At 76.0% G+C, this 45,811-nt stretch carries 36 protein-coding genes and 1 pseudogene; 22 read left to right on the top strand and 15 right to left on the bottom strand.

Translation table 11 applies throughout. The annotated features are described in order from the left end of the window. From glgB to VER05_RS06385, 5 genes are all read right to left on the bottom strand, one after another. Positions 1–1,806: 1,4-alpha-glucan branching protein GlgB (gene glgB, locus VER05_RS06365; RefSeq protein WP_324844540.1), on the bottom strand; the 1,806-nt coding region annotated here is incomplete at its 3' end. A gap of 73 nt (positions 1,807–1,879) precedes the next feature. Continuing rightward, positions 1,880–2,536: an SGNH/GDSL hydrolase family protein gene (locus VER05_RS06370; protein WP_324844541.1), complete on the bottom strand. Its 657-nt coding sequence runs from the start codon at positions 2,534–2,536 to the stop codon at positions 1,880–1,882. A 73-nt stretch (positions 2,537–2,609) separates the two neighbouring features. Further along, entirely contained in the window at positions 2,610–4,013 is a 1,404-nt protein-coding gene (locus VER05_RS06375; protein WP_324844542.1) for a maltokinase N-terminal cap-like domain-containing protein, read from the bottom strand. Further along, positions 4,010–5,764 carry a maltose alpha-D-glucosyltransferase gene (treS, locus tag VER05_RS06380; protein ID WP_414647569.1) on the bottom strand — a complete coding sequence of 585 codons (1,755 nt, stop codon included), beginning with the start codon at positions 5,762–5,764 and terminating at the stop codon, positions 4,010–4,012. The genes VER05_RS06375 and treS overlap by 4 nt, the downstream gene beginning before the upstream one ends. 80 nt (positions 5,765–5,844) lie before the next feature. Then, the gene (locus VER05_RS06385) at positions 5,845–7,824 is read right to left on the bottom strand and encodes an alpha-1,4-glucan--maltose-1-phosphate maltosyltransferase (protein ID WP_414647566.1); all 1,980 of its coding nucleotides are present in this window, start codon (positions 7,822–7,824) and stop codon (positions 5,845–5,847) included. A 260-nt stretch (positions 7,825–8,084) separates the two neighbouring features. Here VER05_RS06385 and glgP point away from each other — a divergent pair, with 260 nt between their 5' ends. After that, on the top strand, positions 8,085–10,667 hold the full coding sequence (gene glgP, locus VER05_RS06390) for an alpha-glucan family phosphorylase (RefSeq protein WP_324844543.1): 2,583 nt from the start codon (positions 8,085–8,087) through the stop codon (positions 10,665–10,667). A gap of 110 nt (positions 10,668–10,777) precedes the next feature. On the opposite strand, the gene glgX is transcribed toward glgP, so the two are convergent. Next, entirely contained in the window at positions 10,778–13,006 is a 2,229-nt protein-coding gene (gene glgX / locus VER05_RS06395; RefSeq protein ID WP_414647567.1) for a glycogen debranching protein GlgX, read from the bottom strand. Positions 13,007–13,152: 146 nt separating this feature from the next. On the opposite strand from glgX, the gene VER05_RS06400 reads away from it, so the two are divergent. Together VER05_RS06400 and VER05_RS06405 are read left to right on the top strand one after the other, a co-directional pair. After that, the gene (locus VER05_RS06400; protein ID WP_324844545.1) at positions 13,153–13,986 is read left to right on the top strand and encodes an electron transfer flavoprotein subunit beta/FixA family protein; all 834 of its coding nucleotides are present in this window, start codon (positions 13,153–13,155) and stop codon (positions 13,984–13,986) included. Continuing rightward, on the top strand, positions 13,986–14,975 hold the full coding sequence (locus VER05_RS06405) for an electron transfer flavoprotein subunit alpha/FixB family protein (protein ID WP_324844546.1): 990 nt from the start codon (positions 13,986–13,988) through the stop codon (positions 14,973–14,975). The genes VER05_RS06400 and VER05_RS06405 overlap by 1 nt, the downstream gene beginning before the upstream one ends. A gap of 45 nt (positions 14,976–15,020) precedes the next feature. Here the strand turns inward: VER05_RS06405 and VER05_RS06410 are convergent, their stop codons facing one another. Beyond that, complete coding sequence (locus VER05_RS06410; RefSeq protein WP_324844547.1) at positions 15,021–16,016, bottom strand: phosphotransferase family protein; 996 nt, start codon at positions 16,014–16,016, stop codon at positions 15,021–15,023. Between the two features lie 39 nt (positions 16,017–16,055). On the opposite strand from VER05_RS06410, the gene VER05_RS06415 reads away from it, so the two are divergent. The 5 genes from VER05_RS06415 to VER05_RS06435 all read left to right on the top strand — a co-directional run bounded on the left by VER05_RS06415 (position 16,056) and on the right by VER05_RS06435 (position 20,295). Next, entirely contained in the window at positions 16,056–17,258 is a 1,203-nt protein-coding gene (locus VER05_RS06415) for a cysteine desulfurase family protein (protein ID WP_324844548.1), read from the top strand. Then, positions 17,258–18,409, top strand: a complete 1,152-nt coding sequence (gene mnmA, locus VER05_RS06420; RefSeq protein ID WP_324844549.1) for a tRNA 2-thiouridine(34) synthase MnmA — start codon at positions 17,258–17,260, stop codon at positions 18,407–18,409. Before VER05_RS06415 ends, mnmA begins: the two co-directional genes overlap by 1 nt. Beyond that, the gene (locus tag VER05_RS06425; protein WP_324844550.1) at positions 18,406–19,449 is read left to right on the top strand and encodes a hypothetical protein; all 1,044 of its coding nucleotides are present in this window, start codon (positions 18,406–18,408) and stop codon (positions 19,447–19,449) included. Before mnmA ends, VER05_RS06425 begins: the two co-directional genes overlap by 4 nt. Next, positions 19,446–19,937 carry a hypothetical protein gene (locus VER05_RS06430; RefSeq protein ID WP_324844551.1) on the top strand — a complete coding sequence of 164 codons (492 nt, stop codon included), beginning with the start codon at positions 19,446–19,448 and terminating at the stop codon, positions 19,935–19,937. The genes VER05_RS06425 and VER05_RS06430 overlap by 4 nt, the downstream gene beginning before the upstream one ends. A 103-nt stretch (positions 19,938–20,040) precedes the next feature. Further along, complete coding sequence (locus VER05_RS06435) at positions 20,041–20,295, top strand: helix-turn-helix transcriptional regulator (protein ID WP_324844552.1); 255 nt, start codon at positions 20,041–20,043, stop codon at positions 20,293–20,295. A 51-nt stretch (positions 20,296–20,346) separates the two neighbouring features. On the opposite strand, the gene VER05_RS06440 is transcribed toward VER05_RS06435, so the two are convergent. Together VER05_RS06440 and VER05_RS06445 are read right to left on the bottom strand one after the other, a co-directional pair. Beyond that, complete coding sequence (locus tag VER05_RS06440) at positions 20,347–20,733, bottom strand: hypothetical protein (RefSeq protein ID WP_324844553.1); 387 nt, start codon at positions 20,731–20,733, stop codon at positions 20,347–20,349. 114 nt (positions 20,734–20,847) lie between these two features. After that, positions 20,848–21,072, bottom strand: a complete 225-nt coding sequence (locus VER05_RS06445; RefSeq protein ID WP_324844554.1) for a helix-turn-helix transcriptional regulator — start codon at positions 21,070–21,072, stop codon at positions 20,848–20,850. 152 nt (positions 21,073–21,224) lie between these two features. Here VER05_RS06445 and ligA point away from each other — a divergent pair, with 152 nt between their 5' ends. The 7 genes from ligA (at position 21,225) to VER05_RS06480 (ending at position 29,591) form a co-directional block, all read left to right on the top strand. After that, on the top strand, positions 21,225–23,723 hold the full coding sequence (gene ligA, locus VER05_RS06450) for an NAD-dependent DNA ligase LigA (RefSeq protein WP_414647568.1): 2,499 nt from the start codon (positions 21,225–21,227) through the stop codon (positions 23,721–23,723). Next, a complete protein-coding gene (locus VER05_RS06455; protein WP_324844557.1) occupies positions 23,720–25,003 on the top strand; it encodes a GNAT family N-acetyltransferase in 1,284 nt (427 codons plus the stop codon). The genes ligA and VER05_RS06455 overlap by 4 nt, the downstream gene beginning before the upstream one ends. 115 nt (positions 25,004–25,118) lie before the next feature. Next, the gene (locus VER05_RS06460) at positions 25,119–25,532 is read left to right on the top strand and encodes a pilus assembly protein CpaE (RefSeq protein WP_324844558.1); all 414 of its coding nucleotides are present in this window, start codon (positions 25,119–25,121) and stop codon (positions 25,530–25,532) included. 36 nt (positions 25,533–25,568) lie between these two features. Next, positions 25,569–25,865 (top strand): Asp-tRNA(Asn)/Glu-tRNA(Gln) amidotransferase subunit GatC, encoded by a 297-nt coding sequence (gene gatC, locus VER05_RS06465; protein WP_147795987.1) that lies wholly within the window; start codon positions 25,569–25,571, stop codon positions 25,863–25,865. A 1-nt stretch (position 25,866) separates the two neighbouring features. After that, positions 25,867–27,381, top strand: a complete 1,515-nt coding sequence (gene gatA / locus VER05_RS06470) for an Asp-tRNA(Asn)/Glu-tRNA(Gln) amidotransferase subunit GatA (protein WP_324844559.1) — start codon at positions 25,867–25,869, stop codon at positions 27,379–27,381. Then, the gene (gatB, locus tag VER05_RS06475; protein WP_324844560.1) at positions 27,378–28,886 is read left to right on the top strand and encodes an Asp-tRNA(Asn)/Glu-tRNA(Gln) amidotransferase subunit GatB; all 1,509 of its coding nucleotides are present in this window, start codon (positions 27,378–27,380) and stop codon (positions 28,884–28,886) included. Before gatA ends, gatB begins: the two co-directional genes overlap by 4 nt. A 159-nt stretch (positions 28,887–29,045) precedes the next feature. Beyond that, positions 29,046–29,591, top strand: a complete 546-nt coding sequence (locus tag VER05_RS06480) for a GNAT family protein (protein WP_324844561.1) — start codon at positions 29,046–29,048, stop codon at positions 29,589–29,591. Positions 29,592–29,729: 138 nt separating this feature from the next. Here the strand turns inward: VER05_RS06480 and VER05_RS06485 are convergent, their stop codons facing one another. The 4 genes from VER05_RS06485 to VER05_RS06500 form a co-directional block, all read right to left on the bottom strand. Further along, a complete protein-coding gene (locus VER05_RS06485) occupies positions 29,730–30,293 on the bottom strand; it encodes a DoxX family protein (RefSeq protein ID WP_154728818.1) in 564 nt (187 codons plus the stop codon). 366 nt (positions 30,294–30,659) lie between these two features. Next, on the bottom strand, positions 30,660–31,226 hold the full coding sequence (locus VER05_RS06490) for a DoxX family protein (RefSeq protein WP_324844562.1): 567 nt from the start codon (positions 31,224–31,226) through the stop codon (positions 30,660–30,662). A 172-nt stretch (positions 31,227–31,398) separates the two neighbouring features. Further along, on the bottom strand, positions 31,399–32,760 hold the full coding sequence (locus tag VER05_RS06495) for a deoxyribodipyrimidine photo-lyase (protein ID WP_324844563.1): 1,362 nt from the start codon (positions 32,758–32,760) through the stop codon (positions 31,399–31,401). A gap of 330 nt (positions 32,761–33,090) precedes the next feature. After that, complete coding sequence (locus VER05_RS06500; RefSeq protein WP_324844564.1) at positions 33,091–33,885, bottom strand: MerR family transcriptional regulator; 795 nt, start codon at positions 33,883–33,885, stop codon at positions 33,091–33,093. 363 nt (positions 33,886–34,248) lie between these two features. On the opposite strand from VER05_RS06500, the gene VER05_RS06505 reads away from it, so the two are divergent. The 3 genes from VER05_RS06505 (at position 34,249) to ilvD (VER05_RS06515) (ending at position 38,724) form a co-directional block, all read left to right on the top strand. Further along, on the top strand, positions 34,249–34,932 hold the full coding sequence (locus VER05_RS06505; RefSeq protein ID WP_324844565.1) for a VOC family protein: 684 nt from the start codon (positions 34,249–34,251) through the stop codon (positions 34,930–34,932). Positions 34,933–35,052: 120 nt separating this feature from the next. Continuing rightward, positions 35,053–36,915, top strand: coding sequence for a dihydroxy-acid dehydratase (gene ilvD, locus VER05_RS06510; protein ID WP_324844566.1), 1,863 nt, complete (start codon positions 35,053–35,055; stop codon positions 36,913–36,915). 93 nt (positions 36,916–37,008) lie between these two features. Beyond that, positions 37,009–38,724, top strand: a complete 1,716-nt coding sequence (gene ilvD, locus VER05_RS06515) for a dihydroxy-acid dehydratase (RefSeq protein ID WP_324844567.1) — start codon at positions 37,009–37,011, stop codon at positions 38,722–38,724. Positions 38,725–38,766: 42 nt separating this feature from the next. Here ilvD (VER05_RS06515) and VER05_RS06520 read toward each other — a convergent pair whose 3' ends face one another. Further along, positions 38,767–40,587 (bottom strand): alkyl/aryl-sulfatase, encoded by a 1,821-nt coding sequence (locus tag VER05_RS06520; protein ID WP_324844568.1) that lies wholly within the window; start codon positions 40,585–40,587, stop codon positions 38,767–38,769. A gap of 157 nt (positions 40,588–40,744) precedes the next feature. Between VER05_RS06520 and VER05_RS06525 the strand changes: the two genes are divergently transcribed. Genes VER05_RS06525 through VER05_RS06535 form a run of 3 tightly spaced genes read left to right on the top strand, consistent with a single transcriptional unit; the run spans position 40,745 to position 44,508 of the window. Beyond that, complete coding sequence (locus VER05_RS06525) at positions 40,745–41,737, top strand: ATP-binding cassette domain-containing protein (protein WP_324844569.1); 993 nt, start codon at positions 40,745–40,747, stop codon at positions 41,735–41,737. Then, positions 41,734–42,744, top strand: a complete 1,011-nt coding sequence (locus tag VER05_RS06530; RefSeq protein WP_324844570.1) for an ABC transporter permease subunit — start codon at positions 41,734–41,736, stop codon at positions 42,742–42,744. Before VER05_RS06525 ends, VER05_RS06530 begins: the two co-directional genes overlap by 4 nt. Positions 42,745–42,786: 42 nt before the next feature. Next, positions 42,787–44,508, top strand: a complete 1,722-nt coding sequence (locus tag VER05_RS06535) for an alpha-glucosidase (protein WP_324844571.1) — start codon at positions 42,787–42,789, stop codon at positions 44,506–44,508. 36 nt (positions 44,509–44,544) lie between these two features. On the opposite strand, the gene VER05_RS06540 is transcribed toward VER05_RS06535, so the two are convergent. Continuing rightward, complete coding sequence (locus VER05_RS06540) at positions 44,545–45,216, bottom strand: AMIN-like domain-containing (lipo)protein (RefSeq protein ID WP_324844572.1); 672 nt, start codon at positions 45,214–45,216, stop codon at positions 44,545–44,547. Positions 45,217–45,580: 364 nt separating this feature from the next. Here VER05_RS06540 and VER05_RS06545 point away from each other — a divergent pair. Further along, positions 45,581–45,811 (top strand): annotated as a pseudogene (locus VER05_RS06545) (acetolactate synthase large subunit); the annotation flags it as partial.

Below are 45,811 nucleotides of genomic sequence, written 5' to 3' on the forward strand. Positions count from 1 at the left end.
GGACTGGACGCCGCGGTGGGGTGCGTGGTCGAGCAGGTACCAGTCCAGCGACCGGGACTCGGCCCACTCGGTGCCCTGGGCGAACTCGGTGCCCATGAAGATCAGCTGCTTGCCCGGGTGCGACCACTGGTAGGCGAGCAGGGCGCGGACGCCGGCGCGCTGCTGCCAGTCGTCACCCGGCATCTTGCGCATGACGGAGCCCTTGCCGTGCACGACCTCGTCGTGGCTGATCGGCAGGACGAACTGCTCGGAGAACGCGTACACGAGCGAGAACGTGGCCTCGTGGTGGTGGTAGCGGCGGTTGATCGGCAGCTCCGCGAGGTAGCGGAGGGTGTCGTTCATCCAGCCCATGTTCCACTTGAGGCCGAAGCCGAGGCCGCCGCCGCTCGTGGGCGTGGTGACGCCGGGCCAGGCGGTGGACTCCTCGGCGATCATCATGACGCCCGGGGTCCGCCGGTACGCGGTGGCGTTGGCCTCCTGGAGGAACGCGATCGCCTCGAGGTTCTCGCGTCCGCCGTGCACGTTGGGCTGCCACTGGCCGGGCTCGCGGGAGTAGTCGAGGTAGAGCATCGAGGCGACCGCGTCGACGCGCAGGCCGTCGGCGTGGAACTCCTCGAGCCAGTAGGTGGCGTTCGCGACCAGGAAGTTCTTCACCTCGTTGCGCCCGAAGTTGAAGACGTAGGTGCCCCAGTCGAGCTGCTCGCCGCGCTGCGGGTCCGGGTGCTCGTAGAGCGGGGTCCCGTCGAACCGCGCGAGCGCCCACTCGTCCTTCGGGAAGTGCGCGGGCACCCAGTCGATCAGGACGCCGATGCCGGCGCGGTGCAGGGTGTCGACGAGGTGCCGGAAGTCGTCCGGGTGGCCGAACCGGGAGGTCGGCGCGTAGTACGACGAGACCTGGTAGCCCCAGGAGCCGCCGAACGGGTGCTCGGACACCGGGAGGAACTCGACGTGCGTGAAGCCCATCTCGAGCACGTAGGCGGTCAGCTGGTCGGCGAGCTCGCGGTAGGACAGGCCCTGCCGCCATGACCCGAGGTGCACCTCGTAGATGCTCATCGGCCCGGAGTGCGGGTCGTGCGAGCGGCGCTGGTCGATCCAGTCCTGGTCGCCCCAGGTGAACGCGGACTCGACGACGACGGACGCCGTGGCCGGCGGGACCTCGGTGCCCTTGGCCAGCGGGTCGGCCTTCTGCAGCCAGGTGCCGTCCGCGCCGATGATCTCGAACTTGTACCGGGTGCCGGCGGCGACGCCGGGGACGAAAAGCTCCCACACGCCGGACTCGCCGAGCGAGCGCATCGCGTGCTGGGCGCCCTGCCAGTGGTTGAAGTCGCCGACGACCCGCACGGCGCGCGCGTTGGGCGCCCACACGGCGAACGCGGTGCCGACCACGTCGCCGAGGGCGCCGGGGTAGCGGTGCACGTTGGCGCCGAGGACGGTCCACAGCTGCTCGTGCCGGCCCTCGCGGATCAGGTGCCGGTCGAGCTCCTGGACGGTCGGCAGGTAGCGGTACGGGTCGTCGACCCGCTGGGTGTCCGCGCCGTACGTGACGTCGAGGCGGTAGTCGACCACCTGCGTCTCGGGCAGCAGCGCGACCCAGATGCCGTCCTGCTCGTGCTCGGCCGCCGTGCTGCCGGACGCGGTGACCACCTCGACGGCGTCGGCGAGCGGCCGCAGGGTCCGCACGACGAGCCCGCTCGGGGTCAGGTGCGCGCCCAGCACGGAGTGCGGGTCGTGGTGCGTGCCGGAGGCGACGGCGCGCAGGGTGTCGTGGTCGACGGTGACGGGCGACGGCTCGGCCGGGCGGTTCATGTGCCCACCCAACCACCACCCGGGCGTTCGCGCAGCCAGACACCGCACGCACGCACGCACGCCGCCGGCGGGCTCAGTCGCGCAGGACCGCCCCGCCCGCGGCCGCCCACCACAGGTCGGCCAGCGCGCGGTGGCCGGCGGGCGTCGGGTGCACGCCGTCGGCCGCCAGCGCGGCGGGGCCGTGCTCCGCGGCGAGCGCCGCGAGGTGCGTCCCGGCGGGGACGAGGACCGCGCCGTGCTCGGCGGCGAGCCGGTGCACGACGGCCACCTTGGCGCCGAGGTCCTCGTCCCACCAGCGCCCCTGCTCGGCGGTCACCGGCACGACGAACGGCTCGACCAGGACGAGCCGCCGCACGCCGGCGGCCAGGGCGGACCCGAGCAGCCCGCGGTAGGTGGCCTCGAACGCCGCGGCGGGCGTCGTGGCGCCGCGGTCGTAGCGGCGCCAGGTGTCGTTGATCCCGACGGCGACGGACAGCACGTCGGGCCGCTCGGCCAGGACGTCCTCGCGCCAGCGCGCCGCCAGGTCGACCGCCCGGTCGCCGCCGACGCCGCGGTTGCTGACCCGGCACCCGCGCAGCGGTCCCTCGGCGAGCAGCCGGACGTAGCCGTCGCCCAGGCCCTCGGGGTCGGCGCGCCGGCCGCAGTCGGTCACGGAGTCGCCGACCAGCAGGACGTGGGTCGGCGCGGGCTCGGACACGCCGGGCAGGCCGGCGGGGGTCGCGGGGCTCACGCCGCGCAGTCTGCCAGGCGGGCCGGCGCGGGCGGGAGCGTCCCGCCGGCTCCCGCGCGCCGCGCCGCGCCCGTCAGCCGATCAGGCGCTGCACCCCCGCGAGCGGGATCGGCAGCCAGTCGGGCCGGTTCCGGGCCTCGTACACCGCCTCGTACAGCGCCTTGTCGAGCTCGAGGACCCGCAGCAGGTGCGCCCGGGTGCCCGGGTCGAGGTCGCCGCTCTCGGCGGAGTAGCCGGCGAGGAACGCGGCGCGCGCCACCTCGGTCCAGGCCGCCGGCGCGCCGCCGACGGCCGCCGCGTAGTCGAACGACCGCAGCATGCCCGCGGCGTCGCGGAGCGCGAGGTCGGGGCGGGTGCGCTGGGCGACGGGCAGCAGCGGCTCGCCCTCGAAGTCGAGCACGTACCAGGTCTCGTCGCCGCGGAGCACCTGCCCGAGGTGCAGGTCGCCGTGCACGCGCTGCCGGTGCGGCACGTCGGCGAGCAGGCGGGTGCGCTCGGCGAGCGCCGCGATCGGGTCCGCGAACCCCTCGAGCTCCGGCACGATCCCGCTGGCCCAGGCGAACCGCGCGGCGAGCGCGTCGGCGACCCGGGCGGCGGCGGGGGACAGGCCGGGCTCGGGGTCGGCGGCGTGCCGCCCGCCGGTGGACCCGTCGGCGGCCCCCGGGCCCGGGCCGTCCGCGGGCAGCACGTCGTCCGGCAGCGCGCGCGCCAGCGCCCGGTGCATCTGCCCGATGACCTCCCCGAGGTCCTCCGCCAGGTCGCCGAACGACTCGCCGCGCCGCGCGAAGTCGCACGCCAGCTCGAACCCGTCGTGCGCGCCCGGCACGAACGCGCTCAGCACGCCGAGGTGCCCGTGCGCGGTGCCGTCGCCGTCGGGCCACTCCGCGCCGAGCCAGGCCAGCGGGCGCGGCACGTGCGTCCAGCCGACCTCGGCGAGCGCGCGCGGGACGTCGACGTCCGGGTTGTCGCCCTCGGTGAGGCCGCGGAACACCTTGAGCATCGCGGTGCTGCCGTCCGGGCCCGCCCCGGGCAGGATCACCGAGGTGTTGGACTGCTCGCCCGGCACCACCTTCGGGGCGCCGAGGGACCCCAGCGCGTCGCCGTCGGCCGGGGCCGCGCCGTCGGGCCGGTCCGCGGCGGCGAGCCAGGCCCGCTCGAACTCGGGCCGGCCCGCGCCGTCGACCACCGCCGTGCCGTCGGGCAGCCGCCCGACCAGCGCGGCGTCCCCGTCGGCCACGTCGCCGCCGAGCACCACGGGCACCTGGAGCACGGCGCCGGTGCCGCCGCCCTCGGCGCGCAGCAGCAGGAGCCGCACGTCCGCGGCGCCCTCCGGGTCGGCGAGGGTCAGGCCGCCGATCGCGGTGACCCGGGCGTCGACCCCCTTGATCGGGAACCAGCGCCGTCCCGGGAGCCAGGGCGCCAGCAGCGCCGCCAGCGCGTCGTCCCGGTCCTCGTGGGCCACCCGTCGCTCGGTCATGCCGTCGTCACCGCCAGCCAGTAGAAGTCGCGCGACCCCAGGGTGAACGAGGCCGTCCCGTCGGCGCCGACGGGCGGGAACGGCGCCCCGCCGAACACGTCCCGCAGCTCGGCGCCCGCCAGCTCCGGCGGCAGCCGCAGCGTCGTCGCCCGCGCCGTGGAGGCGAGGTTGGCGACGACCAGCAGGGTCTCGCCCGCCCCGCGCCGCAGGAACGACAGCACCGCGTCGTTGTCCCCCGGCGCCACCTCGAACGTCCCGGAGCCGAGCGCCGGGTGCTGGCGGCGGACCATGAGCATGCCGCGCACCCAGTGCAGCAGCGACGTCGTCTGGGCGAGCTGCGCCTCGACGTTCACGTTGTTGTAGTGGTGCACGAGCGACTGGATCACCGGCAGGTAGAGCTTGCCGGGGTCGGCCGTCGAGAAGCCGGAGTTCCGGTCGGGCGTCCACTGCATCGGCGTCCGCACGGCGTCGCGGTCGGCGAGCCAGATGTTGTCGCCCATGCCGATCTCGTCGCCGTAGTAGAGGCAGGGCGACCCGGGGAGCGACAGCAGCAGCGCGTGCGCGAGCTCGATCTCCTTGCGGGAGTCGTCGAGCAGCGGCGCGAGCCGGCGCCGGATGCCGATGTTGGCGCGCATCCGGGAGTCCGGCGCGTACCAGCCGTACATCGACGCGCGCTCCTCGGTGGACACCATCTCGAGCGTGAGCTCGTCGTGGTTCCGCAGGAAGGTGCTCCACTGGCCGCCGCCCGGGATCGCCGGCGTGTCCGCGAGGATGTCGACGATCGACGTCGCCCGCTGGTCGCGCAGGGAGTAGTAGATCCGCGGCATCACCGGGAAGTGGAAGCACATGTGGCACTCGGGCTCGGCCTCGGTGCCGAAGTAGTGCACGACGTCCTCGGGCCACTGGTTGGCCTCGGCCAGCATGATCCGCCCCGGGAACTCCCGGTCGATCATCGCGCGCAGGTCGCGGAGGAACCGGTGGGTCTCCGGGAGGTTCTCGCAGTTGGTCCCGTCCCGCTCGAACAGGTACGGGACCGCGTCCAGCCGGAAGCCGTCGACGCCGACCCGCAGCCAGAACCGCGCCACGTCGAACATCGCCTCGACCACCCGCGGGTTGTCGAAGTTGAGGTCCGGCTGGTGGCTGAAGAACCGGTGCCAGAAGTACTGCCGGCGGACGGGGTCGAACGTCCAGTTGGACGTCTCGGTGTCGACGAAGATGATCCGCGCGTCCTGGTACTTCGTGTTGTCGTCGGACCACACGTAGAAGTCGCCGTAGGGGCCGTCCGGGTCGGACCGGGACGCCTGGAACCAGGGGTGCTGGTCCGAGGAGTGGTTCATCACCAGGTCGACGACGACCCGCATGCCGCGCTCGTGCGCCGCGGCCACCAGGTCGGTGAAGTCCTCGAGCGTGCCGTACTGCGGCGCGACCGCCGTGTAGTCCGACACGTCGTACCCGCCGTCGCGCAGCGGGGACGGGTAGAACGGCGGCAGCCACAGGCAGTCGACGCCGAGCCACTGCAGGTAGTCGAGCCGGGCCGTCAGCCCGCGCAGGTCGCCCGAGCCGGAGCCGTCCGAGTCGGAGAACGACCGGATCATCACCTCGTAGAACACCGCGGTGCGGTACCACTCCGGGTCGTCGCTCAGCCCGCCGCGCTCGGCGCCCGGCACCGGCGGCTGCCGGCGCGCGGGCAGCGCGGTGGTGGCGATGGCGCCGGTGGCCGGCGCGCCCCCGGCCGCGGCGCCGTGCGGCACGTGGCCGCCCGCGCCCGTCACCGTCGGGACGGCCCCCGTCGCGGACGGCACCGGCGTGCCGCCCGCCGCCCCCGCCGGGGTCACACCCGCTCCACCCGGATCACGTGCGCCACCCGGCTGTACGGGTCGAGGCGCACCCACGGGTGGGCGTCCCAGGCGTAGACCTCCTGGGAGAGCACGTCGTGCGCGACGAACCGGGAGCCCGGGTCGAGGCCCAGCGCCGCGAGGTCGAGGTCGACCACGCCGTCGTGCGCCGACCGCGGGTCGAGGTTGACCACCACCAGGACCGTGTCGTCCGCGCCGGTCGGGGACAGGTGCGCCGGCAGGTGCCGGGAGAACGCGACCAGCGACGGGTCCGACGTGGGGTGCACCGTGAGGTTGCGCAGCTGGCGCAGCGCCGGGTGGGCCCGGCGGATCTCGTTGAGCGAGCGCAGCAGCCGGGCGATGCCGAGCGGCTCCGCGGCCGCCCAGTCGCGGGGCTTGAACTCGTACTTCTCGTTGTCGATCTGCTCCTCGACGCCGGGCCGCGGGACGTCCTCGACCAGCTCGTAGCCGGAGTAGATGCCCCAGGTCGGCGAGCCGAGCGCCGCGAGCACCGCGCGCACCGCGAAGCCCGCGGTGCCGCCGGTCTGCATGTACGGCGTGAGGATGTCGTGGGTGGTCGGCCAGAACGACGGGCGCATCCACGAGCCCTGCTCGCCGGACACCTCGGCGAGGTACTCGGCGACCTCCTCCTTGGTGTTCCGCCAGGTGAAGTACGTGTACGACTGGTGGAAGCCGACCCGGGCCAGGTTGAGCATCATCGCGGGGCGGGTGAACGCCTCGGACAGGAACACCACGTCGGGGTGCGCGGCGCGGACGTCCGCCAGCAGCCACTGCCAGAACGACAGCGGCTTGGTGTGCGGGTTGTCGACGCGGAACGCGGTGACGCCGTGGTCGATCCAGACCTGCAGGACGCGGCGGATCTCCCGCGCGATGCCCTCGGGGTCGTTGTCGAAGTTCAGCGGGTAGATGTCCTGGTACTTCTTCGGCGGGTTTTCCGCGTAGGCGATCGTCCCGTCGAGCCGGGTGGTGAACCACTCCGGGTGCTCCGCCACCCACGGGTGGTCGGGGGAGCACTGCAGCGCGAGGTCGAGCGCGACCTCCAGGCCCTGCTCCCGGGCCGCGGCCACGAAGGCGTCGAAGTCCTCGAAGGTGCCGAGGGTCGGGTCGATCGCGTCGTGCCCGCCGTCCGGGGAGCCGATCGCGTACGGCGAGCCCGGGTCGCCCGGCTTCGCGTCGAGCGTGTTGTTCCGGCCCTTGCGGTGCGTGGTGCCGATCGGGTGGATCGGCGTCAGGTAGACCACGTCGAACCCGAGGCCGGCGATCCGCGGCAGGTCCTCGGCCGCGGTGCGCAGCGTGCCCGTCGTCCAGGTGCCGGTCGCGTCGTCGTAGGTGGCGCCGATCGACCGCGGGAAGATCTCGTACCAGGCGCCGGCCAGGGCCAGCGGGCGGTCGACGACCAGCGGGTAGGTGGGCGACGGGCTGACCAGCTCGCGCACCGGGTGGGCGGCGAGCGCGGCGCGCACCTCCGCGGACAGGCCGGCGGCGAGCCGGGCCTCGGCCGGGCGGGAGTCGTCGCGCAGCGCGGTGGCGGCGTCGCGCAGCACCCGGGCGTCGGCCTCGGGGATCGCGGCGCCGGCGTCGTCGGCGGTGCGATCCGCGGCGCGGGTGAGCAGCCGGGCGCCCTCCTCGAGCACCAGCTCGACGTCCACGCCCGCGCCCACCTTGAGCGGCGCGTCGTGCGCCCAGGTGCCGAACGGGTCGGACCAGCCCTCGACGCGGAACCCCCAGGCGCCGGCCTCGTCGGGCACGAGATGCGCCTCGTACCGGTCGAGGCCGGGGGCGATGTCCACCATCGTCGCGCGGGCGCGGTCGGTGCCGTCCGGCCCGACGAGCACCGCGGTGGCCGCGCAGGCGTCGTGGCCCTCGCGGAACACGGTCGCCCGGACGGGGACGGCCTCGCCCACCGTGGCCTTGGCGGGCCAGCGGCCGGCCTCGGCGACGGGCGACACGTCCACGACCGGGATCCGGCCGATGGGCGCGTGCGCGGGCGCCGGGGGCGGTGGGGGAGTCGTCGTCGGGGCCGCGGCGGCGGTCGAGCGGGGGCGGGCACGACGCGGCGCGGGCTGGCGCGGCGAGGGTGTCGACGTCACGGGACCGAACCTATCCACTGGTGCCGGGCCCAGCCATCCGGACGGCCGACCTCCTGGGTGGTGGGGGAAGAAGGTGGGACCGAGGTGCTGTTCCGGGTGGCCCCCGAGTGCCTAGGCTCGGTCGGGTGAGAGCCATCCGCCGATTCACCGTCCGCACCTCGCTCCCCGCCGAGCTCGCCGACCTGGACGAGCTCGCCCACAACCTGCGCTGGTCCTGGCACGCGCCGACCCGCGACCTGTTCGCCCGCATCGACCCCGCGCTCTGGGACGCGGTGCACGGCGACCCGGTCGCGCTGCTCGGCGCGCTGCGCCCCGAGCGGCTGGCCGAGCTGGCCGCCGACCCCGACGTCGTGGCCGCGGTGCGCGCCGCGACGGCCGACCTGCACGAGTACCTGGAGGCGCCGCGCTGGTACCAGCACCGGCAGGCGTCCGACCCGTCGCTGCCGGCCGCGATCGGCTACTTCTCCCCGGAGTTCGGCATCACCGCGGTGCTGCCGCAGTACTCCGGCGGCCTCGGCATCCTCGCCGGCGACCACCTGAAGAGCGCGTCCGACCTGGGCGTGCCGGTGATCGGCGTCGGGCTGCTGTACGGCGCCGGCTACTTCAAGCAGTCGCTCACCCGGGACGGCTGGCAGCAGGAGACCTACCCGCTGCTCGACCCGGACGGCATGCCCCTGACCCTGGTGCGCGAGCAGGACGGCACCCCCGCGGTCGTGTCCATCGCGCTGCCCGGCGACCGCACGCTGCACGCGCACGTGTGGACCGCGACGGTCGGCCGGGTCCCGCTGCTGCTGCTCGACTCCGACGTGCCGGAGAACGACGAGGCCGCCCGCAAGGTCACCGACCGGCTGTACGGCGGCGGCGGCGAGCACCGGCTGCAGCAGGAGCTGCTGCTCGGCGTCGGCGGCGTGCGCGCGCTGCGCGTGTGGTCCCGGCTGACCGGCGCGCCGGAGCCGGAGGTCTACCACACCAACGAGGGCCACGCCGGGTTCCTCGGCGTCGAGCGGATCCGCGAGCTGGTCACCGGCGCGGGCCTCGGCTTCGACGAGGCGCTGGAGGCCGTCCGCGCGGCCACGGTGTTCACCACGCACACCCCGGTGCCGGCCGGCATCGACCGGTTCGAGGCCGGGCTGGTGCAGCAGTACTTCGGCGGGCCGAACGCCGCGGCGGGCGTGCCGGTCGAGCGGGTGCTCGCGCTCGGCGCCGAGGACTACCCGGGCGGCGACCCGACGGTGTTCAACATGGCCGTCATGGGCCTGCGGCTCGGCGGCCGCGCCAACGGCGTCTCGGTGCTGCACGGCGAGGTGTCGCGCGGCATGTTCAACGGCCTGTGGCCGGGCTTCGACGACGTCGAGGTGCCGATCACCTCGGTCACCAACGGCGTGCACGCGCCGACCTGGGTCGACCGGCGGCTGTCCGACCTCGCGGCCGAGCGGCTGTCGGGGGAGGAGATCGCGGCGGGCGTCGGCTGGCTGCGGCCGGACGCGATCACGGACGAGGAGCTGTGGGGCCTGCGCCGGACGCTGCGCGCGCAGCTCGTCGCGGACGCCCGCCGCCGGGTGCGGCACTCCTGGGCCCAGCGCGGCGCCAGCCCGGCCGAGCTCGGCTGGGTCGACGACGTGCTGTCGCCCGACGTGCTGACGATCGGGTTCGCGCGCCGGGTGCCGACCTACAAGCGGCTCACCCTCATGCTGCGCGACCCCGAGCGGCTGCGCGCCCTGCTCACCCACCCCGAGCGGCCGGTGCAGCTGGTCATCGCCGGCAAGTCGCACCCCGCCGACGACCAGGGCAAGCGGCTCATCCAGCAGCTCGTCCGGTTCGCCGACGACGCCGGGGTGCGGCACCGCATCGTGTTCCTGCCGAACTACGACATCGCGATGGCGCAGACGCTGTACCCGGGCTGCGACGTCTGGCTGAACAACCCGCTGCGCCCGCTCGAGGCCTGCGGCACGTCCGGCATGAAGGCGGCGCTCAACGGCGGGCTCAACCTGTCCATCCTCGACGGGTGGTGGGACGAGTGGTTCGACGGCGAGAACGGCTGGGCCATCCCGACGGCCGACGGCGTCGAGGACCCCGACCGGCGCGACGACCTCGAGGCCGCCGCGCTGTACGAGCTGATCGAGCACCAGGTGGCGCCGCGGTTCTACGACCGCGACGAGCGCGGGCTGCCCGGCCGGTGGCTCGAGATGGTCCGGCACACGCTGGCCACCCTCGGCCCCAAGGTGCAGGCCACCCGCATGGTCGCCGACTACGTCGAGCGGCTGTACGCGCCGGCGGCGGTCGCGGGCCGGGCACTCGCGGGCGACTCGGGCTTCGCCGGCGCGCGCGAGCTCGCCGCCTGGAAGGGCCGCGTGCGGTCCGGCTGGCAGCACGTGCGGGTCGACCACGTCGAGTCCGGCGGCGTCGGCGAGGTGCCGCAGGTCGGCGACCAGCTGCACGTGCGCGCGTACGTGGCGCTCGGCGACCTCAAGCCCGAGGACGTCGAGGTGCAGGTGGTGCACGGCAAGGTCACCGAGTCCGACGAGCTGCACGGCTTCGCGGTCGACCCGCTGGCGCTCGCGGACACCTACGAGGGCGGCCGGTACGGGTTCGCCGGCGACCTGGTGCTCGACGCGTCCGGCCCGTTCGGGTACTCGGTCCGCGTCGTGCCGCGGCACGACGGCCTGGCCTCGGTCGCCGAGGTCGGCCTGGTGGCGAACGCGGGCTGACCCCGGCGCGCGCGAACCCTGCGCCGAGATAGGGCCTCCCGCGCGAGATAGGACCTCCGACGGTCCTATCTCGGAGCGGAGGCCCTATCTCGGCGTCGGGGGGCGGAGCGTCAGGCCACGTACACTCGCAGGCTCAGGGGCTCCAGGGCGGCGCGGGTGCCCGCGTCCTGGTGCAGGCCGCCGTTCAGGGCGGCCGCGCTGACCTCGCCCGGGTGCTCCCAGGTGGAGTCCCACGCGAGCTCCCACGTGGTCTCGCCGTCCGGCGCCAGGGGGGCGAGCACGACGTCGACCGGGTCCAGCGAGCCGTTCACCACGAGCAGCACGGCGTCGCCGTCGGCGGCGCGGAGCATCTGCAGCGTCCGCAGGTCGGCGTCGTGCCACCGCTCGTGGGTGAACACGGCCCCCGCCGGGTCGAACCAGGCGAGGTCCGGCCGGCCGTCCGGCCCGGCGCGGCCGGTGAAGAACCGCGCGCCGCGCAGCGCCGGGTGCGCCCGCCGCAGGGCGGTGAGGTGCCGCGCGGTGGCGAGCAGGTCGCGCCGCCACGGGGCGAGGTCCCAGGACACCCAGGACAGCGGCGAGTCCTGGCAGTACGCGTTGTTGTTGCCGCGCTGGGTGCGGCCGAGCTCGTCGCCGGCGGTGAGCATCGGCGTTCCCGCGGACAGCAGCAGCGTCGCGAGCAGGTTCCGGATCGACCGGCGGCGCAGGGGCACGATGTCGGCGGCCACCGAGTCGGCGGCGACGTGCCCCTCGACGCCGTGGTTCCAGGACCGGTTGTCGTCCGAGCCGTCGCGGTTCTGCTCGCCGTTGGCCTCGTTGTGCTTGTGGTCATAGGCCACCAGGTCGGCGAGCGTGAACCCGTCGTGCGCGGTGACGTAGTTGACCGACGCGCGCGGGCCGCGCACCAGCGGCGGGTCGGAGTGGCCGAACAGGTCGACCGAGCCGGCCAGCCGGGTCGCGAGGTCCCGGACCCGGTGCTCGGGCAGGCCGTGCGCGGCGCGGGCCGGGTCCGCGAGCCAGAACGACCGCACGGAGTTGCGGAACTTGTCGTTCCACTCGGCGAACGGCGGCGGGAACTGCCCGGTCCGCCAGCCGCCGGGCCCGACGTCCCACGGCTCGGCGACCAGCTTGAGGCCGTGCAGGGCCGGGTCGGTGGCGGCGGCGACCAGGAACGGGTGGTCGGGGTCGAAGCCGGCGTGCCCGCGCCCGAGCGTGACCGCCAGGTCGAACCGGAAGCCGTCGACGCCGACCTCCTGCGCCCAGTACCGCAGCGAGTCGAGCGCGAGCCGGACCACCTCCGGCCGCCGGAAGTCCAGGGTGTTGCCCGTGCCGGTGACGTCCGCGAGCGCCGCCGGGTGTGCGCCGTCGTGCAGGTAGTAGACCGCGGAGTCGAGGCCGCGCCAAGACAGGTGCTGGCCGGGCAGGCCGCCCTCGCAGGTGTGGTTGTACACGACGTCGAGCAGCACCTCGATGCCCGCCTCGTGCAGCGCGTGCACGGCGGTGCGCAGCTCGTCGAGCACGGCGGCGGGTCCGGCGGCCCGCGCGGCGGCCGTCGCGTAGGGCGCGTGCGGGGCGAAGAAGCCCAGCGTGCTGTAGCCCCAGTAGTTCGTGAGGCCGCGCTGCACGAGGTGCGGCTCCGAGGAGAACGCGTGCACCGGCAGCAGCTCCAGCGCGGTGACGCCGAGCGCGCGCAGGTGGTCGACGACGGCGGGGTGGCCCAGCCCGGCGTAGGTGCCGCGCAGGTGCGGCGGCAGGTCGGGGTGCCGGACGGTGAGGCCCTTCACGTGCGCCTCGTAGAGGACGGTGTCGGTCCACGGGGTGTGCGGGCGGTTGGCGGCGGGGTCGACCGCGTCACCCGCCCCCCGGCGCCCGGGCCGGCGGTCCAGGACGACGGCGTGCGGCACGTGCGCCACCGAGTCGCGCGGGTCGGGCTCGCCGGCCGGGTCGCCCCGCAGCGCGTCGTCGACCACGTGGCCGTAGGTCGCCGGGCCGTGGTCCACCTCGCCGACCAGGCCGCGGGCGTAGGAGTCGACCAGCAGCTTGGCGGGGTTGTACCGCAGGCCGGCGCCGGGGTCCCAGGGGCCGTGGGCGCGCAGGCCGTACCGCTGGCCGGGCCGGACGCCGGGCACGCGCGCGGTGAAGACGCCGAGGTCCGGGCCGTCGAGCCGGACGCGGCGCTCGGCCCAGCCGGTCGGGGCGGCGGGGTCGGGGTCGAGCAGGCAGAGGTCGACCGCGTCCGCGTGCGGCGCGAGCACGCCGACCTCGACGCCGTCGTCCGTCGCGTGCACCCCGAGGCGGGGCGGCGGGCCGGGGTGCGGGGCGGCGGGGGTCACGCGCCCCATTGTGGCCCGGACGGAGGGCTGCGCGGGGCCCCGACCTGCGGGTCCGGTGCCCGGGGCGGGTCGCGCGGGTGGGCGACGGCGTCCCGGCGGGTGCGGGGACGCGGGTCCCGTGCAGCCCGTCCCGCCGGGCGGGTAACGTTCCCGGGGTGAGAATCGTGGTGTGCGTGAAGCACGTGCCCGACATCCAGTCCGAGCGGTCGCTGGGGCCCGACGGGCGCCTCGTCCGCGACGGCGGCGACGGCACCATCAACGAGCTCGACGAGAACGCCGTCGAGGCCGCCGTGGTGCTGGCCGAGCAGGCGCGGGACGCCGGCGACGAGGCCGAGGTGGTCGTCGTGACGGTCGGCCCGGACGACGCCGAGGACGCGGTCCGCCGCGGCCTGCAGCTCGGCGCCGACGCGGCCGTGCACGTGCTGGACGACGCCGTCGCCGGGTCCGACGTGTTCGGCACCGCGGCCGTGCTCGCCGCCGTGCTGCGCCGGCTGGGGGAGCAGGCGCCGGTCGACCTGGTCGTCACCGGCATGGCCGGGCTCGACGGGCTCACGTCGCTGCTGCCCGCGGCCCTCGCCGCGACGCTCGACCTGCCGCAGCTCACGCTCGCCGCCGAGGTCACGCTGGCCGACGGCGCCGTCACGGTGCGCCGGGACCTGGACCACGCCGTCGAGGAGCTCACCGCGCCGCTGCCGGCGCTGGTGTCCGTCACCGACCGCGCCAACGAGCCGCGCTACCCGAACTTCCAGGGGATCATGGCCGCCCGCAAGAAGCCGGTCGAGACCCTGACGCTGGCGGACCTGGGCGTCGACCCGGCCACCGTCGGCGCCGCGGGCGCCCGCACCGAGGTGCTCGAGGCCGCGCCCCGGCCGCCGCGCACCGACCGGGTGCTGGTCACCGACGACGGCCAGGCGGGCGCGCGGCTCGCCGCGTGGCTGCTGGAGCGCGACCTGGTCCGCACCACCCCCGCGACCGGAGAGGTCCTCTGATGGCCACCGTCCTCGTCCTGCTCGACCACGCCGAGACCGGCGCCCTGCGCGGCAGCGTGCTGGAGCTGGCCACGGCCGCCCGCGACCTCGCCGACGGCGGCGAGGTGCACGGCCTGTGGGTCGGGGACGAGCCGGTCGACCCCGCGCTGCCCGTCCTGGGCCGGCACGGCGTGGCCGTCGTGCACCAGGTGTCGACCGGCGCCGTCGACGCGCGGCTGACCCCCGTGCTCGCGGAGGTGCTGGCCGACGCGGTGCGGGAGACCGGCGCCACGGTGCTGCTCGCGCTGTCGACGTTCGAGAACAAGGAGGCCGCCGCCCGGCTGGCCGTCGCGACCGGCGCGGGCGTCGTCACCGACGCGGCCGCGGTCGAGCGGGACGCCGAGGGCCGGGTCGTCGCGTCGAAGACGGTGCTCGCCGGCACCTGGACCACCCGGTGCGCCGTGCGCACCGACCTGGCGGTCGTGCTGCTCAAGGCCGGCGCCGTGGTGTCCCGGCACGTCGAGGAGCCCGCGCCGCTCGCGCCGGAGCTGCGCACCCGCGCGCTCGCGGTCTCCGAGCGGGCCACCCGCGCGGCGCTGGTGCGGCGCACCCCCGCGGCGCCGTCGGACCGGCCGGACCTGTCGTCGGCCGACGTGGTCGTCGTGGGCGGCCGGGGGACCGAGGGCGACTTCGCGCCGATCGAGGCGCTCGCGGACGCGGTCGGCGGCGCCGTGGGCTCGACGCGGGTCGCCACCGACGAGGGCTGGATCGGGCACGAGACCCAGATCGGCCAGACCGGCGTGACCGTGTCGCCGCGGCTGTACATCGGCGCGGGCGTGTCCGGGGCGGTGCACCACCGCGGCGGCATGCAGGCGTCCGGGACGATCGTGGCGGTCAACCCCGACCCGGAGGCGCCGATCTTCGAGATCGCGGACTACGGGGTCGTCGGGGACCTGTTCACGGTGCTCCCGCAGCTCACGGAGGAGCTGCGCCGCCTGCGGCAGGGCTGACGCGCCGGGCCGCCCGGGCGCCGTCGCCCGGGCCGGCCCGGTGGCTCAGGCCAGGGCGCGCAGCCACTCCACGGCGTGCCGGCCCTGGGCGCCCTGGAACCGGCGCAGGTTCGGGATGCCGACGGGCGCGGGCTGCAGCGCGCCGTGCACGAAGTAGCCCGCCAGCCCGGCCACCGCGGCGCGCAGCCGCTCCGGCTCGACGCCCTTCGACGCCGGCCGGTCCCAGAACAGGTCCTGCGGCTCGCCGCCGCCCTGCATGGCCACGCTCGGCAGCATGAACGCGAGGTCCAGCCACGGCGCGCCGACGCCGGCGTGCGGCCAGTCGATCAGCGCGACCCGGCCGCCCTCGTGGTCGTGGTCGACCATCACGTTGTCCGCGCGCAGGTCGCCGTGCACCAGCGCGCTGCCCGCGACCGCGTCGAGCGCGTCGTCCTCCCAGGACACCAGCGCGTCGAGGTGCCCGAGCACCCAGGCGCCGGCCTCGCCGGTCCGGGCGGCCAGCGCGTCGAGGTCGGCGCCGGGCCGGCCCGCGATGGTCCGCCAGCCGGTGAAGTCGCCCGCCAGCGTCTCGGCGCACGGGCGCAGCGCGTGGCCGGGCAGCGGCTCCGCCTCGGCGAGGGTGTCGAGCGCCGCGAGCACGAGGGCGAGCTCGTCGGCGCGCCAGGGCAGCAGCGGCGGCCGGCCCTGCGCCACCTCGAAGCCCAGCAGCACCCAGTCGCCGTCGTCGTCGGACCACAGCAGGGCGGGCGCCGGCACCTGGGGCGGCAGCGCCGCGGCGGCGCGCACCTCGGCGCGGGCGAGCTCGGGGGACTCGGGGTTCTGCTCGGGCGACACCGCCTTGACGAACACGCCGCGGCCGTCGGCCAGCTCGAGCACCGCGGCGAACCCCGGGCTGAACCCGGTGGTCGCGCTGGTCTCGGCGCTCACCTGGGCGCCGGCGAGCTCGGAGATCCGGGTGCGGACGGACCGCGGGAGGTCCCGCCAGTCCAGCCGTTGCCCGCTGAAGGCCAGCGGAGGCGTCGTCGCGTCGTCGGCACTCACGCGCCACATCCTGACAGAACGATTCGTAGACTCGTGCGGGTGAGCGCGTATCTGGACCACGCCGCCACGACGCGCGTGCTCCCGGAGGCGGCCGCCGTCCTGGTCGAGCACCTGTCCCGCACCGGCAACCCGTCGTCCCTGCACACCGCGGGCCGGGCCGCTCGGCGCGCCGTCGAGGAGGCCCGCGAGACGCTGGCCGCGGCGCTCGGCGCGCGGCCCAGCGAGGTGCTGCTGACCGGCGGGGGCACCGAGGCCGACAACCTCGCGGTGAAGGGCCTGTTCTGGGCCCGCACCGCCCAGGACCCGGCCCGGCGCCGCGTCCTGGTGTCGGCCGTGGAGCACCACGCGGTGCTGGACCCGGCGTTCTGGCTGGCCGAGCACGCGGGCGCGGAGATCGTGCTGCTGCCCGTCGACGACGAGGGGCGGCTGCGGCTCGACGCCCTGCGCGACGAGCTCGCCGCGCACGCCGGCGAGACCGCCCTGGTGTCGGTCATGTGGGCGAACAACGAGGTCGGCACGCTGCAGCCGGTCGCCGAGGTCGTCGCGCTCGCGCACGCCCACGGCGTCCCGGTGCACGCCGACGCGGTGCAGGCGGTCGGGCAGGTGCCGGTCGACTTCGCCGCGTCCGGCCTGGACGCGATGACCGTCACGGGCCACAAGCTCGGCGGCCCGGTCGGCGTCGGCGCGCTGCTGGCGCGGCGGGAGCTCGACCTGGTGCCGGTGCTGCACGGCGGGGGCCAGGAGCGCGGGGTGCGCTCGGGCTCGCTCGACGTGCCGGCGATCGCGGCGTTCGCGGTGGCGGTCGACGCGGCCGTGCGCGGGCGCGAGGCGACGGCGGCGCGGCTCGCGGACCTCCGGGACGCGCTGGTCGCGGGCGTGCGGGCCGCCGTGCCCGACGCGGTGCTCCGCGGGCCCGCCGACGCGGCGGACCGGCTGCCGGCCAACGCGCACTTCACGTTCCCCGGCTGCGAGGGCGACTCGCTGCTGTACCTGCTCGACTCGGCGGGCGTCGAGTGCTCCACCGGGTCGGCGTGCCAGGCGGGCGTGCCGCAGCCGAGCCACGTGCTGCTCGCGATGGGCCTGGACGAGGCGGACGCGCGGGGCGCGCTGCGGTTCTCGCTCGGCTGGCCGTCGACGCGGGAGGACGTCGCCGCGCTGCTCGCGGCGCTGCCGGGCGTGGTGGACCGCGCGCGGTCCGCGGGGCTCGCGGGCGGTGCCCGGTCGACGGCGGGGGTGCGCTGATGCGGGTGCTCGCCGCGCTGTCCGGCGGCGTCGACTCGGCGGTCGCGGCCGCGCGCGCGGTCGACGCCGGCCACGACGTCGTCGGCGTGCACATGGCCCTGTCCCGGAACCGCGCCCAGATGCGCACCGGCTCGCGCGGCTGCTGCTCGATCGAGGACGCCGGCGACGCCCGGCGCGCCGCGGACGTGCTCGGCATCCCGTACTACGTGTGGGACCTGTCCGAGCGGTTCGAGGACACGGTCGTCGCCGACTTCCTGTCCGAGTACGAGGCGGGGCGCACGCCCAACCCGTGCGTGCGGTGCAACGAGCACATCAAGTTCGACGCGCTGCTCGACAAGGCGCTGGCGCTCGGCTTCGACGCCGTGGCGACGGGGCACTACGCCTCGGCCGCGGCGGGGCCGGACGGCGCACCGGTGCTGCGCCGCGCGCGCGACCTGGCGAAGGACCAGTCGTACGTGCTGGCGGTCATGGGCCCGGAGCGGCTGGCGCGGGCGATCTTCCCGCTCGGCGACGTCGCGTCGAAGGACGAGGTGCGCGCCGAGGCGGCGGCCCGCGGCCTCGGCGTGTCCGCCAAGCCCGACTCGTACGACATCTGCTTCGTCGCCGACGGCGACACCCGCGGGTTCCTGCGCGACCGGCTGGGCTCGCGCCCGGGCGAGGTGGTCGACGCCGACGGCACGGTGCTCGGCACGCACGACGGCGCCTACGGGTTCACCGTCGGGCAGCGCAAGGGCCTGCAGCTGGGCCGCCCGGCGGCCGACGGGAAGCCGCGGTACGTGCTGGCGATCGAGCCCGTGAGCAACCGGGTCGTGGTCGGCGGCGCCGAGCAGCTCGGCGTCGGGGCGATCGAGGCGCGGGACGCCGTGTGGTTCGGCGCCGCGCCGCCGGACTGGACCGCGTGCCTGCTCCAGGTGCGGGCGCACGGCGCCGCCGTGCCGGTGCGCGCGCGGGCCACGGCGGCGGGCGGGATCGAGATCCGGGTCGACGGGACGCTGCGCGGGGTCGCGGCGGGTCAGTCGGCGGTGCTGTACGGCGGGACGGACGGGGACGTGGTGCTGGGACAGGGGACGGTCGAGCGGACGGTCGCGGGTGCGGGTGCGGGTGCGGGTGCGGGCGCCGGCGCGGGTGCCGGCACCGGGGCGACCGCGTGACGGCGGTCGGCGGGACCGGGCCCTGGCCGGGCTCGGAGCCGCTCGAGGCCCAGACCACCGTGCTCGGCGACGTCGCGGCCGCGCCGTCCGGCGTCGACGGGCTGCCGTGGACGGTGCGCCTCCCGGAACGGGGGGTGTTCGGGTCGCTCGCCGCGCAGGCGCTCGGCCTGCTGGTCGAGCTGCCGGCCGAGCTCGGCCCGCACGGCTGGCGGCTCGCCGACCGGCCCGGCGGCGACGCCACCCGGCTGGCCGCGCTGCGCCGCGAGGACCTGGACGCGCTCGCCGTCGCCGCGCACGGCTGGGACGGGCCGCTCGTGGTGCCGGTCGCCGGCCCGCTGACGCTCGCCGCGAGCGTGTACCTGGCGCGGGGCGACCGTGCCGTCGCCGACCCGGGCGCGGTCGCGGAGCTGGCGGAGTCGCTGGCCGCGGGCGTCGCCGAGCACCTCGACGCGATCCGCCGGGCCGTGCCGGGCGCGCGGCCGACGGTGCTGCTGCACGAGCCGCTGCTCGCGCAGGTCGTCGCCGGCGTGCTGCCGTCGTTCTCCGGGTACGCCCGGCTGCGGTCCGTCGCCGCGCCGGTCGCGTCGGAGCGGATCGGGACGGTCGTGGCCGGGGTGCGGGCGGCCGGCGCGGAGCGCGTCGTGCTGCACGTGGGCGCGGGTGCGGCGGCCCTCGGGGCCGCGCGCGGCGCCGGCGCGGACGCGGTCGGGCTGGAGGTGGCCGGGCTCGACGAGCGCCGGTGGGAGGCGGTCGCCGAGGCCGTCGAGGGCGGCCTCGCGCTGTGGGCGTCGGTGCCGCAGCCGGAGACGTCGCAGTGCGCCGGGCCGGACGTGCGCGGGGTCGCGGACGCGGTGCTCCGCGGCTGGGAGCGGGTCGGGCTGTCCCGCGCGGGGCTGCGCGACGTGGCGCTGCTCGCGCCCGCGGGGCCGGCCGTGCCCGGCGGCGCGGCCGGCACGCGGGTCGACCCGGCCGCGGCGCGGGCGACGCTCGCGACCGTGGCGCGGGCGGCGGCGGTCGTGGCCGAGCGGGCGGAGTCGTGAGCACGGGCGGCGCGGGGGCGCCGGGTGGGGGTCGTGCGGGCGTGCCGGGCGGCGGCGCGGGCGTGCCGGGCGGCGGCGCCGCCGGGGCGCCCGTCCGGCGGCGCCCGTGGCTCGGGCGGCGGCACGCGGCGGTGCTCGCCGCCGGGGCCGGGCTCGCGGTGGCCGGGCTGGTCGTGCTGCTGGTCGTCTGGGTCGGGCTGGTGACGTCGACGCTGCGCTCGGGGATCGGCGGCGACGGCCCGTGCGTGGCGGCCGCGACCAGCGGGGACGAGGGGGCCGCGGTGTCCTCGACGCTGCTCCCGCCCCGGGCGGTGTGCACGTGGACCGTCGACGGACGCGCGACCGAGACCGTCCTCGCGGAGCGCCCCGCGGCGCTCGCGGGCGCGGCCGTCGCGGCGGTCGGGGTCGGCGTGCTGCTGGTCGCGGGCGGTGCGGTGGGCGCGTGGCGGGCCCGGCGGCGGCCGGCGGAGGGCACGCCGCTCGCCTGAGCGGTCCGCGCGGGCCTGGGCGCCGAACTCGCACCCGCGTGACCACCGCGGTGCTACTCATCAGTGTGTAGACCCGGCAGGGGCGCGTCGGGACGCTCGCGGTGTGGACGGAGAGCTGCAGCGCACCGTGGGACGGAACATCCGGCGCATCCGCACGGCGGGTGACCTCAGCCAGGAGGACCTGGCGGAACGGATCGGGCACCACCGCACGTACGTGGGCTCGGTGGAGCGCGGCGAGCGGAACCTGTCGCTGCGCTCGCTCGAGCGCCTCGCCGCCAGCCTGGGCGTGCACCCGGTCGACCTCCTGGCGCCGGTCGGGGCCGACGCGCCGGCGGGCGAGGGGCGCGGCCCGTCCTGACCACGGCACCGGACCCGCGCGGGGGAGCGGCCCGCCCCCGCGCCGGCCCGGTCAGGCGCGCGCCAGGTCCAGCACCCGGTCGAGCGCCGGCATCAGCCGGTACCACGACTCGGCGCTGAGCTCCAGGTGCTGCACCGCCCCGTCGCCCACGTACACCCACGTGGTGCGCGCGCCGTCGCGCCGGTGCACGCAGACGGCGAGCTCCGCCGCGGCGGTGCGGTCCAGCGCGTCGGGCGTGCCGGGGGCGGCGCTCGGCTCGCGCTCGGCGAACGGCGAGACCGCGGCGCCCGGCCCGCCCAGGAGCTGGCGCGACGCCACGGACATCGAGCTGCTGACGTGCGCGCGGTCCCGCACGTCGTCGTCCTGCGCGTGCAGCACCACGCACCAGTCGGGGCAGGGCTCCACCTGCCAGGTCGGTCGGTCGTGCTCGGCGGTCACGGGTCCTCCTCGGTCGGCCTGCCGAGGGGCTCCTGCGCGGCCGCGCCCCTCGTCCCTTCCTACGATGGGCACGACCACCGACACGGGGGCTCCGTCGTCCACAGACCGCCCGGGTCAGCCCTCCGGGGCGTCGCCGATCAGCTCCCGGACGGGCACGCCGAGGCGCTCCGCCAGGCGCTCGACGGAGCGCAGCGTCAGGTTGCGCTCCCCGCGCTCGACGCCGCCCAGGTAGGTGCGGTGCATCTCCACGTCGCGCGCGAGCGCCTCCTGGCTGATCCCGCGCTCGATCCGGAGACGGCGCACGCGCCGCCCCACCGTCACCTGCAGCTCACCGATCACGGGCCCACGGTCGGGGTCGTGCTACTTCTCTGTCTACAGACTGATGAGTAGCACCCTAGCGATCCCGGGCCCGCGGCGGGAGCCCGGCCGCGGGACGGGGCGGCCGTGGGCTGCGCAGGTGCCGTGTCGGGGGCGCGCGGCATGATGTGCCCGTGGACGCGACACGACCCGAGACGACGAACCCCGAGGACGCCGGCCTGGACGAGGCCGCCGCGCGCGCACGGTGGACCGAGCTCGCGGACCGCGTCCGGGAGCTCCAGTTCGCCTACTACGTGCGGGACGAGCCGGCCGCCAGCGACGCCGAGTACGACGTGACGCTGCGCCGGCTGGAGGCGCTCGAGGACTCCTACCCGGAGTTCGGCCTGCGCACGCCGGAGTCGCCCACGCAGAACGTCGGCGGCACGTTCTCCACCGAGTTCCGCGCGGTCGACCACGTCGAGCGGATGCTGTCGCTCGACAACGCGTTCTCCGCCGAGGACGTCGCCGCCTGGGCCGAGCGGGTGCACCGCGACCTGGAGCTGCCCGCGGGCGCGGACGTCGGCTACCTCACCGAGCTGAAGATCGACGGCCTGGCGATCGCGCTGCTGTACGAGCGCACCGGCGACGGCCCGGCGCGGCTGGTCCGCGCCGCCACCCGCGGCGACGGCCGCACGGGCGAGGACGTCACGCTGAACGTCCGCACGATCGCGAGCATCCCGGACGTGCTCGCGGGGGACCCGGCGACGCACCCGGAGCAGATCGAGGTGCGCGGCGAGGTGTTCCTCCCGGTCGAGGCCTTCGAGCGGCTGAACGAGTCGCAGGTCGCGGCGGGCAAGGCCCCGTTCGCGAACCCGCGCAACGCCGCGGCCGGCTCGCTGCGGCAGAAGGACCCCCGCGTCACCGCCGGCCGCCCGCTGGGCATGTACGCCCACGGGATCGGGGCGCTGCGGTGGGGGCCGGGCGCCGTCGCGCTGGAGCGGCAGTCCCAGGTGTACGAGCTGCTGGCGGGCTGGGGCGTGCCGACGTCGCCGCACTACCGGGTGGTCCCGGCGCTCGCCGACGTCACCGCCCGGATCGCGGAGATCGGCGACCACCGGCACTCCTACGAGCACGAGATCGACGGCGTCGTCATCAAGGTGGACGACCTCGCGCTGCAGCGCCGGCTCGGCGCCACCAGCCGGGCGCCCCGCTGGGCGATCGCCTACAAGTACCCGCCGGAGGAGGTGAACACCCGGCTGCTCGCGATCGAGGTGAACGTCGGCCGCACCGGCCGGGTGACCCCGTACGCGGTGATGGAGCCGGTCAAGGTCTCGGGGTCGACGGTCGCGATGGCGACCCTGCACAACAAGGACGTCGTCGCGCTCAAGGGCGTGCGCCCGGGCGACATGGTGGTGCTGCGCAAGGCGGGCGACGTCATCCCCGAGATCGTCGGGCCCGTGACGGCGCTCGCGGACGACGGCTACCCGCGCACCGACTGGGTCATGCCGACCGCGTGCCCCGAGTGCGGGACGCCGCTGCGCCCGATGCGGGAGGGCGACGTCGACCTGCGCTGCCCCAACGCCCGCACCTGCCCGGCGCAGGTCCGCGGCCGCGTCGAGCACATCGGCTCCCGCGGGGCGCTCGACGTCGAGGCGCTGGGCGAGGTCACGGCCGCCGCGCTGACCCAGCCGGAGATCCCCGAGGTCCCGCCCGTGGTCAACGAGGCCGACCTGTTCGAGCTCGTCGGCTGGCCCTCGGACGCCCCGGAGGAGGAGAAGGAGCGGGTCCGCGCGCGGAGCTTCGCCCGGCTGCAGCAGGTGCAGGTGGTCGTCCGCGACCCCGAGACGGGCGAGCCGCGCGTCGACGAGGACGGCACCGTGCGCCGCCGGACCCCGTTCCGCCGCCGGGTGACGTACAGCGTGAAGGCGCGGCGGGACGCCGACGCCGCCGGGCAGCCGCTGCCCGAGTACGAGGACGTCCCGTCGGAGCAGGCCAAGAAGCTGCTCGACGAGCTGGACGCCGCCAAGACCAAGCCGTTCTGGCGGGTGCTGGTCGCGCTGAGCATCCGCAACGTCGGCCCCACGGCGGCGCGCGCGATCGCGCAGCGGTTCGGGTCGATGGACGCGCTGCGCGCGGCGCTCGCGGACGCCGAGGGCGCCCGGGCGACGCTCGCGGGCGTGGACGGCGTCGGCCCGACGATCGCCGACTCGGTCCTCGACTGGTTCGCCGAGGACTGGCACGCCGACATCGTCGACCGCTGGCGGGCCGCGGGCGTGGTGATGGCCGACGAGGCCGACGAGTCGGCGCCCCGCACGCTCGAGGGTCTGACGGTGGTCGTCACCGGCAGCCTGGCCGGGTTCAGCCGGGACGGGGCCAAGGAGGCCGTGCTCTCCCGCGGCGGCAAGGCGTCGGGGTCGGTGTCCAAGAAGACCGACTACGTGGTGGTGGGGGAGAGCGCCGGCTCGAAGGAGGCCAAGGCGATCGAGCTCGGGCTGCGGATCCTGGACGAGGCGGGCTTCGTCGCGCTGCTCGCCGGCGGGCCCGCGGCCGTGGGGGACGGGCCGGGCGAGGACGCCGACGCGGCGGGCGAGACCCCGGCAGGCGACGGCGACCCGGCCGCCGCCGACGGCGACCCGGCCGCCGCCGACGGCACCCCGGCGGACGAGGTCCCGAGCGACGCGGACGCCTCGTGACCGGCGCGGCCGTGCCGGCCGCCCCGGTGCGGGTCCGGCTCGCCCGCCCCGAGGAGCACGCCGCCGTCGGCGCGCTGACCGCGGAGGCGTACCGCGCCGACGGGCTGCTGGAGGTCGACGACGAGTACGAGGTCGAGCTCCGCGACGCCACCCGCCGCGCCCGGGAGGCCGTGCTGCTGGTCGCGACGGCGCCCGCGGCGGGCTCCGCGGGTGCGGCGGCGGACCCCGCCGAGGAGGTCGTCGGCACGCTGACCCTCGCCCCGTACGCCACGTCGTACGCCGAGATCGCGGAGCCCGGCGAGCTCGAGCTCCGCATGCTCGCCGTCGCCCCCGGTGCCCGGGGCCGCGGCGTCGCCGCCCGGCTGGTCACCGCCGCCCTGCGCGAGGCGGTCGCCCGGCGCGCCCGCGGCGTGGTGCTGTCGACGCTCGTCGAGATGGCGACCGCCCGCCGGCTGTACGACCGGCTCGGCTTCGCCGCCGCACCCGCGCGCGACTGGGGCCACGAGGGCGTCCACCTCCAGGCGCTCACCTGGACCCCGCCGGTCGCGCCCGGCGTGCTCGTCGAGGCGGCGACGTGGGTGCCGGTCGCGACGCGGGACGTCGACGGGTGGCGCCTCGGGCTGTCGAGCGGGTTCACCCGCCGGGCCAACAGCGCGCTGCCCCTGGGGACGCCCGAGGACCTGGCGGCGACGCTCGGCCGGGTCGAGGCCGGGTACGCCGCGGCGGGCCAGCCGTCGGTCGTCCGGGTCTGCTCGGGTGCGCCCGACGGGCTCGCCGCCGCGCTGACCGCCCGGGGCTACGCGGAGCGCGCGGCCACCGACGTCCTGGTCCGCGACCTCGACGCCCTGCCGCCCGAGCGCGTCGCAGTCCCGCCGGACGTCCGGGTGGCCGTGGCCGACGCGCCGGACGACGCGTGGCTGGCCGGCTGGCTGGGCGTGAAGGCGGCGGGCGGGGCCGTCGACCCCGCGACCGCGCGCGCCGTCGTGTCCGGGTCCCCGGCGCTGTACCTGACCGCCACCGGCGCGGACGGGGCGACGCTCGGCGTGCTGCGCGCCGCGCTCGCCGACGACTGGACCGGGCTGTCCTGCCTGGTGGTGGCGCCGGAGGCGCGGCGCCGCGGCCTCGGGCGGCTGCTGACCCGGGCCGGGCTGCGCGCGGCCGCCGACCGGGGGGCGCGGCGCGCGTTCCTCCAGGTGGAGGTCGCCAACCCGGGCGCCGCCGACCTGTACGCCGGGGAGGGGTTCCGGCCCGCGGAGCGGTACGCGTACTGGGAGCGCTGACCCACCCGCGGCGCGGGGCCGCCGCGCCCGCCGGACGCCCGGCCGCCGGGTTCGCGCCCCACCCGCCGCGGGGCCCCGCCGCGCGCGCTGCGCGGTGCCGGACGATACTGGCGCGATGATCGCGATCGAGCGCGCGGAGATCCTGCAGGCCGCGGGCCTGCGCTGGACGCCGACGTCCGGGGACCGGTTCGCGCTCCGCCAGCCGGCGCTGGCGGGCGAGGTCTTCACCATCAGCGAGATGACCATCGAGCCGCACGCGTACCCGACGGGCACCGTGCTCGGGTTCAACGGCACCACCGAGTGGGCGCTCGACTCGGTCACCCAGGACGACGCGGTGTGGCTGCCGCGCGAGGACCAGCTCCGCGAGCTGCTCGGCGGCACGTTCCGCAGCCTGGCGCGGGCGCTCGACGGGTCGTACCTCGTGGTCGTCGAGCTGCCCGGGCAGCCGGAGCGCGCGTTCGCCGCCGAGGAGGCCGAGGACGCCTACGCCGACGCGGTCCTGGCACTGGTCTCGGCCGCGCGGGTCTGACCCGGCCGGGACCCGGTCGCGACTAGACTCGCGACCATGTCCTCCCTCTCTCGTGACGAGGTCGCGCGCGTCGCGGGCCTGGCGCGGATCGACCTGACCCCCGAGGAGCTCGACCGCCTCGCGGGCGAGCTCGACGTGATCGTCGAGTCGGTCGCCCGGGTCAGCGAGGTCGCCACGCCCGACGTGCCGGCCACCAGCCACCCGCTGCCGATGACCAACGTGTTCCGCCCGGACGTGCCCGAGCAGCCGCTGACGCAGGAGCAGGCGCTGTCCGGCGCCCCCGCGTCCGAGGACGGCAAGTTCCTCGTCCCGCAGATCCTCGGGGAGGAGTGAGATGACCGACCTGACCCGTCTCTCGGCCGCGGAGCTGGCCGACAAGCTCGCCGCGCGCGAGGTCACCAGCGTCGAGGTCACGCAGGCCCACCTGGACCGGATCGCCGCCGTCGAGCCCGCCGTGCACGCGTACCTGCACGTCTCGGCCGCCGAGGCGCTCGCCACGGCCGCCGACGTCGACGCCCGCCGCGCCGCGGGCGAGGAGCTGCACCCGCTCGCCGGCGTGCCGATCGCCGTCAAGGACGTCGTCGTCACGCAGGGCCTGCCGACCACGGCCGGCTCGAAGATCCTCGAGGGCTGGGTGCCGCCGTACGACGCGACCCTGGTCGAGCGGATCAAGGCCGCGGGCCTGCCGATCCTCGGCAAGACCAACATGGACGAGTTCGCCATGGGGTCGTCGACCGAGCACTCGGCCTACGGCAACACGCACAACCCGTGGGACCTGGACCGGATCCCCGGCGGCTCGGGCGGCGGCTCGGCCGCGGCGGTCGCGGCCTACGAGGCCCCGCTGGCCATCGGCACCGACACCGGCGGCTCGATCCGCCAGCCCGGCGCCGTCACCGGCACCGTCGGCGTGAAGCCGACCTACGGCTCGGTGTCCCGCTACGGCCTCATCGCGCTCGCCTCGTCCCTCGATCAGGCCGGCCCGGTCACGCGCACCGTGCTCGACTCCGCGCTGCTGCACGAGCTCATCGGCGGGCACGACCCGCGCGACTCGACGTCCATCTCGGAGCCGCTGCCCGGCCTGGTCGCCGCGGCCCGCCAGGGCGCGACCGGCGACCTGACCGGCGTGCGGGTCGGCGTGGTGCGCGAGCTGCAGGGCGAGGGCTACCAGCCCGGCGTGCTCGCGCGGTTCGAGGAGTCGCTGGAGCTGCTGCGCGGCGCGGGCGCCGAGATCGTCGAGGTCTCCTGCCCGCACTTCGAGTACGCGCTCGGCGCCTACTACCTGATCCTGCCGTCCGAGGCGTCCAGCAACCTGGCGAAGTTCGACGGCATGCGGTTCGGCCTGCGGGTCGAGCCGTCCGAGGGGCCCGTGACCGCGGAGCGCGTGATGTCCGCGACCCGCGGCGCCGGCTTCGGCGACGAGGTCAAGCGCCGGATCATCCTCGGCACCTACGCGCTGTCGGCGGGCTACTACGACGCCTACTACGGCTCGGCGCAGAAGGTCCGCACCCTGATCCAGCGCGACTTCGCGAGCGCGTTCGAGCAGGCGGACGTGCTGGTCTCCCCGACGGCGCCGACCACGGCGTTCAAGCTCGGCGAGAAGCTGGACGACCCGCTGGCGATGTACCTCAACGACGTCGCCACCATCCCGGCGAACCTCGCCGGCGTGCCGGGCATGTCGCTGCCGAACGGCCTGTCGGACGACGGCCTGCCCGTCGGCTTCCAGGTGCTGGCCCCGGCCAAGGCCGACGACCGGCTGTACCGCGTGGGCGCCGCGCTCGAGGCGCTGCTGGAGAAGAACTGGGGCGGCCCGCTGCTGGCCAAGGCTCCCGAGCTGGAGGTGGGCGAGTGAGCACCCAGACCGTCGACCTGGTCGACTACGACGAGGCCGTGGCCCGGTTCGACCCGGTCATCGGCATCGAGGTGCACGTCGAGCTCGGCACCGCGACCAAGATGTTCGACGGCGCGCCCCAGACGTTCGGCGCCGAGCCCAACACCGCGGTCACGCCGGTGTCGCTCGGCCTGCCGGGCGCGCTGCCCGCCGTCAACGGCACCGCGGTGGAGTACGCGATCCGGATCGGCCTGGCGCTGAACTGCTCGATCGCGGAGACCTGCCGGTTCGCCCGGAAGAACTACTTCTACCCGGACGTGCCGAAGAACTTCCAGACCTCGCAGTACGACGAGCCGATCGCCCACGACGGGTACCTGGACGTCGAGCTGGAGGACGGCACCGTGTTCCGCGTCGAGATCGAGCGCGCGCACATGGAGGAGGACGCCGGCAAGAACACCCACGTCGGCGGCGCCACCGGCCGCATCCAGGGCGCGGAGTACTCGCTGGTCGACTACAACCGCGCCGGCATCCCGCTGGTGGAGATCGTCACGAAGCCGATCACCGGCGCCGGCGAGCGCGCCCCCGAGGTCGCCCGCGCGTACGTGCAGACCCTGCGGGACATCTTCCGGGCGCTCGGCGTGTCCGAGGCGCGGATGGAGCGCGGCAACGTCCGCGCCGACGTCAACGTGTCGCTGCGCCCGACGCCCACGGCGCCGCTGGGCACCCGCACCGAGACCAAGAACGTGAACTCGTTCCGCTCGGTCGAGCGCTCGGTCCGGTACGAGATCAGCCGCCAGGCCGCGATCCTCGAGGCCGCCGGGTCGGTGACCCAGGAGACCCGGCACTGGCACGAGGACACCGGCATCACCACGGCCGGCCGCGTGAAGTCGGACGCCGAGGACTACCGGTACTTCCCGGAGCCCGACCTGGTGCCCGTCGCCCCGTCGCGGGAGTGGGTCGAGGAGATCCGCGCCGCGCTGCCCGAGCTGCCCGCCGCCCGCCGGCGCCGGCTGCAGGGGGAGTGGGGCTACGCCGACGCCGAGATGCGCGACGTGGTCAACGCGGGCGCCGTCGAGCTGATCGAGGCGACCGTGGCCGCGGGCGCGAGCCCGGCCGCCGCGCGCAAGTGGTGGATGGGCGAGCTCGCCCGCACCGCCAAGACGCAGGAGGTCGAGCTCGCCGAGCTGCCGATCACCCCGGCGCAGATCGGCCAGCTGCAGCAGCTCGTCGACGCGGGGCGGATCAACGACAAGCTGGCCCGGCAGGTCCTCGAGGGCGTGCTGGCCGGCGAGGGCGACCCGGAGGCGGTCGTCGTCGCGCGCGGGCTGGAGGTCGTCTCGGACGACGGCCCGCTGCTCGAGGCGATCGACGCGGCGCTCGCCGCGCAGCCGGACATCGCGGAGAAGATCCGGTCCGGCAACCTCGGCCCGGTCGGCGCGATCATCGGCTCGGTCATGAAGGCGACGCGCGGCCAGGCGGACGCCGGCCGCGTGCGCGAGCTGGTCCTGGAGCGCGTCCAGGCCTGAGCGGCACGGCGGCGGCGCGGCACCCGGCGGGACCGGGGCCGCGCCGCCGTCGCGTGCGGCGCCGGGACCCCCGGGACCCATCCGGAACGCGCCCGACCGCGCGGCGAAACACGACGGTCACCCGCAGTGCCTAGGCTCGGGTCGACGAGGAGGCAGCCCATGGAGAAGCCCACGCTCGAGGGCGAGATGATCCACCTGCGCCCCATCCGCGCCGACGACGCGCCGGCGATGTGGGACATGGTCAACGACCCCGAGGGGATGCGGACCACCGGCACCACCACGGTGTTCACCCGCGCCCAGATCGACGCGTGGTGCGCGACGGTCTCCGGCATGGACGGCCGGATCGACCTGGCGATCACCGCGAACGGCTCCGACGAGTACCTCGGCGAGATCGTGCTGAACGACATCGACGAGGTGGTCGGCTCCGCGAACATGCGCCTGGTGATGCGGCCGGCGTACCGCGGCCGCGGCTACGGCACCGAGGCGATCGAGCTGGTGCTCGGCCTGGCGTTCGACGGGATCGGCCTGCACCGGGTCGGGCTGGACGTGCTGAGCATCAACGCCCGGGCGCGCTCGCTGTACGAGAACATCGGGTTCCGGGTCGAGGGCCGCCGGCGGGACGCGTACCGCGACGGCGACGGCTGGTGCGACGGCATCGACATGGGCCTGCTCGAGGACGAGTACCGGGCGCTGCGCGCGGCCTGACGCGGCCCGCGCCGCGCCGCCCGCCCGCTCCGCCGCGCGCCGCCCGCGCGCACGAACGAGGCGCCGGTCCCCGGGAGGGTGGGGACCGGCGCCTCGCGCCTGCGGTGAGCGGCGGTGCCGCTCAGGTGTGCGGGTCGATCAGATGAGCCAGCGGTTCTTCTGGACGACCGGCAGGCTCTTCCACCAGCGGCCGAGGCCCCAGGTGTCGCCGCCCGCGGTCAGCGCGACCAGCACGAGGACCAGCGCGTAGATGATGTGGTAGTCCATGACCGGGTTGGTCGAGCCCGAGATGAGCGGCCACTCGGCCAGCCACATCATCGCCATGATGAGCGAGCCGGCGCCCGCGGCGACCCGGGTGCCGATGCCGAGCATGACCGCCAGGCCGACGCCCAGCATGCCGAGCATGAACAGCACGTCCGACACCGGGCTGGCGATGCCGTTGAAGAAGCCGGTCAGCGGGCCCTGGGCCGCGAACTGCAGGAAGCCCTGGCTCGGCGCGCCGCCGTGGATCCAGGCCGCGTCCGAGGCGGTCGAGTAGCCGAACCCGAACGTCTTGTCGAGGAACGCCCAGAGGAAGATGAACCCCGTCGAGAGGCGGAGGGCGGCCAGCACGCGGCGGGCGGCCACCGAGGTGACGACGTCCTCCTGGGTCCGCGAGGTCGCGGGGGCCGCCTCGGTGCGGGGGGTGGTGATCGTGGTCATGATCCGTGCCTTCGTGTGTGTCGGGGGTTCACCTTGTGATGACTTTCCCAATGTCCTCCCGTCGGAGGCCCTACGCCCCGGACGGAAGTCCCAGATCGCCTGCGTGCGGCTGCTGGAAAGCGCTCCGCGTCACCCGGATGCCGGTCACCCGGGACGTCGGTCCCGGGGTCGACCCGGTCGGTTCCGGGACCTCGGTCCCGGGTCTCGCGCCGGGTCGCGCCGGGTCGCGCCGGGTCGCGCCGCGTCGCGCCGGGTCGCCCGGCCGGGCGCCCGCACACGCACGAGGCGCCCGCCCCGGGGTCGGGACGGGCGCCTCGTCGTGCTCCCGGCCGCGGCGGTCTCCGTCCGCCGCGGCCGCGGGCGTGCTCAGCGCAGCCAGCGCTGCGACCGCACCACCGGCAGCTCGCGCCACACGCGGCCGAGCCCCCAGGTGTCGCCGGCGAGGCAGACCGCGCAGGCGATCAGGGCCAGGGCGTAGATGATGTGGTAGTCCACGAGCGGGTTGGTCGAGCCCGCGGTGAGCGGCCACTCGGCGGCCCACATGAGGACCATGATCAGCGAGCCCGCCCAGGCGGAGACCCGCAGGCCGATGCCCAGCATCACCGCGAGACCGACGCCGAGCATGCCGAGCATGAACAGCACGTCGGTGGCGGGGCTGGCGATCGACTGGAACAGGTCCTTGAACGGGCCGACGACGGCCTCGCTGGTGAGGAAGCCCTGGCTCGGCGTGCCGCCGTTGATCCAGGCCCGCTCGGAGGGGGTCGAGTAGCCGAGGCCGAACGTCTTGTCGACGAAGGCCCACAGGAAGATGAACCCGGTGGCGAGCCGGGTCGCGGCGAGCGCGCGGCGCGCGTTCGGGGTGGTGACGACGTCCTCCTGGGCCGGCAGCGGGGCCGGCGCGGTGGACGAGCGGGACACGGTGGGTGCGGACATGGCGGCTGCCTCCGGTCGGGATCACGGCTTTGTGACGACGCGCTCAATGTCCCGCTTCGTCCCGTTGGACGGAGGGGCCGAAGGTCCCGACTTCGTCGACTTCCCGCGTGTGCAGGCCCCGCCGGCGCGCAACCCGGGACCTCCGTCCCGGCGCCGGTCGCGCGGGCGGGTGTCAGCGCATCGACTGGTACGCGCCGAGCGAGACGGCCCGCTCGTGGGCGTGGTCCACGATCCGCTCGGGGTAGTCCGGCGCCGCCGAGCGCGGCAGCTTCCACGGCTCGTGCACCGCCTTGCCGGGGATGTCCCGGAGCTCGGGCACCCAGCGCCGGACGTAGTGCCCGTGCGGGTCGAACTTCACGCCCTGGGTCACCGGGTTGAACACCCGGAAGTACGGCGCCGCGTCGCGGCCCGTCCCGGCGACCCACTGCCAGTTCATCTGGTTCTGCGGGATGTCGCCGTCCACGAGCCAGGCCATGAAGTGGTCGGCGCCGCGCTGCCAGCGCACGTGCAGGTCCTTGACCAGGAACGAGGCGACGGCCATCCGCACCCGGTTGTGCATCCAGCCCTCGCCGCGCAGCTGCCGCATCCCGGCGTCGACCAGCGGGTAGCCGGTGCGGCCCTCCGCCCAGGCGGCGAGCGCGTCGGCCTCGGCGCGGCCGTCCACCCAGGCGTTCTCCGGGATCACCGGGGTCAGCGACTCGTGCGCCGCGCGGGGGTGGTGGAACAGCACGTCCGCGTGGAAGTCGCGCCACGCGATCTGGCCCCGGAACGTGTCGGCGCCCTCGCCGCGCCGGCGGGACAGGTCCGCGAGGATCGTGCGCGGGTGGATCTCGCCCCACTTCAGGGGGACCGACAGCCGGGAGGTGCTGTCGAGGTCGGGCCGGTCGCGCTCGGCCTTGTAGTGCGACAGCGGGCCGTCGAGCATCTCGGCCCAGCGGGCGAGCGCGGCGGCCTCGCCGGCCTCGGGCAGCGCGAGCCCGTCGGGCACGGGGGCGTCGGGCACCGCGTCGGACCGGCCGCCGTCCAGGAACGTCACGGCGCGCGCCGTCGCGGCGGCGTCCGGCGCGGGGGAGTGCCAGCCGTGCTCGGCCCACGCGCGGCGGAACGGCGTGAACACCTGGTACGGCGTGCCCGAGCCGGTGCGGACGCGCCCCGGCGTCACGGCGTACGGCGAGCCGGTGCGGACCAGCGCGCGGCCGTCCTCCTCGAGCGTCCACTCCACGTGGTCGTCCCGGCGGCGGCCGAACGGCTCGGTGGACGCGGCGACGTGCACCGCCTCCGCCTCGACCTCGCGGGCCACCGCCGGGACCACCGCGCGCGGGTCGCCGAGCCGGACCAGGAGCCGGCCGCCGGTCTGCTCGTCGAGCGCCGCCAGGCTGCGGGCCAGGTACGCCCGGCGGGGCGCGCCCGACGACGCCCACAGGCGCGGGTCGAGCACGTACAGCGCGAGCACGTCGCCCTGGGCGGCCGCCGCGTGCAGCGCGGGGTTGTCACCGAGGCGCAGGTCGCGGCGGAACCAGTGGAGGGCGGTCACCCGGCGACGGTAGCCAGCGGCGTCGGGCGTCGCGACCCGGGGCGGGCCGCGGGTGCGGGCGGCCGCGCGGCGGGCGCCCGCAGGTGCAGGAGCGCGCGGCGGCCGGGTCCGGACGCAGGTCGAGGCACCACCGGCCCGGGCGATGAGCCGATGGTGCCTCGACAGGGGGTACCTGCTGACGGGTCGTCGTCACCAGGTGACCGGAGCGGACCGCGGGCGAGTGGCCCGGTTGGCCGCCCCGGGGGAGAGACGGCCGTGGTCCGTGCGCACCAGCCTGCCCCCGCGCGCCGATCCGCGGGTGGGCCGTTGGTCCCGACTTCCGGGGCCGGATCAGCCGCCCGTGACGGCGTCCGCGTGGGCGTCGACGGCGTCCCGCAGGTACACCGCCAGGCCGGGCGCGACCGCGTCGTACGTCGCCGCGAACCGCGGGTCCTCGACGTACATCGCCGCCAGGTCCCGGTACGCCGCGGCGTCCGGGGTCCAGAACAGCGCGACCCAGGCGTGGTGCCGGGCGACGAGGTCCCGGACGGCCGGGTCGCCGACCGGGGTGCCGGCGGCCAGCAGCGCGGCCAGCCCCGCGCTCACGGCCTCGCCCTCCCGGCGGTGCGCCTCGCGCTCGTCCACGGTCAGGTCCTCCCACGCGCGGGTGCTGCGGTCCACCGCCTCGTCGCCCCAGCGCTCGCGCGCCTCGGCCTCGTGCCGGCGGTGGTCGAAGCCCTCGTACATCTGCTCGGCGGGCATGTCGGTGCCCCCTTCCAGGGACTCGATGGTGGCGGCGACGGTGCGGGCGAGCCGGTCGAGCCGGTCCCGCTCGGCCAGCAGCGCGGCGTGGTGCTCGCGCAGCCGGTCGGCCCGGGCGCGGTCCGGGTCCGCGGCCGTCCCGGGCCCCGCGGCGTCGAGGATCTCCCCGATCGCCGCCAGCCCGACCCCGAGCTCCCGCAGCACCAGCACCTGCTGCAGCCGCAGCAGCTCCGAGCGCCCGTACTCCCGCTGCCCGCCCGGCGCGGTGCCGGCCGGGCGCAGCAGCCCGATCGCGTCGTAGTGCCGCAGCGCCCGGGACGTCACGCCGGACAGCCGCACCACCTCGGCGGTGGTCCACCGCTCCGTGCTCGTCGTGCCGGTCATGCGCCCGCCCCGTCCTGCCGCCGACGGCGGTCGTTCCGCCGTCGCTGCTCGACGGTAGGCGTTGACGCCGCGTCAACCGCAACCCCGCACGCGCGCCCGCTCGCTCCCGCCCGATCCGGCCCGCCCCGGGTCCCGTCCCGCCCCCCCGCGCCGAGATAGGACCTGCCGGGCGAGATAGGGCCTCCCACGGTCCTCTCTCGACGCGGGCGTCCTATCTCGACGCGGGCCTCCCGGGGGAGGGGTAGCGGCGCAGCGGAGGGCGGTCGCGGGGGTCGCGGGGTCGGGACGGCGGCGGGCGGGGCGTGTCGGTGGGGCGCGGGGCGCCGGCGGGGGCGTGTCGGTGGCAGGTGGGAGAGTCGGCGCATGGACAACGCAGCGCAGCGCGTCATCGGCCCCGGCGCCGCCACCGAGCGGGTCGACCCCCGGCACTGGCGGGTGCTCCTGCTGTGGCTGCAGGCGGCGTTCCGGGTGCCCGACCTCGCGACCGGCGCGGCCCTCGTCGCGCGGGTGGCCGACGCGGCGGGGCGGCTCGGCGTCGCGCCCGACGTCACGCTGCGCCCCGACCACGTCCAGGTGCGCACGACGACGTGGGCGGTGCGAGGCCTCACCGAGGCCGACCTCGCGCTCGCGGACGCCGTCTCGGCGGCGGCGGACGAGCTCGGGCTGAGCGGCGACCCCGGCCTGCTCACCTCGCAGGAGATCGCCATCGACGCGCTCGACATCCCCCGCGTGGCCCCGTTCTGGCGCGCGGTGCTGGGCTACGAGCCGGAGCCGGGCTCCGACCCGGAGGACCCGGCGCTCGCGGACCCGGGCGCGCTCGGGCCGGGGTACTGGTTCCAGCAGATGGACGAGCCACGGCCGCAGCGCAACCGGATCCACGTCGACGTCACCGTGCCGCACGACCAGGCCGAGGCCCGGGTCGCCGCGGCGCTCGCGGCCGGCGGGACGCTGCTGTCGGACCGGCGGGCGCCCGCGTTCTGGGTGCTCGCCGACCCCGAGGGCAACGAGGCGTGCGTGTGCACCTGGCAGGCCCGCGGGAAGGGCTGAGGCGTCTCGCCCCTCGGTCGATCACAGGACGGACGCCGCACGCACCGTGACGTGCGCGGACGTACCGTGACCGGACGCCGCCGCCGCGGTGGCGCCCTGCTCGTCCGAAGGAGCCCCAGCGTGAGTCGTCCTCTGCGCTCTCGTACCTCGACCCACGGCCGCAACATGGCCGGCGCCCGCGCCCTGTGGCGCGCCACCGGCATGGGCTCCGAGGACTTCGGCAAGCCGATCATCGCGATCGCCAACTCGTACACCCAGTTCGTCCCGGGCCACGTGCACCTCAAGGACATGGGCGACCTCGTCGCGTCGGCGATCCAGGAGGCCGGCGGCGTCGCCAAGGAGTTCAACACCATCGCCGTCGACGACGGCATCGCGATGGGCCACGCGGGCATGCTCTACTCGCTGCCCAGCCGCGACCTGATCGCCGACTCGGTCGAGTACATGGTCCAGGCGCACTGCGCCGACGCCCTGGTGTGCATCTCGAACTGCGACAAGATCACGCCCGGCATGCTCAACGCGGCGCTGCGGCTGAACATCCCGGTGATCTTCGTGTCGGGCGGCCCGATGGAGGCCGGCAAGGCCGTGATCGCGGACGGCGTCGCGAAGACGCACCTCAACCTCATCAACGCGATCAACTACTCGGCGGACGACAACGTCTCCGACCAGGCGCTGGCCACGGTCGAGGAGAACGCCTGCCCGACCTGCGGCTCCTGCTCCGGCATGTTCACCGCCAACTCGATGAACTGCCTCACCGAGGCGCTCGGCCTGTCGCTGCCCGGCAACGGCTCGACCCTCGCCACGCACAGCGCCCGCCGCGAGCTGTTCCTCGAGGCCGGGCGCACGATCGTCGACCTGGCCCGCCGGTACTACGACGACGAGGACGACACCGCGGCGCCCCGCGGCATCGCGACCCGCGCGGCGTTCGCCAACGCGATGGCGCTCGACGTCGCGATGGGCGGCTCGACCAACACCGTGCTGCACGTGCTCGCCGCCGCGCAGGAGGCCGAGGTCGACTTCACGCTCGAGGACATCGACGCGATCAGCCGCAAGGTGCCCTGCCTGGCCAAGGTCGCGCCGAACCACCCGGACTACCACATGGAGGACGTGCACCGGGCGGGCGGCATCCCCGCGCTGCTCGGCGAGCTCGACCGCGGCGGCCTGCTCGACCACGACGTGACCAGCGTGCACACCCCGACGCTCCGCGCGTGGCTGGACGACTGGGACGTCCGCGGCGGCAAGGCCACCGAGCGCGCCACGGCCCTGTTCCACGCGGCCCCCGGCGGTGTCCGCACCACGCAGGCGTTCTCCACGTCGAACGTGTGGGAGTCGCTCGACACCGACGGCGCCGGCGGGTGCATCCGCGACGTCGCGCACGCCTACACCGTCGAGGGCGGTCTGGCCGTGCTCCGCGGCAACCTGGCCGAGGACGGCGCGATCATCAAGACCGCCGGCATCGACCCGGACGTGTTCCACTTCGTGGGCCGCGCGCTGGTGTGCGAGTCGCAGGACGAGGCGGTCGACAAGATCCTGCGCAAGGAGGTCGAGCCGGGCCACGTCGTCGTCGTGCGCTACGAGGGACCGTCCGGCGGCCCCGGCATGCAGGAGATGCTCTACCCGACGTCGTTCATCAAGGGCCGCGGCCTCGGCAAGGTGTGCGCGCTCATCACGGACGGCCGGTTCTCCGGCGGGTCGAGCGGCATCTCGGTCGGCCACGTCAGCCCCGAGGCGGCCGCCGGCGGCACGATCGGCCTGATCGAGGACGGCGACGAGATCGAGATCGACGTCGAGACCCGGCTCATCCGGGTCAACGTGCCCGACGAGGTGCTGGCCGACCGCCGCGCCAAGATGGAGGCGCGGGAGAACCCGTGGCGGCCGGTCGACCGCGACCGGTACGTGTCGCCGGCCCTCCAGGCGTACGCGGCGATGGCGACCAGCGCCGACCGCGGCGCGGTCCGCGACGTGAGCCGCATCCGCCGCGCCTGACGCAGCACCACCCGGAGGGCCGGCGCGCACCCCGCGCGCCGGCCCTCCGGCACGTCAGGGGCGCGTCGCGTCCCGCACGCCTAGAGTCGGCTCATGACGACCACGGGCGGGACCAACCCGGACATCGACATCAAGCCGCGCTCCCGGAAGGTGACCGACGGCATCGAGGCCACGGCGTCGCGCGGCATGCTCCGCGCCGTCGGGCTCGGCGACGACGACTGGGTGAAGCCCCAGATCGGCGTCGCGAGCTCCTGGAACGAGATCACGCCGTGCAACCTGTCGCTGCAGCGGCTGGCGCAGGCCGTGAAGAGCGGCGTGCACGCCGGCGGCGGCTACCCGCTGGAGTTCGGCACCATCTCGGTGTCGGACGGCATCTCGATGGGCCACGAGGGGATGCACTTCTCGCTGGTCAGCCGCGACATCATCGCGGACAGCGTCGAGACCGTGATGCAGGCCGAGCGCCTGGACGGCTCCGTGCTGCTGGCCGGCTGCGACAAGTCGCTCCCGGGCATGCTGATGGCCGCCGCGCGCCTCGACCTGTCCAGCGTGTTCCTGTACGCCGGCTCGATCATGCCCGGCTGGGTGAAGCTCGAGGACGGCACCGAGAAGGACGTCACGCTGATCGACGCGTTCGAGGCGGTCGGCGCCTGCTCCCGCGGCCTGATGAGCAAGGGCGACCTGGACCGCATCGAGCGCGCCATCTGCCCGGGCGAGGGCGCCTGCGGCGGCATGTACACCGCGAACACGATGGCGTCGGTGGCCGAGGCGATGGGCATGTCCCTGCCGGGCTCCGCCGCCCCGCCGAGCGCCGACCGCCGCCGGGACAACTTCGCGATGCGGTCCGGCGAGGCCGTCGTCGAGCTGCTGCGGAAGGGCATCACCGCGCGGCAGATCATGACCAAGGAGGCGTTCGAGAACGCCATCGCCGTGGTCATGGCGTTCGGCGGCTCGACCAACGCCGTGCTGCACCTGCTGGCGATCGCGCACGAGGCCGAGGTCGACCTGACCCTCGACGACTTCAAGCGGGTCGCCGCCCGGGTGCCGCACCTGGGCGACCTCAAGCCGTTCGGCCGGTACGTCATGGCGGACGTGGACCGCATCGGCGGCGTGCCGGTGATCATGAAGGCGCTGCTCGACGCCGGCCTGGTCCACGGCGACTGCCTGACGGTCACGGGGAAGACCGTCGCCGAGAACCTCGCGGACGTCGCGCCGCCCGACCCGGACGGCAAGATCCTGCGCGCGCTGGACAACCCGATCCACCACACCGGCGGCATCACGATCCTCGACGGCTCGTTGGCCCCCGAGGGCGCCGTGGTGAAGTCGGCCGGCTTCGACACCGACGTGTTCGAGGGCACCGCCCGGGTGTTCGAGCGCGAGCGCGCCGCGCTGGACGCGCTGGAGGACGGCACCATCACCGCCGGCGACGTCGTCGTCATCCGGTACGAGGGCCCCAAGGGCGGCCCGGGCATGCGCGAGATGCTGGCGATCACCGGCGCGATCAAGGGCGCGGGCCTCGGCAAGGACGTGCTGCTGCTGACCGACGGCCGGTTCTCCGGCGGCACGACCGGCCTGTGCGTCGGCCACGTGGCGCCGGAGGCCGTGGACGCCGGGCCGATCGCGTTCGTGCGGGACGGCGACCGGATCCGGCTGGACGTCGCGAACGCGACGCTGGACCTGCTGGTCGACGAGGAGGAGCTGGCGGCCCGCCGGGTCGGCTGGGCGCCGCTGCCCCCGCGGTACACCCGCGGCGTGCTGGCGAAGTACGCGAAGCTCGTGCAGTCGGCGTCGACGGGAGCCGTCCTGATCTGAGCCCGGCGCCGGGCGGCGGGTCGGCCGCCGCCCGGCCCGCGCTCAGGGCGTCACGATCGGGAAGTCCGGCACCGGCTTCCCGAGCACCGACAGCACGGTCGCCAGGGCGCCCGCGTCGCCCGCGTGCTCGACCCCGTCCAGCCCGCCGCCGGCGAGCAGCCGCAGCAGCCCGGCGCGGGTGAGCCGCACGGTCAGGTCCGCGGGCCCGGACCGCCGCGTCGGGTGGTGCACCAGCACGCCGTTCCCGAGCGCCATCGCGTAGACCTCGTCCAGGTCGGTCAGCTCCCAGCGGATCGCGGCGGACCGCCCCCACGCGCGCGGCCCGTCGACCCGGATGGCCAGGCTGTCGAACAGCTGCGTGACGGTGAGCGCCGACGCCATGCCCGCGGCGCTGACCGCCATCGGCACCGCGCCGTGCCGCAGCTCCCGGGCCGCGGTCAGGTAGCTGTTCCGCCAGGTCGCGTTCTCGGAGCCGTGGCCCAGCCGGGTGTGGACGTCGGCGAGCACCTCCCGGGCGTCCGCGTGCCCGGGCGCCGCGAACACCGCGTGGTGCGCGAGCTCGGCGGCGAACCGCAGGTCGCCGCGCTCGGCGTACTCCCGGGCGCGGGCCACCGTCGCGTCGACGCCGCCCAGGCACTCCACGTACCGCTCCGCGAGCGGCTCCGGCGGGTGCTGCCACAGGTGCGCGGGGTTGCCGTCGTACCAGCCGAGGTAGAACTGGTACACCGCCTTGACGTCGTGGTTGACCGAGCCGTAGTACCCCCGGGCGTGCCAGGCGGCGTCCAGCGCCGGCGGCAGCTCCAGCACCTCCGCGATCTCCGGCGCGGTGAGGCCCTGGTTCATCAGGCGCAGCGTCTGGTCGTGCAGGTAGGCGTACAGGTCCCGCTGCTCGCCGAGGTACCGGCGGATCGCGTCGGCGCCCCAGGTCGGCCAGTGGTGCGACGCGAGCACGACGTCGGTGTCGTCGACGAACAGCTCGACGGCCTCCGCCAGGTACCGGGACCACATGCGCGCGTCCCGGACCTGCGCCCCGCGCAGCGTCAGGACGTTGTGCAGGGTGTGCGTGGCGTTCTCGGCCATGCACAGCGCGCGGTGCCGCGGGAGGAAGAAGTTCATCTCGGCCGGCGCCTCGGTGCCCGGCGTCAGGTGGAACACGAGCTCGATGCCGTCGACGGTCTCCCGCTGGCCGGTGTGCGTGACGTCGACGGTAGGCGCGAGCAGGCCGACGGTCCCGGTCGAGGTGCCCGGCCCGAGCCCCGCGCCCAGGGTGCCGTCCGCGCCGACGGGCAGGCCGGCGCCCGCGCCCGTGTGGTAGACGCCGCGGCGCAGCATGGCCCCGCCGGCGTAGACGTTCTCGGCCACCGCGTGCTCGAGGAAGTGCTCCGGCGCCAGGACCGGCACGCTCGTCCCCGCGTCGACGACGCCGAGCACCCCGCCGAAGTGGTCGATGTGCGAGTGCGTGTAGAGCACGCCGGTCACGGGGCGGTCGCCGCGGTGCGCCCGGTACAGGCCGAGCGCGGCGGCGGCCGTCTCGGCGCTCACCAGCGGGTCGACGACCAGCACCCCGGTGTCGCCCTCGATGACGGTCATGTTGGACAGGTCGAGGCCGCGCACCTGGTACACGCCCTCGGTCACCTCGAACAGCCCGTGCACCGCCGTGAGCCCGGCCTGCCGCCAGAGGCTCGGGTGCACCGTGTCCGGGCACGGGCCGGCGGTCGCGGCCTCGAACGCGCCGGCGTCGTACACGACCCGGCCGTCGGCGGCCCGCACCACGGGCGGGTCCAGCGTCGCGACGAACCCCCGCCGCGCGTTCTCCAGGTCGGTGGGGTCGTCGAGGTCGGCGCGGAGCCCGGTGGTCGTCATGCCTCGAGTCAACGTCGCACCCGGGCCCGGATCGTCACCCGCGGCGGATGACGGGGCCGGGTCGCGCCGCTCCGCCCGAACGCCCCCGCCGGCGCCGTGCCGGCCGCTAGGGTCGCGTCGGGTGCCTGCCCGGCACGCCGACGCGAGGGGGACGAGCGTGACGGAGCTGCCGCCGGCGGGGACCACCGCCGTCAGCACCCGCGGCCTGCGGAAGACCTACCGGCACCGCGGCCGGCGGGTCGTCGCCGTGGGCGGCCTGGACCTGGACGTGCCGCTCGGCGGCGTGCACGGGTTCCTGGGCCCGAACGGCGCGGGGAAGACGACGACCATCCGGATGCTGCTCGGGCTGATCCGCCCGGACTCGGGCGTCGTGCGCGTCCTGGACCGGCCGGTGCCGGCGGCGCTGCCGGAGGTGGTGAGTCGGGTCGGCGCGATCGTCGAGTCGCCGAAGTTCTTCCCGGCGTTCTCCGGCCGGCGGAACCTCGAGCTGCTCGCGGCGGCGATCGGGGCGCCGGGCGCGCAGGTGGACCGGGTGCTCGCCGACGTCGGCCTCGCGGACCGGGGGTCGAGCGCGTTCCGCACGTACTCGCTCGGGATGAAGCAGCGGCTGGCGATCGCGTCCACGCTGCTCAAGGACCCCGAGCTGGTGATCTTCGACGAGCCCACGAACGGCCTGGACCCCGCCGGCATCCACGAGGTGCGGCAGACGATGCGGGACCTCGCTGCGGCCGGGAAGACCGTCCTCGTGTCGAGCCACATCCTCGCCGAGGTGCAGCAGGTGGCGGACACGGTGTCGATCGTGACCCAGGGCCGGCTCGTCGCGGGCGGCCGGGTCGCCGACCTGCTCGCCGCGGCGGGCGCGGGGGAGGCCCGGGTGGGCGTGGACCGCCCCGCCGAGGCGGCGGCGGTGCTCGCGGAGCGGGGCTGGGCCGTGCGGCCGGACGGCGCGGGCGGCCTGCTCGTGGCCGGCGCCGAGCCGGCGGACATCACCCGGGCGCTCGCGGACCGCGGGCTGTACCTGCACGAGCTCGCGCCGGGGCGGGCCGACCTGGAGCAGGTGTTCCTCGCGCTGACCGGCACGGGCGAGGACGGCACCGCCGCCGCGCACCAGGGCCGGCCGGCGCCGCACGGTCGGCGGGTCCGGGCGTGACCGGCCCCGGGGTGGGCGGCCTGGTCCGGGTCGAGGCGCGGCGGTTCCGGTACCGGTCGGCGGTGCGCTGGCTGGCGGCGCTCGCGGTGCTGGCGGCGCTCGTCGTGGTGACGACGGTGTTCCTCTCGGCGCGGCCGCCCTCGGAGCGCGCGCTCGCGGAGGCGGAGCAGCAGTACGCGTTCGCGCAGGACGACTGGGCCGAGAACGGCGAGCAGTACGTCGCCGACTGCCGCGACGGCGAGGCGCAGGAGCGGGAGACGGACCCGGGCGCCGACTGGGGCTGCGACGACATGGAGCCGCGCCCCGAGCACTACCTGCCGGTGCAGCCCACGCTGGCGGACTCGGGCGCGTCCTGGGTGTCGGGGGCGACCTCGTTCCTGCTGCTGCTGGCGTTCGCCGCCGGGGTCACCTTCGTGACGGCGGAGATCGGGTCCGGGGCGCTCGGGACGTGGCTGACGTTCGTGCCGCGCCGCGGCCGCGTCTACGCGAGCAAGGTGACGGTCGCCGCGGCCGGGGTGCTGGTGCCGACGGCGGTCGCCCTCGCGCTCACGGTGGGCGGCGCGTGGGTCGCGGCCACGGCGAACGACGCGGTCGGCGCGCTCACGCCGGCGTGGTGGGGCGACCTCGGGTGGCAGGCGCTCCGCGCGCTCGCCGCGGCGGCGGTGCTCGGGGCGGCGGGCGCCGCGCTCGGGTTCCTCGCCCGCAGCGCCGCCGGCGCCCTCGGGATCGGGATCGGCTGGCTCCTGCTGGTCGACAGCGTGCTGGCGGGCGTCGCGCCGGCGCTCACGCCCTGGACCCTGCGCGCCTCGCTGACCGCGTGGCTGGACGACGGCTACCACTACTTCGCGACGGTGCCGTGCCGCCCGCTCGACGGCGTGGCCCAGGCCGGGTCCTGCAGCGTCGAGCGGACGGTCTCGATGCTGCACGGCGGGGTCCTGCTGGCGGCGGTCGCGGCGGTGCTCGTCGCGCTCGGCGCGCTGGCGTTCCGGCGCCGCGACGTGGACTGACGTCCCCTGCGCCCGCCGCCCCCGCGTGATTGGGTGGGGCGCATGGGCTGGACCGTCGAAGATGCGCCGTGGTGGACCCGAGCCGTCGTCTACCAGATCTACCCGAGGTCGTTCCAGGACTCCGACGGCGACGGCGTCGGCGACCTCCGCGGGATCATCTCCCGGCTCGACCACCTCAGCGCCCTCGGCGTCGACGTGGTGTGGCTGTCGCCGATCTACCGCTCGCCGCAGGACGACAACGGCTACGACATCAGCGACTACCAGGACGTCGACCCGTCGTTCGGCACGCTGGCGGACCTGGACGAGCTGATCGCCGGGCTGCACGAGCGCGGGATGAAGCTGCTCATGGACCTGGTCGTGAACCACACGTCCGACGAGCACCCGTGGTTCGTCGAGAGCCGCCGCGGCCCGGACAGCCCCAAGCGGGACTGGTACTGGTGGCGGCCGCCGCGCGCCGGCATGGCGCCGGGGCACCCCGGGGCCGAGCCGACCAACTGGCACTCGTTCTTCTCGGGGTCGACCTGGGAGCTCGACGAGGCGTCCGGCGAGTACTACCTGCACCTGTTCAGCCGGAAGCAGCCCGACCTCAACTGGGAGAACCCCGAGGTCCGGCAGGCCGTCTACGCGATGATGCGCTGGTGGCTGGACCGCGGGGTCGACGGCTTCCGGATGGACGTCATCAACCTCATCTCCAAGGACACGGCCCTGCCCGACGGCCCGGTGGTCGCGGGGGTGTGGGGCGACGGCAGCGCGCACTACACCGACGGCCCGCGGGTGCACGAGTACCTGCACGAGATGCACCGCGAGGTGTTCGAGGGCCGCGCCGACCGGCTGCTGACGGTCGGGGAGACTCCGGGGGTGACCCTCGAGGAGGCGCGGAAGTACACCGACCCGGCCCGGCGCGAGGTCGACATGGTGTTCCAGTTCGAGCACGTGGGCCTGGACCACGGGCCGGGCGGCAAGTTCGACCCGAGGCCGCTGCGGCTCACCGACCTGAAGGCGACGTTCGGTCGCTGGCAGGCCGGGCTCGCGGACGCCGGCTGGAACAGCCTGTACTGGGACAACCACGACCAGCCGCGCGTGGTGTCCCGGTTCGGCGACGACGGGGAGCACCGCCGCGCGTCGGCGAAGGCGCTCGCCACGCTGCTGCACCTGCACCGCGGGACGCCGTACGTCTACCAGGGCGAGGAGCTCGGGATGACGAACGCGCACTTCACGCGGTTCGACCAGTACCGGGACATCGAGTCGGTGAACCACGTCGCGCAGGCCCGCACGCTCGCCTCGGCGACGGACGAGCAGCTGCTCGCGGGGCTGGCGGCGATGAGCCGGGACAACGCGCGCACGCCGGTGCAGTGGGACGACTCGCCGCAGGCGGGGTTCACCACCGGGACGCCGTGGCTGGCGGTCAACCCGAACCACGCCGAGGTCAACGCCGCGGCCGAGCGCGCCGACCCGGACTCGGTGTTCCACCACCACCGGCGGCTGATCGCGCTCCGGCACGACGAGCCGGTCGTGGCGCTCGGCGACTTCACCATGCTGCTGCCCGAGGACGAGCAGGTGTACGCCTACACCCGCGAGCTCGACGGCGACGCGCTGCTGGTGGTGGTCAACGTGTCGGGGGAGGAGCGGGCCGTCGACCTCGGTGCGGCCTGGCCGCTCGCGGACGACGGCGGGTGGGGCGAGCTGGTGCTCGGCACGCACGCCGACGCGGGCCCGTCGACGACGCTCCGGCCCTGGGAGGCCCGGGTGGTGCGGCGCCGCTGAGCCGGGGGGCGGGGGCGCGCGGCCGGCCCGGCGGCCTCAGGCCGTCGAGCGCTGCACGTCTACCACCACGCGCAGCGGGTCCTGGAGCACGAACACCCGGTACGGCGCCTCCGGGTCGGTCAGGCCGAGGAACACCTGGGTCTGGCCCTCGAAGGTGCCGGAGAACTCCGCGCCGGTCACGACGGTGCCGGCCGGCGTGCGGGTGCCGGGGGTCAGCTCCTCGACCCCGGTCTCGAACGGGTAGCCGAGCCCGGTGAGGTACAGCGTCAGCACGCCCGCGCCGCCGAGGTCGACGGTGTCGCCGGTGGGGTCCTCGACCGCGGTCGGGGTGCGCTGCACCGTCCACCCGGGGGTGCCGGTGCCGCCGAGGTCGACCACGACCCGGTCGTACCCGGGGTGCGTGCCGAGGCGCAGCCCGGTCACGGTGAGGCTCGCGCCCGCCGACGGGTCCGCGTCGCCGGTGCTGCCGAACGCGGGTGCGGCGGCGTCGGCCTCGGCGTCGTCCGCCGCGGTGCCGTCGCCGGCGCTCGCGGAGGGCGAGGGGGTCGGGCTCGGCGGGACGGGCGCGCTGGTCGCGGGCGACGCGGCGGACGTCGCCGGCGCCGACGGGCCGTCGTCGCCCGCGCCGCCGCACGCGGCGACCAGGGCGAGCGCGGCGACGGCGGTGCCGGCGAGCAGCGGGCGGCGGGCGGCGCGGGGGCGGGTCATGGGTCGAGGCTACGAGCGGGCCCCGGGCCGCGCAGGGCCCGCGACGGCGCGTCGCGTCACGACTCGGTACCGATCATCAGGTGGACTCGTGCACCACCATGTGAGACGGGGCAGGCCGGGCGTGACACCGCGGGACGGTCGGCGTAGTGTCACGTGACATGCGGACGAACACCCTCCTCGTAGTACTTCCCAGGCGCGCCGGCTGAAGCCACGCACGGAAGGCTTCGTCAGCGCGCGCACCCCTCGACCGGCCCGGCTCCTCGGGCCCGAGGGGTTTTTTCGTGCCGGCGAGGACTCGTGCGGCACCCACGCGGCCCCGGCCGCAGCAGCACCCGCTCCACCCGCACAGACGCAGGAGACACCGATGGTCCAGGGCCCCCACCCGGCACCGCCCCGCCGGCCGGCCGCGCCCGCCGGCTCGCCCGAGGCGCGCGAGCCCGCGCGCCTCGTCGAGCCCGCGGCACCCCGCGACGCTGCTCCCACCGCCCGGCCGCGCCCCGTCGTCACGGAGCAGGTCACCGGCGCGAAGTCGATCGTCCGCTCGCTCGAGGAGGCCGGCGCCGAGGTCGTCTTCGGCATCCCCGGCGGCGCGATC

The organism is Cellulomonas sp. (genome assembly GCF_035634735.1).
Taxonomy (GTDB): Bacteria; Actinomycetota; Actinomycetes; order Actinomycetales; family Cellulomonadaceae; genus Cellulomonas.

Bases quoted from the DNA above. Each gene is read 5' to 3' on its own strand.
- ilvD (WP_324844567.1), top strand. From the start codon at position 37,009: ATGACGACCACGGGCGGGACCAACCCGGACATCGACATCAAGCCGCGC.
- VER05_RS06490 (WP_324844562.1), bottom strand. From the start codon at position 31,226: ATGTCCGCACCCACCGTGTCCCGCTCGTCCACCGCGCCGGCCCCGCTG.
- VER05_RS06540 (WP_324844572.1), bottom strand. From the start codon at position 45,216: ATGACCCGCCCCCGCGCCGCCCGCCGCCCGCTGCTCGCCGGCACCGCC.
- VER05_RS06520 (WP_324844568.1), bottom strand. From the start codon at position 40,587: ATGACGACCACCGGGCTCCGCGCCGACCTCGACGACCCCACCGACCTG.
- VER05_RS06460 (WP_324844558.1), top strand. From the start codon at position 25,119: ATGATCGCGATCGAGCGCGCGGAGATCCTGCAGGCCGCGGGCCTGCGC.
- VER05_RS06375 (WP_324844542.1), bottom strand. From the start codon at position 4,013: ATGACCGAGCGACGGGTGGCCCACGAGGACCGGGACGACGCGCTGGCG.
- VER05_RS06500 (WP_324844564.1), bottom strand. From the start codon at position 33,885: ATGACCGGCACGACGAGCACGGAGCGGTGGACCACCGCCGAGGTGGTG.
- gatA (WP_324844559.1), top strand. From the start codon at position 25,867: ATGACCGACCTGACCCGTCTCTCGGCCGCGGAGCTGGCCGACAAGCTC.
- VER05_RS06405 (WP_324844546.1), top strand. From the start codon at position 13,986: ATGGCCACCGTCCTCGTCCTGCTCGACCACGCCGAGACCGGCGCCCTG.
- VER05_RS06535 (WP_324844571.1), top strand. From the start codon at position 42,787: ATGGGCTGGACCGTCGAAGATGCGCCGTGGTGGACCCGAGCCGTCGTC.
- glgX (WP_414647567.1), bottom strand. From the start codon at position 13,006: ATGGGGCGCGTGACCCCCGCCGCCCCGCACCCCGGCCCGCCGCCCCGC.
- VER05_RS06505 (WP_324844565.1), top strand. From the start codon at position 34,249: ATGGACAACGCAGCGCAGCGCGTCATCGGCCCCGGCGCCGCCACCGAG.
- gatC (WP_147795987.1), top strand. From the start codon at position 25,569: ATGTCCTCCCTCTCTCGTGACGAGGTCGCGCGCGTCGCGGGCCTGGCG.
- mnmA (WP_324844549.1), top strand. From the start codon at position 17,258: ATGCGGGTGCTCGCCGCGCTGTCCGGCGGCGTCGACTCGGCGGTCGCG.
- VER05_RS06485 (WP_154728818.1), bottom strand. From the start codon at position 30,293: ATGACCACGATCACCACCCCCCGCACCGAGGCGGCCCCCGCGACCTCG.
- VER05_RS06480 (WP_324844561.1), top strand. From the start codon at position 29,046: ATGGAGAAGCCCACGCTCGAGGGCGAGATGATCCACCTGCGCCCCATC.